The organism is Ferrigenium kumadai (genome assembly GCF_018324385.1).
GTDB lineage: Bacteria > Pseudomonadota > Gammaproteobacteria > Burkholderiales > Gallionellaceae > Gallionella > Gallionella kumadai.
In genome coordinates this window covers 1-57,671 of record NZ_AP019536.1, presented here as the reverse complement: position 1 = coordinate 57,671, position 57,671 = coordinate 1, and the positions used below count along the sequence as shown (strand labels likewise).

Sequence of the window (57,671 nt, the reverse complement as noted above, 5' to 3'; positions counted from 1 at the left end):
CTCCATCTCGCTGAAAGAGGGCGAGGAGAACTTCATCAAGTACGCGAACCTTGTCCGTAAATACGGCGCGGCCGCGGTGGTGATGGCCTTCGACGAGCAGGGCCAGGCCGACACCTACCAGCGCAAGATCGACATCTGCAAGCGCAGCTACGACATCCTGGTGAACAAGGTCGGCTTCCCGCCCGAGGACATCATCTTCGACCCGAACATCTTCGCCATCGCGACGGGCATCGAGGAGCACAACAACTACGCGGTGGATTTCATCGAGGCCACGCGCTGGATACGCCGGAACCTGCCCTACGCGAAGGTGAGCGGCGGCGTGTCCAACGTGTCGTTCTCCTTCCGCGGCAACGAGCCCGTACGCGAGGCGATCCACACCGTATTCCTGTATCACGCCATCAAGGCGGGCATGAACATGGGCATCGTCAATGCCGGCCAGCTCGGCGTGTACGAGGAGATACCCAAGGACCTGCGCGACGCGGTCGAGGACGTGGTGCTCAACCGTAGCCCCGACGCCGGCGAGAAGCTCGTCGCACTCGCGGAGACAGTGAAGGGCGGCGGCAAGGCGCAAGTCGAAGACCTGGAATGGCGCAAGGGCACAGTGCAGGAGCGCCTGACCCACGCGCTGGTACGCGGCATCACCACCTACATCGTAGAGGACACCGAAGAGGCGCGCCTGCAGGCCAAACAGCCGGTCGAGGTGATCGAAGGCCCGCTGATGACCGGCATGAACGTGGTCGGCGACTTGTTCGGCGCAGGCAAGATGTTCCTGCCGCAGGTGGTGAAGTCCGCGCGCGTAATGAAACAGGCCGTGGCGCATCTGGTGCCTTACATCGAGGAAGAAAAACTGCGCTCCGGCGACACCAGTACCAAGGGCAAGATATTGATGGCCACGGTGAAGGGCGACGTTCACGACATCGGCAAGAACATCGTCACCGTGGTGCTGCAGTGCAACAACTTCGAAGTGGTGAACATGGGCGTGATGGTGCCGTGCCAGCAGATTCTCGACGCCGCACGCGAACACAACGCCGACGTGATCGGCCTCTCCGGCCTCATCACGCCCTCGCTGGAAGAGATGGCGCAGGTGGCGAAAGAAATGGAGCGCCAAGGCTTCAAGATTCCACTGTTGATCGGCGGCGCGACCACCTCGCGCGTGCACACGGCAGTAAAGATCGAACCCAACTATCCGAGCGGTACCGTGGTGTACGTCGCCGATGCATCGCGTGCGGTAGGCGTGTGCAGCAACCTGCTGAGCAACACTTCGCGCGACAGCTACATCACCGAACTCAAGGCCGATTATCAGGCTGCGCGCGACCAGCACGAAGGCAAGAAGGGCAAGGCGAGCTATGTCTCGCTGCAAGAGGCGAGGGCGCATGGCGTGAAGACCGACTGGAAGCAATACGCACCGCCCAAACCGAAGGTGTTGGGCGTGCAGAAGCTGGAGGCTTATCCGTTGGAGGTACTCGTAGAGTACATAGACTGGACGCCGTTCTTCCAGGCATGGGAACTGGCCGGACGCTATCCAAAGATCCTTCAGGACGAAGTGGTGGGCGAGGAGGCGCGCAAGTTGTTCGCCGATGCGCAAGCCATGCTGAAGAAGATCGTCGAGGAGAAGTGGCTCACCGCCAATGCGGTGTTCGGCCTGTTCCCCGCGAACAGCGTGAACGGCGATGACATCGAGATCTACACCGACGAGAAGCGCAATAACGTGGCGATGACCTGGCACAACCTGCGCCAGCAGACCAAGAAGCCGGCCGACATCCCGAACTACTGTCTCGCGGACTACGTTGCGCCGAAGGAAAGCAAGGTCAAGGATTACATCGGCGCTTTCGCCGTCACCACCGGCATCGGCATCGATGCACGCGTCGCCGAGTTCGAGAAGAACAACGACGACTACAACGCAATCCTGCTCAAAGCGCTCGCGGATCGCTTGGCAGAAGCGTTCGCCGAACACCTGCACCTGCGCGTGCGTCGCGAGTTCTGGGGCTATGCGGCGGATGAGACGCTGGGCAACGAAGGGCTGATCGACGAACAATACCGCGGCATCCGTCCCGCGCCCGGCTATCCCGCCTGCCCCGACCACAGCGAGAAGGGCACGCTGTTCGAGCTGCTGCAGGCCCCCAGGAACGCGGACATCACGCTGACCGAAAGTTTCGCGATGCTGCCGACTGCAGCGGTGAGTGGCTTCTACTTCTCACACCCCGAGGCGAAATACTTCGCCACCGGCAAGGTGGACAAGGAGCAGGTCGCCGACTACGCCAAGCGCAAGGGCATCAGTGTGGAAGAGGCGGAGCGGTGGCTGGCGCCGGTGTTGAGTTATTAATAATTACTGGAAAAAACATGACTGAATTGATTAAAACCGACACCAAACTGGGCGAAGGCGCGGAAGCGCAGGCGGGCCAAACCGTGATCGTGCATTACACCGGCTGGCTGTATGACGAGAGCGCGCCCGACCACAAGGGCGCGAAGTTCGACAGCTCGCTCGACCGCAACGACCCGTTCGGTTTCCCGCTCGGCGGCGGGCGCGTCATCAGGGGCTGGGACGAGGGCGTGCAGGGCATGAAGGAAGGTGGACAGCGCACGCTGGTGATCCCGCCGGAGATGGGCTATGGCCCGCGCGGCGCGGGCGATGTGATCCCGCCGAACGCGACCTTGGTGTTCGACGTGGAGCTGCTCAAGGTGATACGCACCGAGATGATGGACACCAAAATCGGCGAGGGCGAAGAAGCGCAGTCCGGGCGATATGTGACGGTGCATTACACCGGCTGGCTGTACGACGAGAATGCGCCGGAGCACAAGGGCCGCAAGTTCGACAGCTCGCGAGACCGCAACGAGCCGTTCGATTTCCCGCTGGGCCACGGCCATGTGATCCAGGGCTGGGACGAGGGCGTGCAGGGCATGAAGGTCGGCGGGCGGCGCACGCTGGTCATCCCGCCGGAGATGGGCTACGGCAAGCGCGGCGCGGGCGGTGTGATTCCGCCGAATGCGACGCTGGTGTTCGAGGTGGAATTGCTGGCGGTCAACTGAATATGGCCAGGGAAAAAAACTTCGACGGTCGCACCCGTCAGGAGGTCATCCAGCAGACGCTGAAGACGGCGGCATTCGAGGCCGTGTCGCTGGGGGAGATCGTTTCCGACGGGCAGATGTTCGACCTGGAAAAAGACGAGCTCGTCGCTTTCGTCAGGATGGAGATACTTGCATTGCTGGAAAGCGGTGCGCGTATCGTCGGGCAATCGACAGACAAAGGCGGGGAGTGGGCCGAGTTGCCGGCATTCGCCTTGCCGAACGACGAAGCCGTCGAGAAAGTATTGCAACTGTGGGAAACAGAAGGACGGACGGCAGCCTTTCTCGTATGGTTCTACCGCAGCTCCGTTAACTGAACCGAGGAACGAGATATGAAACGCATCGCCCTGTTACCGCTGGCACTGCTGCTCGCAGGCGCATTTTCAACCACGGCCTGTTCGGAACAGGCCGCACCGCAAGCTGCACCGACAATGGAGAAGACCGGCATGAGCGAGCTGATCAAGAACGACGTCAAGGCAGGCGAGGGCGCCGAAGCCAAGGCCGGGCGCACAGTGTCCGTGCACTACACCGGCTGGCTGTACGACGAGGCCGCGCCGGATCACAAGGGTGCGAAGTTCGACAGCTCGCGCGACCGCGGCATGCCGTTCGAATTCCCGCTGGGTGCAGGCCACGTGATCAAGGGCTGGGACGCCGGCGTGGAAGGCATGAAGGTAGGCGGCCAGCGCACGCTGGTCATCCCGCCTCAGCTCGGCTACGGCGCACGCGGCGCGGGCGGTGTGATTCCGCCGAATGCGACGCTGGTGTTCGACGTCGAACTGCTGGGCGTGAACTAAACGCGCGACTCGAAACCGCCGTACCGGAAGTCTATTCGAATGAACCTCGCGCTGACCCACCCGCTGATACTGACCACGCTGCTGCTGGTCGCCTCCAACGTGTTCATGACGTTCGCCTGGTACGGCCACCTGAAGAACCTCGGCCAGTCGCCGTGGTACATCGCCGCGCTGATCAGCTGGGGCATCGCGCTGTTCGAGTACATGCTGCAGGTGCCGGCGAACCGCATCGGCTTCGGCACGCTGAATCTCGCGCAGCTGAAGATATTGCAGGAAGTCGTCACGCTGTCGGTGTTCGTGCCCTTCGCCGTCTGGTACATGAACCAGCCGCTGAAGATGGATTACCTGTATGCGGCGCTGTGCCTGATGGGCGCGGTGTATTTTATTTTCAGGACTTGATTAATCCGTTTGCCCTGAGCTTGTCGAAGGGCGGATTTGTTGCTCCGTTCATGCTTCGACAAGCTCAGCACGAACGGAGTTAAAGCGTTTCGTAAAGTATTGGGCTAACCATGCAAAAGCACATCCATATCCTCGGCATCTGCGGCACCTTCATGGGCGGCATCGCGGCCATCGCCAAACAGGCGGGCTATCGCGTCACGGGTTGCGACGCCAACGTCTATCCGCCGATGAGCACTCAGCTCGAAGCGCAGGGCATCGAGCTCATCGAAGGCTTCGGCGTGGAGCAGTTGGAGCTCAAGCCGGATGTGTTCGTCATCGGCAACGTGGTATCGCGCGGCAACCCGCTGATGGAGGAGATACTCAACCGCAACCTGCCGTATGCCTCCGGCCCGCAATGGCTGGCGGATACATTGCTCAGGGACAAATGGGTCCTGGGCGTGGCAGGCACGCACGGCAAGACCACGACGACGTCCATGCTCGCGTGGATACTGGAACACGCAGGGCTGAACCCTGGCTTCCTGATCGGCGGCGTGCCGCAGAATTTCGGCATCTCGGCGCGTATCACCGAGTCGCCGTTCTTCGTCATCGAGGCGGACGAATACGACACCGCCTTCTTCGACAAGCGCTCCAAGTTCGTGCACTACCACCCGCGCACCGCGATCCTCAACAACCTCGAATTCGACCATGCCGATATCTTCCCAGACCTGGCGGCCATCGAGACGCAGTTCCACCATCTGGTGCGCACCGTACCCGGGAATGGGCTGGTGGTGTGCAACGGTCGCGAGGAATCTCTGCAGCGCGTGATCAAGCGCGGCTGCTGGACGCCGGTGGAGAAGTTCGGCAGCGACGACGGCTGGAACATCGACGCCGACGAACAGGTATCGCTCAACGGCAAGGCGCAGGGCACGCTGAAGTGGGACCTGCTCGGGGAGCACAACCGCATGAACGCGCTGGCCGCGCTGGCCGCAGCACGCCATGCCGGCGTGCCCGTGGTACAAGGCTTGGCGGCACTGGCCGAATTCAAGAACGTGAAGCGCCGCATGGAAGTGCGCGGAGAGGTCAACGGCATCACAGTGTACGACGACTTCGCGCATCATCCGACCGCGATCGATACGACAGTTGCAGGCCTGCGACGCAAGGTCGATGGAGCGCGCATCCTTGCCGTACTGGAACCGCGTTCCAACACCATGAAGCTGGGCGTGATGAAAGACGCGCTGCCCGGCAGCCTGAAGGATGCAGACCTGGTGTTCTGCTATGCCGGCAATCTCGGCTGGGATGCGCGCGGCGCGCTCGCGCCGCTGGGTGACAAGGCCGTGGTGAAGGATGACCTCAATGAATTGATCGAAGCCATTGCCGCCGCCGCACGCTCAGGCGATCACGTCCTCGTGATGAGCAACGGCGGGTTCGGCGGGATACACGAGAAGCTGCTGAAGCGCCTGGGATGACACGTAGGGGCAGGTTTTAACCAGCGACTTGCCGCATGCGGCCTAGTCGATTGGCTATGCAAAGCCAAACCTGCCCGAAGGTTCCCAACGCCATTCCTCACGGGCGGGTTTGAAGCCCGCCCCTACGGCTCCTGATTCTCCAAGCCCAGTTCCTGGATCTTGCGCGTCAGGGTGTTGCGCCCGATGCCGAGCAGAGTCGCGGCCTCGATGCGGCGCCCGCCGGTATGGTGCAGCGCTTCCAGTATCAGGGTGCGCTCGAACTGAGCGGTGAGCGTGTCCATGATGCGTTCGTCGCCACGCTGCAATGCCTGGGCCGCCTGTTGCGCCAGCGCCGCGCTCCAGTCGCCGCTGCCCGCTGTGCTCGCTACCGTTTCGCCGCGCCATTCCGGCGGCAGGTCGGCCACCTCGACCACCTGGGACGGCGTCATCACCGTGATCCAGTGGCACAAATTCTCCAGTTGTCGCACGTTGCCGGGGAAGTCCTGCGCGGCGAGGAAACGCAACGCCTCCTCGCTCAACTGCTTCTGTTCAACGCTCAGCTCACGCGCGCTCTTCTGCAGGAAATATTTCGCCAGTAGCGGGATGTCCTCGCGCCGCTCGCGCAGCGGCGGCAGGCGCAGGCGGATGACGTTCAGCCGGTGGAACAGGTCCTCGCGGAACAACCCCTGTTTGACGCGCTCGTCGAGGTTCTGGTGGGTCGCGGTGATGATGCGCACGTTGGCCTTGATCGGCTGGTGTCCGCCGACGCGATAGAAATTGCCATCGGACAGTACCCGCAGCAAGCGCGTCTGCAGATCGGCCGGCATGTCGCCGATCTCGTCGAGGAACAGCGTACCGCCTTCGGCCTGTTCGAAACGCCCGCGCCGCGTCGCCGCCGCGCCGGTGAACGCGCCGCGCTCGTGACCGAACAACTCGGACTCGAGCAGGTCCTTGGGGATGGCGGCGGTGTTGATCGCGATGAACGGCTTGTCGGCGCGCGGGCTGTGGCGGTGCAGGGCACGCGCGACCAGCTCCTTGCCGGTGCCGGATTCGCCGTTGATCAAGACGGTAGCGTGCGACTGCGACAGGCGGCCGATGGCGCGGAACACCTCCTGCATCGCGGGGGCCTGGCCGAGAATATCGGCGGCGACCTCGACTTCCTCGGCCTCACCCGACTTGCGCTTGCTCTGCTCGATCGCGCGCCGGATCAGCTCGACTGCGTGATTGATGTCGAACGGCTTGGGCAGGTATTCGAATGCGCCTCCCTGGAATGCCGAGACTGCGCTCTCGAGATCGGAATAGGCGGTCATGATGATGACCGGGATGTGCGGATGGCGCTGGTGTAGCACCTGCAGGAAATCCAGCCCGGAACGGCCAGGCATGCGGATATCGCTGACCACCACCTGCGGCGTGTCGCTGTCCAGGGCGCGCAACGCGTCATCCGCACTCGCAAAACTCTTGAACGCGATGTCCTCGCGGGCCAGGGATTTCTCAAGTACCCAGCGTATCGAGCGGTCGTCGTCTATGATCCAAACGGATTTCATGTCTGTCACCTCAAGGAAGCGGAAGCATCACGGTAAAACACGTGCGTCCGGGTTCACTGTCGAACTCTATCGTGCCGCCATGCTGGCTGACGAAGTCCTGCGCCAGCGTCAGCCCAAGTCCGTGGCCGTCGGCGCGGCCGGAGACCAGCGGATAGAAGATCTTGTCCTGCAATTCCGGCGGGATGCCAGGGCCGTTATCGATGATCTGTACCATCACCGCAAGACGGTAACGGCGCTTGATAAGTGTCACCTGGCGCGCGATGCGCGTGCGCAGAGTGATCTGCCCATGGCCATGCATCGCCTGCGCGGCGTTGCGCACGATGTTGAGCATCGCCTGGATCAGTTGTTCCTTGTCGCCAACCAGTGCGGGCAGGCTGATGTCGTAGTCGCGCCGGATCTTCAAGCCCGCGGGCATCTCCGCCAGCACCACGCTGCGCACCCGCTCCAGCACCTCGTGGATGTTGAGCGCGCTGTAATGCGAGGCGTTCTGCGGCGTGAGCAGCTTCTCCATCAGCGAGCGCAGCCGGTCCGCTTCCTGAACGATGACCTGGGTGTATTCGCGCAGGGCCGGCTTCTCCAGTTCCTGTTCGAGTAGCTGTGCCGCGCCGCGGATGCCGCCGAGCGGGTTCTTGATCTCGTGCGCGAGATTGCGCAGGAGCAGGCGGTTGGCCTGGGTCTGGTCCAGCATCTGCTCTTCGCGCGCCAGTTTCAGCGGGCGGTCGATGGGGTGGAATTCCAGCAGCAAGTGCGATTTGGCAAGTTGCACCGGCGTCACGGCGCAGCGCAGGTGCAGCTTGCCGTGTCCATGTGTACCCAGCGTCAGGTCATGCTCGATATAGCTGGCGTTGTTGCTGACGGCGTGCTGCATCGCGCTGAACAGCTGCTCCGTGTCGGTAAACGCCTGGTGAGGCGAGTGCCCCAGCAAGTTCTTGCCGCTGACATCGAACAGGTTTTCCGCCGCCGGATTGAGATAGGCGATGCGCGACTCGTCGTCCAGCAGGATGACCGCGGTGGCGAGGTATTCCAGTGTGAGGGAGGGAAAGTCCGGCATACGTTCTTACAAAGCAGAAAACATGCCAGACGGTCTGGGTTACTTGAGTTTGGACAGCTCGGTCTTCAGCGCTTCGACATTCTTCTCATGCAGGCTCACTTCTTCCTGAGCGGCCTTCACATTTTCCTCATACCTGGCAACGGCACGATAGGTCTTCCCGTCTTTGCCGCGGTAGACCTCCGGGGTATCTTCGGCAAGCTGAAGCTTCTGGCGTGCGTCGGCCAGCAGTTTTTGTTCTGTCGCCAGCTCATCTTCAAGAATCTTGCGGCGTGCGTCGTCCCGATTCCTTTGTGTCGCACCATCCACTCGAGGGAAGTCTTCCGGCGAAGCCGCGGAACGCGGGCGCGCGGGCGGAACCGAAGTCGGCAACGGCTCCAGAATGATCTTTTTGCCACCCTTGATGGGCGTGCTGGAATAGGTAACGTGACCGTCAGCATCGACGGCTTTGTAGATCTCGGCTTGCGCCAGCACTGGACAAGCACACAACACGGCCAGCAAATATCGAAGCTTCATGTTCGGTTCCTCGGAGTAACGCGGCAAGTATAGGGCAAGCGTCGGACACAGACAAACCCCCAGGGTTCTGCATGCAAATAAAAACGGGGCTTAAAGCCCCGTTTTGTTTACTGCCTTGCGACCCAGCTTAGATGCTGTAGTACATATCGAACTCGACCGGATGGGTCGTCATGCGGATCTTGTTGACCTCTTCCATCTTCAATGTGATGAAGGCTTCGAGGAAGTCCTTGGAGAACACGCCGCCGCGGGTCAGGTACTCGTGGTCCTTGGCCAGAGCGTCCAGGGCCTCGTCCAACGATGCGCACACGGTCGGGACCTTTGCATCCTCTTCCGGCGGCAGGTCGTACAGGTTCTTGTCTGCCGGATCGCCGGGGTGGATCTTGTTCTGGATGCCGTCCAGGCCGGCCATCAGCAGCGCGGCGAAGCACAGGTACGGGTTCGCAGTCGGATCCGGGAAGCGGGCCTCGATGCGGCGAGCCTTGTCGCTGGCGACGTGCGGGATGCGGATCGAAGCGGAACGGTTCTTCGCCGAGTAGGCCATCTTCACCGGTGCTTCGTAGTGAGGGACCAGACGCTTGTAGGAGTTGGTGCCGGGGTTGCAGATCGCATTCAGCGACTTGGCGTGCTTGATGATACCGCCGATGTAGTACAGCGCGGTCTCGGACAGACCTGCATAGCCGTTGCCTGCGAAGGTGTTCTTGCCGTCCTTCCAGATCGACTGGTGCACGTGCATGCCGGAACCGTTGTCGCCGACGATAGGCTTGGGCATGAAGGTCGCGGTCTTGCCGTACTGGTGCGCGACGTTGTGCACAATGTACTTCAGGGCCTGAGTCTGGTCGGCGCGGCGCACCAGGGTGTTGAACTTGGTGCCGATCTCGCACTGGCCGGCGGTCGCCACTTCGTGGTGGTGCACTTCGACTTCGATGCCGATGTCTTCCAGCGCCAAGCACATTGCGGCGCGGATGTCGTTCAGGCTGTCGACCGGAGGAACTGGGAAGTAGCCGCCCTTCACCATCGGACGGTGGCCGGTGTTGCCGCCTTCGAACTTCTCGCCGGTGGCCCATGCGGCCTCTTCGGAGTTGATCTTCAGCGAGCAGCCGGACATGTCGACGGTCCAGGTCACGGAATCAAAAATGAAGAATTCCGGCTCGGGACCGAAGAAGGCGGTGTCGCCCAGACCGGTGGACTTCAGGTACGCTTCGGCGCGCTTCGCGATGGAGCGCGGGTCGCGGTCGTAGCCCTTGCCGTCGGACGGCTCGATCACGTCGCAGGTGATGACCAAGGTGTTCTCGTCCATGAACGGATCGAGGTAGGCGGTGGTCGGATCCGGCATCAGCAGCATGTCGGAAGCCTGGATGCCCTTCCAGCCGGCGATCGAGGAACCGTCGAAGGCGTGGCCTTCTTCGAACTTGTCCAGACCCACGTACTTGGCAGGCACACCAACGTGCTGCTCTTTACCGCGGGTATCGGTGAAACGGAAATCCACGAACTTGACGTCGTGGTCCTTAATCATCTTCAACACATCATTTGCCGTCATCGACATAACTCTCTCCAAAGATCAAATAAAACAGCGAACAAAATTCACGAAACCCGGAATTCAGAATGCAGAAAGCGTGCCAATCCTATCCGCATAGAAAGGCGGCATTGTGCCATAAGCCCGCGACACGGCACAGAAAATCTTTGCACCAAAAATGGGCAATTACCTTCCATTTATGCACCAATCTAGTGCGCAAATGGAGGTGCATCTGAATGGGGCGAAGTGGCCTCCGGTGCGATGTGGATGGGTGTAATTTTCATATCGGTTGCGCTAGTATGCATCTGTGCCACGCTGCATAGCACCTGCGCCGAATCCATTAACCCAGCCACAGGAAGAAACCACATGGGGAAAATCACCGAGATCCTGCATGAAGCCCAGCAACGCGCGAAAGAAATGAACCTGCCCTACGAGGGTGCGCTGCATCCCGACGAAGCCTATGCGATCCTGCAATCCGCGCCCGGCGTCAAACTCGTAGACGTGCGCACGCGCGCCGAGCTGGACTGGGTTGGCCGTGTTCCCGGTTCAGTGGAGATCGAGTGGGCGACTTATCCGGGAATGAAACCCAACCCGAATTTCGTCGCTGAACTGGAACAGCAAGTGGACAAGGAAGCCTTGGTGATGTTCATCTGCCGCAGCGGCGGCCGCTCGCATCACGCCGCCACAGCCGCCACCAAGGCGGGTTTCAGTGACTGCTACAACGTGCTGGAAGGCTTCGAGGGCGAGATGGACAACGAAAACCATCGCAACACCGTCGGCGGCTGGCGCGCGGCCGGCCTGCCTTGGAAACAGAGCTAGGTCCCTAATCCCGATAATCGATAGTCAGCGGCGCGTGGTCGGAAAAACGCTGCGCCTTGTAGATCGCCGCCGATTCCGCCTGCTCGGCGACACCAGGCGTGGCGATCTGGTAGTCGATGCGCCAACCGACATCCTTGGCCCATGCCTGGCCCCGGTTCGACCACCACGTGTAGGCTTCGAGTTCGGGATGCACCTTCCGGAACACATCGACGAATCCAACCTGGTTGAAAAGCTCCGTCAGCCACGCGCGCTCCTCCGGCAGGAAACCTGAGTTCTTCTTGTTGCCGCGCCAGTTTTTGAGGTCTTTTTCGGTATGGGCGATATTCCAGTCGCCGCACAGGATGACGTCGCGCCCGCTTTGCTTGAGCGCAACAAGATGGGGCATGAACGCCGCCATGAACCGGAACTTCACTGTCTGCCGCTCTTCGCCGCTGGAGCCGGAGGGCAAATAGAGCGACACCACGCTGAGATTGTCGAACTGCGCCTCGAGATAACGTCCCTCGCTGTCGAACTCGGCGATACCCAGCCCCTCGATCACCGCATCCGGCTTGCGTCTGGAATAGATGCCCACCCCGCTGTAGCCTTTCTTTTCCGCATAATGGAAACACCCGTGAAAACCCTCGGGAGCGAGCATCTGCTGCGTCATGTCCGCGGCCTGCGCCTTGAGTTCCTGCAGACATACAATGTCCGCATCCTGCTGCGCAAGCCACTCATAAAAACCCTTGCTGGCGGCGGAGCGAATGCCGTTCAAATTGACCGTGACGATGCGCATGAAATTCTTCTATGGATAAAAGGCGCGCCATTATAATGGCCACCATCATCCTTACTACCGCGACCGCCATGTATAACAACTTCAGACAAGATTTCATCCGCTTCGCCGTGCAGCAGAAGGTGCTGTGCTTCGGCGAATTCCAGACCAAAGCCGGACGCCTGTCGCCGTACTTCTTCAATGCCGGCCTGTTCAACGACGGGGACGCCCTGAGGAATCTTTCGCAGTTCTATGCACAGGCGATCCTTGCTTCGAACATTCCCTTCGACATGCTGTTCGGCCCGGCCTACAAGGGCATCCCGCTCGCGGCGGGCACCGCCATCGCGCTGGCCGAACAGGGGCGCAACGTGCCCTATTGCTACAACCGCAAGGAAGCGAAAGACCACGGCGAGGGCGGCACCACGGTCGGAGCAAAACTGCAGGGGCGCGTGCTGATCATCGATGACGTGATCTCCGCCGGCACTTCGGTGCGCGAATCCATCGAACTGATCCGCGCCGCCGGCGCCGAGCCCTGCGGTGTGGTCATTGCACTGGATCGCATGGAAAAAGGCCAGACCGAACTGTCCGCGGTGCAAGAAGTGCAGCGCAACTACGACATCCCGGTGGTGCCTATCGCCACACTGGACGACCTGCTCGGCTATTTGCAGGGCGAAGCCGGCATGGTGCAGAATCTGTCCGCCGTACAGGCTTATCGTGATCGTTATGGAGTGAAAAATGCATAAATCCAAGTTGCTTGCCGCACTCATCATCGGCTTCTCTTTCAGCCTGCCCGCTGCGGCGAAGATGTACAAATGGGTGGACGACCAGGGCGTCACGCACTACGGCGAGACCATCCCGCCCGAGTATGCCAACAAGGACCGAAGCGAATTGAACAAGTCCGGGCGCGTGATCAAAAAACAAGAGGTGCTTACTCCCGAAGAGCGCCGCTCCAAGGAGGAAGCCGATGCCAAAAAGCGCAGCGATGCAGAAGTCGCGCTCGAACAGAAGCGCCGCGACAAGGCGCTGCTGAACACATACAGCAACGTGAAGGAAATCGACCTGGCGCGCAGCCGCAACCTGCAACAGGTCGACGCCCGCCTCAACAGCATGAACTCCCAGGTCAAGATGGCCAACAACAATCTCCTTGGCCTGCAGAAAGAGGCCGATGACTTCACCAAGTCAAACCGCAAGATCCCGAAATCCTTGCAGGAGGACCTGCAGGAATCCCAAGCGCGGTTGAACAAGGCACAACAGGACCTGGAAAAAGCCAAGGCTGACAAGGCCGCCGTGGAAGCTCGTTACGATGCAGACAAGGCGCGCTACAAAGAACTGACTGGACAATAGCTCCGCCATCTCCCGCCCTTGGGCGTGACGAATTGGGTGTTTCAGCGTATTGCCGTTCCGTTACCCGACGCATATAACTCCCGCACGATAACAAAGTGCGGGAGTAGTCATGCCCCGAATGGCCGGTAATAGACTGTTGGAATGCTTCCTCTGCGCGGCCGCGCTGTTGTTCCTGCCACTCACCGCCCTTGCCAAGACGGTCGTCGTGGCCGAAATCGACGGCGCCATCAGCCCGGCCACCTCCGCCTATTTCCTGCGCACACTGAACGAAGCCAAGCAGTCCCAAGCCGAATTGCTGGTACTCAGGCTCAACACACCCGGCGGTCTCGATTCGTCGATGCGCGAGATGATCCAGGGCATACTCGCCTCGCCCGTCCCCGTGGCCACCTATGTCGCCCCGTCAGGAGCGCGCGCCGCCAGCGCGGGCACCTATATCCTGTATGCCAGCCACATCGCCGCCATGGCACCCGGTACCAACCTCGGTGCCGCCACGCCGGTAGCCATCGGTATCGGCGGCAATAGCCCGCCCCCCAATCGACCATCGGATGAAAAAGAGCGCTCGCAAGGCGACAGCACTATGGAAAAGAAGGTCATGCAGGATGCCGCCGCCTACCTGCGCAGCCTCGCCCAACTGCGCCACCGCAACGCCGAGTGGGCGGAAAAGGCGGTACGCGAAGCGGCCAGCCTCTCGGCCGAAGACGCTCTGAGGCTGAAGGTGGTGGACTTCGTCGCCGCCGATCTGCCCGACCTGCTGCGTAAGGCTAACGGGCGCAACGTCAGTCTGGCAGGGAGCGAACACCGGCTGGCACTCGACGGCAGTGCCGTTATCACCATCGAGCGCAGCTGGAAAGAGCGTTTGTTGACGGCCGTCGCCGATCCCAATATCGCACTGATTCTGATGATGCTGGGTATCTACGGACTGCTGTTCGAGTTCTACACTCCGGGTTTCGGCGTGGCCGGCATCATCGGCGTCATCAGCCTCCTTCTGGCGCTCTATGCGCTGGCCATGCTACCGATCAACGCCGTCGGCGCACTGCTCCTGCTGGTGGGTATTGCCATGATGGTCGCGGAGGCCTTCTTGCCCAGCTTCGGCATCCTGGGCATTGGGGGTGTCGCCGCCTTTGTCATTGGAGCGCTCATGCTGGTCGACACCAATATTCCGGGTATGGAGGTTTCACTCGCCTTCATCCTGCCGCTGGCCATAACCAGCGCCTTGGCGCTGGCCGGAATCGGGGCCTTAGCGCTGCGCGCACGGCACCGGCCGGTTGTCTCCGGCGCGGAGGCGATGGTGGGTGGCTCGGCGATAGCGCTCGAGGATTTCGAGCGTGAAGGCTGGGTGCTAGCCTTCGGCGAGCGCTGGCAGGCGCGCAGCGAAACGCCCATAAAACGCGGTATGCGGGCAAGAATAGCAGCAGTGGATGGACTCACCCTGGCAGTACAACCGGAACAGAAAGGAGACGAATCATGATCTGGGATTTCGGCTGGAGCGGCGTGTTGATGCTCGTCATCGTCCTCGTAGTATCCAGCGTCCGCATCTTGCGGGAATACGAGCGCGGGGTGGTATTCCTGCTCGGGCGCTTCTGGAAAGTAAAAGGGCCGGGACTCATCATCATTGTGCCGGGGATCCAGCAAATGGTACGCGTGGACCTGCGCGTGGTCGTGATGGACGTGCCGAGCCAGGACGTGATCTCGCGCGACAACGTCTCGGTGAAGGTGAATGCGGTGGTGTATTTTCGTGTGGTCGATCCGCAGAAGGCCATCATCCAGGTGGAGCATTTCGTCGAGGCCATTTCTCAGTTGGCGCAAACCACCTTGCGGTCGGTGTTGGGCAAGCATGAACTGGACGTCATGCTGGCCGAACGCGAACGCCTGAACGCCGACATCCAGCAGATACTCGACGCGCAGACCGATGCCTGGGGCGTCAAGGTAACGACCGTGGAGATCAAGCGCGTGGACATCGACGAATCCATGGTGCGCGCCATCGCCCGCCAGGCCGAGGCCGAGCGCGAGCGGCGCGCCAAGGTGATCCATGCAGAGGGCGAACTGCAAGCCTCCGAAAAACTGCTCCAGGCCGCCCGGGTACTGGCGCAATCACCACAGGCCATGCAGCTGCGTTACCTGCAGACCCTCAACGCCATCGCCGGCGACAAGAGCAACACCATCGTCTTCCCGCTGCCGGTGGAGCTGTCCAAGACCCTGCTCGGCGCCGACCGCGGGTAACCACATGCCTTCTCCACCCATAGCCGCTTCCTATAGGGGAAGCGGCTATGCCCCCCTGCATCCATACTCCCGAATCAGCCTACTGTTCAGCGGCATTTTTGGATATCATGCGCGCATCGTTAGCAAGTAGTTCGTAGTAATCAGGAGTTTATTTTGGCAGACCCGAACATGAAATTTTTGGTGGTGGACGACTTTTCCACCATGCGGCGCATCGTGCGCAACCTTTTGAAGGAGCTCGGCTTCACCAACGTCGAGGAAGCCGAGGACGGCGTCGACGCCTTGAGCAAGCTGCGCGCGGGCAATTTCCAGTTCGTGGTGTCGGACTGGAACATGCCCAACATGACCGGCATCGAGCTGCTCCGCTCCATCCGTGCCGACGCAACACTCAAGCATCTGCCGGTATTAATGGTGACCGCCGAAGCCAAGCGCGAGAACATCATCGAAGCGGCGCAGGCAGGCGCCAGCGGCTATGTCGTCAAACCGTTCACCGCCGCTACGCTCGACGAAAAACTGCAAAAAATCTTCCAGACCATGAATAAGTGAGTGATGCCATGACCGTCGCCTCGCCCCGCAAGAAACGCACAGAACTGTCCGATACCCGGGTCGAGAAGATCGGTCAGGCAACGGCACGCCTGCACAAGCTGCTCAAGGAGCTGGGCCATACCCGCAACCTGGAGAAGTCTGCATCCACCATGCCCGACGCACGCGACCGCCTGTCCTTCATCGACAAGTCCATGCACGAGGCATCGGAAAAAGCCATCAGCGCGGTGGAGGCCTCGATTCCGTTGACCAACCACACTCGCACGGCCTGTAGCGATCTATCCATGCGACTGGCCAATACCCGGTTCAACGAACACGGCGGGCTGGTCGAAGAGACCATCTCGAAGCTGGGCGAGATCGCAGCATCCGAGGAGACGATCCGCCACAACCTGATGCAGATCATGGAAGCCCAGGAATTCCGCGATGTGGCGGGGCAGATGGTGAACAAGATCGTGGTCGCCGCGGTCGAGATCGAGACCATCCTGCTCGACATCCTCAAGGAATATGCCCCGGACGCCAAGGACTCATTGATCAGTTCGGAAGGGCTGACCGCCGGGCCGGGCCTGAAGACCGCTGACAGCGTCAACGGTCAGGACGAAGTGGACGATCTGCTGGCCTCGCTGGGACTCTGAGCCTTAGCGGTCGGTCAGAGCAGTTCGAAGCGGCCCTTCGCCGCGTCGTAACCCAGCAACTGACCGTGTTCCATATCGAAGTACCAGCCGTGCAGAGTGAGCGTGCCCTGTTCGATGCGTTCGCGTATCCATGCAAAAGTCCGCAGGTTGTCTAGCGACCCCAGGATGGCACGTTGCTCGATGGCGCGCTCGCGTTCTTCCAAAGTCGCACCCGCCATTTCGCTTTCGGCTCCGGCGCGAGCATCTTCCGCCAAACGCATCCAGCTGTTGATGAAGGAATCGGTTTCCCCGGTGCGTTGACCACTCATCAGCGCGCGGATGCCGCCGCAATGGGCATGCCCCAGCACGATGATGTGCTCCACGCCCAGGGTGCTCACGCCGTATTCCAGAGCGGCACTGGTGCCGTGGCGTCCGCTGCCGCGGCTCTCCTCGGGTGGCACCAGGTTGGCCACGTTGCGGATGACGAACAGGTCGCCGGGCGCGCAGTCGAGCACCAGCGCGGGGTCCACGCGGGAATCGCAGCAGGCCACGACCAATATCTTCGGCGTCTGACCTTCCTGCACCAGCTGGCGGTATAGCGCGTCGTCGTCCGTGAAATGCTGCTCACGGAAACGATGGAAACCCTCGATCAGATCGCCCGGGCTGGTCATGCCCCGATCAAACGCTGCTGCGCCTCGCGGTACTTGTCGGCGGTCTTCTGCAACACGTCTGCGGGGATGCGTGGAGCGGGTGGCTGCTTGTTCCAGCCGGAAGATTCCAGCCAGTCGCGCACGAACTGCTTGTCGAAGCTCGGCGGATTGCTGCCGACCTGGTACTGGTCGGCGGGCCAGAAGCGCGAGGAGTCCGGCGTCAGCGCCTCGTCGATCAGGTACAGCTTGCCGGCCGCGTCCGTACCGAACTCGAACTTGGTGTCGGCGATGATGATGCCCCTGGTCGCCGCGTAATCGGCTGCCGCAGTGTAGAGCGCCAGCGTGGCGTTCTTCACTTGTTCGGCCATCTCTTCGCCGAGCAGCTTCTTCGCTTCCTCGAAAGAGATGTTCTCGTCGTGGTCGCCCACGGCGGCCTTGGTCGAAGGCGTGAACAGCGGCTGCGGCAGTTTCTGCGCCTCCTGCAAACCCGCAGGCAGCTGGATGCCGCACACCGCGCCGGTCTTCTTGTAGTCCTTCCAGCCCGAACCGACCAGGTAGCCGCGCACGATGGCCTCGATCGGCAACGGCTTGAGTTTCCTGGTAACGAAGGCACGGCCGCGTACCTGGGCGCGCTCTTCCTCGGTCTTCACCACCGACTCGGGGTCGATGCCGGAAAGATGGTTGGGAATGACATGGCCCAGTTTCTTGAACCAGAAGTTCGACACGGCAGTGAGCACCTCGCCCTTGCCGGGGATAGGGTCGGGCAGGATCACGTCGAACGCCGAGAGGCGATCGGTCTGCACGATCAGCAGGTGGTCGGCATCGACTTCATACAGATCGCGCACCTTACCGCGGTGCAGGAACTTGAGGCTGGTGAGATTGGATTCGTGCAAAGCAGACATTTGGGAACCTCGAATTACAAAGCGGGCAGGGTGGTCGCTGCGATCTGGTCCGCCTGTTTCTTGCGGTAATCGGCCAGCCTCTGCGCCAGTTGTGCGTCGTTCAGTGCCAGCATGGAAACCGCGAACAAGCCCGCGTTCGCCGCGCCCGCTTCGCCGATAGCGAACGTGGCCACGGGGATGCCCTTGGGCATCTGCACGATGGACAGCAGCGAGTCCATGCCCTTCAGGTACTTCGACGGAATGGGCACGCCCAGCACCGGCAGCGTGGTCTTGCCGGCGATCACGCCGGCAAGATGAGCCGCGCCGCCCGCACCCGCGATGAAGCACTGCACGCCTTGAGCATGCATGTCCTTGATGTAGTCGAACAGCAGATCGGGCGAGCGGTGCGCCGAGATCACGCGCGCATCGAACGCCACGCCGAAGTCTTTCAGCTGCTGCGCGGCCTGCTGCATGATCTCCCAGTCGCTGCTGCTGCCCATCACGATGGAAACGAGGGGTTTGGACATGATGATCTTCCTGTTCAAATGCGGACGTGACAACGCCCCCGCAAGCGGGGGCGTCTCAGGGAATTACGCTTCCTTGTGGTAGCCGACGATGCGCTCGACTTCGTTCTTCGAACCGAGGATCACCGGCACGCGCTGGTGCAGACCGCTCGGCTTGATGTCCATGATGCGCTCGTAACCGGTGTGGGACATACCGCCCGCCTGCTCGACGATGAAGGACATCGGGTTGGCTTCGTACATCAGGCGCAGCTTACCGGCCTTGGAAGGATCCTTGGTGTCCTTGGGATACATGAACACGCCGCCGCGGGTCAGGATGCGGTGCACTTCGGCCACCATCGAGGCGACCCAACGCATGTTGAAGTTCACGCCGCGCGGGCCAGTCTTGCCGGCGATGCATTCCTTCACGTAGCGCTGCACCGGCGCTTCCCAGTAGCGCTCGTTGGAGGCGTTGATCGCGAACTCCAGCGTGTCGGCGGGGATGGTCATGTTCGGGTGGGTCAGGAAGAAGTCGCCGACGTCGCGGTCCAGTGTGAAGCCGTTCACGCCGTTGCCGCTGGTGATCACCAGCATGGTGTTCGGGCCGTACAGGGCGTAGCCCGCGCAGACCTGCTTGGTGCCGGGCTGCATGAAATCGTCAGCGGTCGGGTTGGTGATGCCTTCCGGGCAACGCAGGATGGAGAAGATGGTACCGACAGAGATGTTCACGTCGATGTTGGAAGAGCCGTCCAGCGGGTCGAAGGTCAGCAGGTACTTGCCCTTGGGATACTTGGCGGGGATCGGGTAGATGTCGTCCATCTCTTCCGAAGCCATCGCAGCGAGGTGCCCCGCCCATTCGTTGGACTTCAGGAAGATCTCGTTGGTGATCACGTCCAGCTTCTTCTGGGTTTCGCCCTGAACGTTTTCGCTGCCTGCACTGCCCAGCACGCCGATCAGCGCGCCCTTGTTGACCTGGTGGGCGATCTGCTTGCATGCGGAAACGATGTCGCTCAGCAGACCGGTGAAATCGCCGGTCGCGCCGGGGATGGCGCGTTGTTCTTCGATGATGAACTGAATCAGACTCTTGCTCATTTACTGCTCTCCTATGATTAAAATTTTCAACTGCTGGATTTTACAGGTTTTCCACTTCTCGCTCTACGGCTATTTGGTCAGCGAGATGAACAGCTCCGGTAGTTTTACCGGCAATTGCTCGATGTTATCGACGATGGTGTACTGCTTGCCGAAGATGTCCGTCACATATTCATCGGCTTTGGGATCAAGATTGATACAGTAGGCATAGATGCCGTCCCGATCCAATTCTTTCGCAGCCTGTCTGGCATCCTGAATCAACAACTGCGGGTCGTGTACGTCGATATCCGCCGGCTCTCCGTCGGTCAGGATCAGCAACAGCTTCTTGTCCGCTTGTTGCGCTTTCAGATAGTGGCCGGCATGACGCATCGCAGCCCCCATGCGGGTGGAATAGCCGGCCCGCATCTCGGCCAGGCGAGACTTCACTTCGTCGCCCCACGGCTCGCTAAAACCCTTGAGGTGGTAGTAGCGCACATCATGGCGGGTATTGGAATGGAAGCCGCCGATGGCGAACGCATCGCCGACCTGCTGTACCGACCAGGCCAGTAGCGATACCGCTTCCTGACTGAGCTCGAGGATGGTCTGATTGCTGCCCGCCGCTTTTTCACTGAGCGATTGCGACAGGTCAACCAGCAAGGTGACGGCGAAACTGCGGCCATCGGTGCGATGCGACATATTGATGCGCGGGTCGGGCGAGCTGCCGCTCTTGTAATCGATCAGCGAGCGGATGGCTACGTCCAGGTCGAGTTCCGAGCCTTCCTCTTGATAACGGATGCGCACCTTGTCCTGCGGCTTGAGCATCTCCAGCAGCGCTTTCAGACGCTTGATCAGCTTGGCATGCTTGGTCAGCAGCTTGTCGATCGCGGCCGGATTGCCGCGCGGATGCAACGCTTCATACACACTCACCCAGTCCGGGCGGTAGCTTTGCGCGTTGTAGTCCCACTCGTCGTAATGTCGGGGCGGCAGCGCATGCAATTCGCCTTCCGTGCTCTGGCGTTTTTCGAGATGTTCGAACATCTCGTCTTCGTCGCTCTCTTCGATATAGATCCACAGATGCCGGTTGTCGTCGCGGTAGTCCACCTCGGTATTGTCGAAATACATCTGGGCCGACAGATCGCGCTGGCCGCGTGTCCGCGCAATGAATGCCAGGGCAACGGAGGCCATCTCCGCGCTGGTCGATTCACCGCTTGCCATCAGCTCGTGGAATCGTTTTACGAATTCCCTGACATGCTCGTTCTGGTAGGTGTAGTCCGGATCGAGGATGGCACGCGATACCATGGCCAGTCTGAGCCTGAATACCGAGATACCTTGTTCTTCAAGCTGAAGGTCTGCTTCTTTTGGAATCGGGTGCAGCGCAAGGAACAGTTTGCGCAGGCCCGGATATTTCTGGCAGGCCAGATACTCCACGCGGGAGTCCTCGAATACTTCGACGCTGGCGCGCTGAAAAGGACTCCAGTTGTCCACGATCATCTTTTGCGACCAGCGACGATGCGCTGCCATATGCGCCAGTGCGGCTCGATAGCGGTCGATGCCGGACACACCATCGAGGTCGTCATAGACATCGGGTAGGCGGATGCCGTCTTCGGTGTAGTAAGGCATCGGCTTGCGCAGTTCATCGAAAGCGACCGAATATGGAATGAGGTAGTCGCTGTCGTTCCATAGCGCGCGGATGTAGGTATCCAGTTTGCGTTCGTTGTCCACCAGCAATGTGCCGTGCCGCTCGCGCTGCATGACCGCGATCGCATCGGCGGATTCCAGCCGGAAATATTCTTCCTGCCGTTCCGGATGATGGTTGTAGTACTTGATGCCGTACTCGATCCAGTTTTGAAATCCCTGCAGCGATAGCACGCCCAACAACTTGGGCGCCTGCTTGAGCAGTTCAGGCAAGCCCGGGCTGGCAAAGGTCGTATGGTGACCATGGATCGAACCCGATGTGCGATCCAGCATGTCGCGGACCAAATCGATGTAGCGCCAGTACATCTTGTCGTTGTTCAGGCGGCGGGCAACCGCACCGCTGGTTTGCAGGAAGGGCACGATCGCCTTGAAGTTGGTATGCGTGGACAAGTACTCGGAGAATTCTCGCAGCTTGATCAGCGCATGTTCCCCGACGACGCTGGCCACGCCTGGCGCTTCTTCCAGATAGATCAGCAACGGTTCCGCGCCACGCCCCATCTTGCCGATGATACGGGCATTCTCGATATAGGTCTCCAAGCCCGCTTTCGATAGCAGCGCCTTGGCTTCCTTCATGCACTCATCGAAGACGGCATTCACCTGGGCGAACCTGCAGCCCAGTTTCTCCCAGTACATCGAGATCTCTTCTGTTCTCTCCGTCACGACCTCAGTCATCGCTCGGCCCCTTCGCTGGTTCGCTAGTGCCGGGTTCAGGCGAATGAAACATCGATCGCGTGATCGAGCGTGTCGCGGATATCCGCGTCGTCGGTGATCGGTCGCACCAGCGCCATACGACATGCGGCTTTGGCATCGACACCGTTCTTGATCAGGGTCGCCGCATAGACCAGCAAGCGTGTGGAGATACCTTCATCCAGACCGTGGCCTTTGAGATTGCGCGCAGCCTGGCCGATCTGTACCAGTTTGCTGCACACCTCGATACCCAGCCCCGTTTCCTTGGCCAGGATCTCCGATTCAAGGGCGGCATCCGGATAATCGAACTCGAAACCGGTGAAACGCTGCTTGGTGGATTGCTTCAGATCCTTCATCAGGCTTTGGTAGCCCGGGTTGTAGGAGATCACCAACTGGAAGTCTGGATGCGCCTCGATCAACTCGCCCTTCTTGTCCAACGGCAACGTACGGCGGTGGTCGGTCAGCGGGTGAATCACCACGGTGGTGTCCTGGCGCGCCTCGACCACTTCGTCCAGATAGCAGATCGCACCGATGCGGGCTGCGGTGGTGAGCGGACCATCCAGCCAGCGAGTGCCGTTCGCATCCAGCAGATAGCGTCCGACCAGGTCGCTCGCCGTCATGTCTTCATTGCACGCCACAGTGATGAGCGGCTTGTTCAATTTCCACGCCATGTATTCGATGAAGCGCGACTTGCCGCAGCCGGTCGGGCCTTTCACCATCACCGGCAGGCGCGCCTTGTAGGCCGCCTCGTACAGGGCCACTTCATCACCCTGTGCCTGGTAGAACGGCTCCTTGTGCACCTTGTACTGTTCGATGTTCGTCATGGCTCACTCCATGTAACCGCACGCTCGGAGCGGTTTTGATTCTGTGAAAAAAACGCCCCCAGCGAGTGGGGGCGCATTTTGTTGCTCTTGCTGGGGCGTGGATTACTTATGTACGCCCAGCTTTTCGCGCCAGCCCGGGAACAGCTTATCGCCATCTTTCGGGAAAGATTCGAACGCACGGGCGAATTCCTTGTGGGTCTTCGCGTATTCGATCGGATCCGCACCGGTCTTCCAGCACTCGTAAGCCTGGCCGAGGGAGATACCGCCGGCTGCCGGGCTGTCGATGTGGCCAAAAGCACCGCCACCGCAGGTGTTGATCACGTTGCCGTGGCCCAGGTTCTGGAAGAAACCAGGCAGACGCAGTGCGTTCATGCCGCCGGAGATGATCGGAGTGGTCGCCTTCATGCCGTACCACTTCTGGTAGAAGTAAGGTCCTTGGCACTCATCGCGCTCCAGCATGTATGCCAGCACAGTTTCCTTGCCATGGCCTTCCATCTTGCCGTAGCCCATGGTACCGGTATGCATACCGGATGCACCCATCAAACGCACCATCTTCATGTAGCACAGGGGATCCATACCCATTGGCGACTTGTAGGAAGTGACGGCACCGTGGCCTGCGCGGTGGAAGTGCAGGAAGGTGTCCGGGAACTCGCGGCGGCAAGTGGTCACACCAGCCGGGCCGGTCACGAAGCCGTCGACGAGGAAGGCCACATGGCTAGCAGAGTTGTATTTGGCGAACGTATTAAGAACAAAGTCACCGCGATGGATCATTTCCTTGTAGTAATCGGCGGTGATGTTGGCCGAGAACAGCTTAGCTTGACCCGTTGCCTGTTGAGCGCGATCCATGGCTTCTGCCACCTTCGGCATAACCACTTCCATCGGGCAGAACGGTTGGTTAGCTTGTGGTTCGTCGTTCTTGATGAAATCGCCACCCAGCCAGAAGTCGTAGCAGGCCTTGGCGAACGGCTCGGGACGCAGACCCAGCTTGGGCTTGATGATGGTGCCGGCGATATAGCCGCCGTCCACTTCCGAACGACCCAGTACTTTCCACAGATTGCTGATGTTGGCGGACGGGCCATCGAAATGCTTCATCATGCACTCGGGCACCAGGAAGTCCAGCATGCGCAGACCGGCATGGTCGCTCATACCCTGGTTGTTACCCAGGATCAGGGACCACATGTGGGAAATGTTGAAGGTGCCATCGGTCAGGTTCGGATCGAACAAGTCGACCGGATAGGCGATCTTCATCAAGCCGCCGCCCTTGACAGGGTCGTCACCGAATGCGGTCTCGTCTACTTCGTACACCAGCGCGTCAACGCCGCGTGTGAAGTCGTCGGTGGTGGAAACTTCCACATTGGTGCCGGTAGAAGATTCAGCTGCAACGTGAGCAGCCACTTCCAGGAAGCCGTGGCCTTTGGCCGGAATAAGCTTGTAAGCAACCAGCATGTGCTTGCCGCCTGCGATCAAATCCGCTTCTTTCAGATTCAGATTTGCATAACGATTCGATTGATCCATAACTCTCTCCTGTTTAACAATGGGTTCTACTTAACCACGGCGGCGACTATAAGGGAGGCGACATATAAACGATAGTCAATTATTGTTATCACAATCATAAGTGATACTTATGATTTGCTATAATCCGCCCCTTCCAGAAATGCACTTTCGACCATGCTCCATCTGACCCTGCGCCAATTACAGGTATTCGAAAAGGTGGCAAGCCATCTGAACTACTCGCGCGCCGCCGAGGAACTGTACCTGTCTCAACCTGCCGTGTCCATGCAAATCAAGCAGTTGGAAGAAAATCTCGGCTTGCCGTTGTTCGAGCAGATGGGCAAGAAGATCTTCCTTACCGAAGCCGGGCGCGAACTGTTCCATTACAGCCGCAACATTTCGCAGCAACTTGCCGAAATGGAAGCGGTATTCGATGAGATGAAGGGGTTGGGGCAGGGCAAACTGACCCTCTCGGTGGTGAACACCGCCAACTACTTCGCTCCGCAACTGCTGGCCCGCTTCTGCCGGCAACATCCCAATATCAACGTGACGCTGCAGGTCGCCAACCGGGACGCCGTGCTCAAGCAGCTCGCCGACAACACCACCGACCTCGCCATCATGGGCCAACCTCCGGAAGGTCTGGACATCGTCGCCGATTCGTTCATGGACAACCCGCTGGTGGTGATCGCCGCACCGGACCATCCGCTCACCAGACTCAAGCTGGTCAAATTCGCCCAGCTTGCACAAGAGACCTTCCTGTCGCGCGAGAAGGGCTCCGGTACGCGCAGTGCCATGGAGCGCGTCTTCGCGCAACACCACATCCAGCCCCGCATCGGAATGGAAGTGGAAACCAACGAGGCCATCAAGCAAGCGGTGCAGGCCGGTATGGGATTAGGCATCCTGTCGCTGCATAGCATCGAATTGGAACTGGAAGCCAAGCGACTCTCCGTACTCAACGTAGAACACTTCCCGCTGATGCGCCACTGGTTCGTTGCCCATCGCAGCAGTAAACGCCTATCGAGTGCGGCGCTGGCATTTAAAGCGTACCTGCTGAGCAAGCAAACGACAGCCTGAACATTTACTGTTCTAGACCTCTTATCTGAAGAATCTACCGTCCGTTCTCGTAATTTCCCCGAATGTCGGACGGTAATTTATTTAATCATGGCCCATTTGTTAGAGTGCCGCTGTATTAATCGGGAGCAGCAATGAAATTCCAAGGAAGACAATCCGGCGTAACGATGGTTGAACTGATGATAGTTCTATCGATAGCTGCCATTTTGGCAACGCTTGCTGCGCCGTCATTCAGCAGTTTCATCAACAACACGCGACAAACTTCAACCATAACGGAAGTTGTCAGCGATCTGAATCTCGCGCGTAGCGAGGCCATAAAACGCAATTCATGGGTGTTGGTTTGTGTGCGCAATGCTGCTGGAACGAATTGCGGTACGGGCTCGAACTGGCAGAAGGGCTGGCTGGTTTGCTACGCTGGCGCTGCTGGTGCCACTTCTTGTGACGCAGCAACCACGGACAATCCGAATCCGATTCGGGTACACCAAGCCATCAATTCAAACCTCACACTTACCGGCAGTGCGGCACTCGTCCGTTTCAACCCAAACGGCACACAAGGTGCCGGGGGAGCTGCAACTCTGACCCTAACCGGCACTTGGAGTGGTGCGCAAGCCAAAGTTGCCAAAATTGCTGCTACCGGTCTCATATCCAGGCCCTGAGGAAAAACATGCGCTGCTATCGATGCCCCCAATATCCGACCACCTTTCAGCGCGGCTTCTCCATGCTGGAAATCCTGATTACCTTGGTCATTATCGCCACTGCACTGCTTGGTACAGCCGGATTGCAGATGTACGCCATGCGAGTAGGCCAGAGCGGTCACCTGCGCACCCAAGCGGTGTTTCTGGCCTCGGATATCGCCGAACGCATGGAGGCGAATCGAGGAGCCGCCACAATCGGTAGCTATGCGGTGGGCGCCACAAACACTCCAAGTGTCGTAACAACGGATTGCAGCACTACTGCATGCAATGAGGCCAGCTTAGCTGCATTCGACATCAGCCAATGGGAAAACACTATTGCTGGCACGCTGCCTCAATCAAGCTGGGAAATCACCCAAGATATCACTGGAAATCCGAGTACTTATACCATTCGCGTCAGTTGGTCAGACCGCAGCTCCGTCTCGACCACACATGGTGAAACATTCTCCTACACCGCAACACGAACCGTGCGGAATTAATCCCCATGAAAACATCTTTCAACCAACTCCCCAAAAGCAGATTCGGCGTTGCCGGGTACAGCCTGGTGGAAATGATGGTGTCCATTACCATCGGCCTAGTGATCGTGGCTGCCCTCATCGGCGTTCTGACCAGCAATTCACGCAGCAGCAAAACCAATGACCGCACTGCGGAACTTCAAAGCAATGGGCGCTATGCGCTCGACCACCTCAGGCGCGAACTTCGTCATGCCGGTTATCGCGGCTATACGTGGGCTGAACCCAATACGCCTACAATTACCGGCATAACCAACGAATGCCTGGATGGCGGCGCAGCAAACAGTTTTGTAGTTAATCTCCGTCAAGGCATTTGGGGCGCAGATAACAATCCTTATTCTGCCAACTGCCTGTCCGGCGCAACTGCTGCCACCATCCGTTTGCGCGGGGATATCCTGGTAATTCGCCGTCTGGCAAGCGCACCGACGGCAACCGCCGATTTGACCGCCAACACGTTATATTTCCGTTCCGCCTATGCCGCCGGCCAAGTATTTCAGGGGACCGTCGAACCTTCCATCCCCGGAACACCGGTAAATAATTTCGCGTTGCAGGAATATGTCTATTACATCGGCAGCGACGACAACGACACAACCGTTCCCGCGTTACGTCGCGTTGCCTTGTCGTCGAATGGTGCAATGGCTGACGAAATGGTCGTTAGCGGTATCGAGCACATGCAGGTGCAATATGGCCGGACGACAAGTGACCTCAATACTCGGTACTACGATGCAAATGCAATGACGGGAAAATCGACGGATAGTGCACAAACTGAATGGGACGACATCAACTCGGTGCGCATCTGGCTGCTGGCGCGCAATGCGAAACCGGAAACGGGATATAGCAATACCAGCAGTTATGCTATGGGTAGTGTGACGTACGGCCCTGTGAGTGACAACTTTCGAAGGCAGCTGTTCACAGCAGTTGTGCAACTGCGCAATTAGAGGACTATGGGCATGCAATACGCTTTCCGATTCAATCCGTTTCACAGGCAAACTGGCTCCACCCTGATCATCAGCCTGATCATTCTGATCATCCTTATGTTGCTTGGTGTTACTGCGATGACGGTTTCTGATACCCAGTACAAGTTGGCTGGCAATCTGCAATTTGAAGATGCTGCCCTGAATAACGCGGAGGCTGCCGTCACTACGGCAGAAAGCTGGCTTTCAAGCGCCACGGGGGGAACAGCCAATATTCGCAACGCGGGTTTCACAACCTATGACTCCGCGGCCACGGCCCACCTTTATCCCACAGGAACGGCGCCCGCCCCTTTGACTCTTGATTGGAGCGACAGTAATTCCGTGCAAGTCGGGGATAACAGCAGGCGCTATTTCATAGAACTAGTCTCGGTTAATTCAAGGTTGCTGGGGTCAAGCCAGGCGATCGGTGGCAGATCCAGCGCGGGATGCAATCAGACCAACACCTATCTGATTAATGCTCGGGGCACAAGTGCTCGCGGCACCACAAAATTCATCCAGTCATATTTCAGCGTACTAAGTTGCTAACAGGAGGCCCGCTTGTCGACTCAATCACAAAAAACATTTGCTTCCGCCCCGTTGCTAGGCTTTCTTGCGCTGTTTGGCATTTCACTAACCATCATTAAGTTAGCCGCAGCGATTACCGCTTTTTCCCCCGTCACCCAGCCCGTCGGTTTTGTGGCTCAGGACGAGGTTTCGAATTACAACCTGGTCAGTGGCCGCGAGACTTTGTTTCGTCCGGAATATGAGAAGGAATTCTGGAGTGGCAATTTGTATGCCTATCCAGTGGATACCACAGGAAACGTGAATGTCTCGGGGGAGCTTTGGCCGGGTGGGACGCAAGCTGCGCTCAACGGTCAGAACTTTAATACCGGACGATTGATCGCGACCATGAAAGACGATGGCAGCAAGGTACCGTTCAGGTGGGCCAGTTTGTCCACTACCGCCACAACAGGGCAGCAAGCCGTTCTAGCCACCACCGTTAGTGGCGTAGCGGTTAGCGGTGACAAAGTATTGGACTTCATCCGCGGAGATCGAAGCAATGAAGCCCCAAACGGTGTCATGTTGCGCAAGCGCAAAGGGGTCATGGGCGCGGTGATTCATAGCCGGCCGTATTACATTTCCGACTCCATCACTCCAACCATTTTTGTGGCTGCCAACGACGGTATGCTGCACGCATTTGACGCTACAGTGGGCGGTTCCGGAGTCGGTGCAGAACGCTGGGCCTATGTCCCGTCAATGCTGATTCCAAAACTGAAGGGATTGGTAGCAAACCCCTACACTTTCGATTATTACGTGGATGGACAAATCAATGTTGCCATGCTTCCGGTTGGCGCCACGCCCACCCAACGTATCTTGGTGGGCGGTCTCGGCTCTGGCGGCAAAGGCTTGTTCGCCTTGGACATCACGTCGCTGACGGCAACCACAGAGCAGGAAGTAGCAAACAAAATCCTTTGGGAAGTCACCCCTGCCAAGGTTAACTATGCCAATCCGACCACCGCTAACGCATATACCAATCTTGGATACGTTTATGGCACCCCGCTGATTGCGAAGGTTCATGGCACACCGACAAAGGATGCCATTATTGTCGGGAATGGCTATAACGATAATGCGTCCGGTGACTACCAGGCCTATTTGTATGTCATTGACGCCGCCACCGGCCAACTAATCCAGAAAATCAAGGCGGGAACCAGTGGCACTTCAGCCAGCCCGAACGGGCTGTACTCCGTGAATGCCATTGACGTCGACGGGGATGGTGTCGTTGACAGGGTATATGGTGGCGATCTGAACGGCACGTTATGGAAATTCGACCTGTCTAGCAACACCAACACGTCCTGGAGTGCGGTCGCGCTGCATACGACCTCGCCGGCCCAGCCTATCACCTCGACACCGAGTATTGCCCTCCATCCCAATGGGGGTTATATGGTGAGTTTTGGTACTGGTGCTGTTTTCACGTCTGCCGACATGGTCGACAATGCGGTGCATTATGTTTATGGAATTTGGGACGGCGCGCCCGTCGCGAACACAAGCCTGTTGACCCAGACCCTGACCGAACGAACCTATGGAACGACTCGTGTGCGCCGCAGCACGGCTAACACGCCGAACTGGAGTTCGGGCGGGCATAAAGGCTGGAAAATGGCATTACCTGCCGGCGAGCGTATTACCGGGGAGGGTAGCTTCACCGAAAGCGGCCGTTTTTACTTCAACAGCTACAATCCGACTATCACGCACGCTGTTCCCAATACCACGACCACCATTACCGGCGAAAACTGGCTGATGGAACTGGACTACCTGATGGGCGGCAGTAAGAACCAGCCCTTCCTGGATATGAATGGCGATTTGCTGTTGAATGATGCCGACCGCATAACATATACGGCAGCCGATACTATTCCCACGGGCAAAGCCATCGGCAACCCTATCCCCGGCACGGATGGGATACCCGTCGGAAAGTGGCTGTCATACGGCGTGCAATCGCAACCGATTCTGGTGCAATTGCGCACGCTCAACACCACTTTGTTCAATCAGAACCCTGATGTCACCTTCCCGCCGCAGACGGCAGAGCGGGGTGTGGCCGGCGGACACTTCGACGTCGACAATTACCTGACCAGTGCCTGCGACACGACCAGCGGAGGAAAGGCGACTGGCACGATTACCCTCAATTACAGCAGCTCCAAAAACCCATCGGACATAACCGTCAAGGTGGGTACCACCACCATAGCCAGCGGAAATCCTTCGAGTATGAACAAATCCGATATGGCCACTTGGGTTAGCGACAAGATAAACACTTCTGCCAACTATACGGCGACAGCCAATAGGGGCGTTGTTACCATAACCGCGAAGGCGGTTGGTACTGCCTATAACGGCACCCTGAGCATCACCATTACCGGAGCAACCGGGCTGGGAGAGTCCGTCTCCGGCATGAGCGGCGGCAGCGCGGCTACCACGGGAAACGACGTCAGCACCTCGTGTTCGTATGATACTCACACCCACGAATACGACGATGCGTATGACAAGACCGGTTTGAATATGCTGAATGCCAGCAAAACAAACTACAACCTTTCGAACCACATTTCCAGCACATCGACGCAGTTCAAGGTATTGCTGATGAATCAGTATCTGAGTCCGGCGGTTTCGCTGCATATCGACACCGCTAACTATGACCCGGCATCCGGCAATGGTTATATTTCCATCAAGGATTACCAGACCTCTGCCAACCTTGATATCGCCACCGTGCCGACCTACACCCGCGCCACACTGAGAAGCCTAGCGTTGAACATGCCGGTTAACGCGTTCCAGGTTAAAAATTGGTGGGGTTCCAGTCCTGCGGACATGCGAGTGGGATTGCACCCAACGCAACCCGGTTGCGTCTGGGATGGCAATGATCCTAACGGCAAGGCGGATCTGTACCAGCCGGTAATACCCCCTGCCAACGGAACCAACGGGCCGGGTACAGACAGCACGACCGAGGGTGCCCGGCATAATGGCGCTTTGACCGTTCAAATCATCAAGGCCACTACGCCGCAAGCCGCTATCGAAGAAAATGTTGCCGGACGTCCGGAGTACGGATGGCGCGTCAAGTCCAGCTACTATTCTTATGTTCTCGCCGAATATAACGTGTACTGGCACCATCCGAACGGCATGTGCTACGGCTCTACCGGCACCTGGAGCCAGACGAACCGGAATGGCGATGCCTGGAATACCACCGCACTGATGAATAACTCGGACTGGAAGAAAGACGTGCCGGAAGACACGGCTCCCACATCTGCTTCCGTCAATAAGACGCCGGCGACCGGATCCACGGATCCAAAACTGGGATCTCTGGGCAGCAGCTGTGGTAACCAGACCACCACTACCACCACCAGTGGCAACGTAACCACCATTACCAGCAATTGCACACTTGCAGACGGCACTAACCAGCTGATCTACCGCATCACAAAAACCACGAATAACGATGGCACAGTTACCATTGTCACGACACTGGCGGATGGAACGTCTACAACGGAGATAATTGCCAATGCAACTGGAAACGTTAAAACCGGTGGCGACGAACGTGGCTTACAAGCGCGCACCGGCCGTGTTTCCTGGCATGAATTGGTCCGCTAAGACAGCAAATCAGGGTACTGCGGTATCCTGATTCGTGTTACTTAAAAAATTTATTGGGGATAAGTATGATTTCGAGACACATACGTGGATTCAGCTTGATTGAATTGATGATAGTAGTGGTAATTGCCGGCGTTCTCGCCGCCATTGCACTGCCAAGCTACAAAAATCATGTTGTCCGTGGCTCGCGTGCTGCGGCTCAGACCGAGTTGCTGGAATTGGCGAGTCTGCAGGAAAGAATCTATCTCAATTCCAATGCCTACACCGCTAATGTTGCCACAGCCTATAACGGAAACGCTACGACCGGCGGTCTTGGCAAAAGTGGCGCAAAGACTTCCGACGGGAAGTATGACATCACGCTCACTGGTGTAGGACAGACTTATACATTGAGTGCAAAACCTGTGGCGGGAAAAACTCAGGAAGGTGACGGTTGCCTTACCATCCAAGAAAACGGTTTACGGCTCTGGCATCAAAACAATGACACCTGTGCCGCCGCAGCTCCTTCTGCCTGGAAGTGACAACAAACGGCCAAATGGCCGCTTGTTTTATCACAGCAAATCACAATCTTCCCTCGCGTTTTTCCATCCCAAAGCAAAAGCGACCCGAAGGTCGCTTTTGCGGGTGCGGCTTAATGCGCTCGACTACTTGATGATCGCGTTCAGTTCGCCCTTGATGTAGCGTGTTGCCATCGCGTCCAGCGAGATCGGCTTGATCTTGCCGGCCTGGCCTGCGGAACCGAAGGCTTCGTAGCGTGCCTTGCAGATTGCCTTCATCGCCTTGGTGGTCTCGGCCAGGAACTTGCGCGGGTCGAAGTCCTTGGGGTTCTGTGCCAGGTAGCGACGGGTCGCGCCGGTGGAAGCCATACGCAGGTCGGTGTCGATGTTCACCTTGCGTACGCCGTGCTTGATGCCTTCCACGATCTCTTCAACAGGAACGCCGTAGGTCTGGGGCATCGCACCGCCGAACTGGTTGATGATCTCCAGCCATTCCTGCGGCACGGAAGAAGAACCGTGCATCACCAGGTGGGTGTTGGGGATACGTGCGTGGATTTCCTTGATGCGGCTGATCGCCAGGGTGTCGCCTGTGGGCGGCTTGGTGAACTTGTACGCGCCGTGGGAAGTACCGATCGCGATCGCCAATGCGTCAACCTGGGTCAGCTTGACGAACTCGGCGGCTTCGTTCGGGTCGGTCAACAGTTGGTCGTGGCTCAGCACGCCTTCCGCGCCGTGGCCGTCTTCCTTTTCGCCGTGGCCGGACTCCAGGGAACCCAGGCAGCCCAGTTCGCCTTCAACGGATACGCCGACTGCGTGCGACATTTCTACGACGCTGCGGGTAACGTTCACGTTGTATTCGAAGCTGGAAGGTGTCTTGCCGTCGGTCATCAGCGAGCCGTCCATCATCACGCTGGAGAAGCCGGACTTGATGGCGTTGATACATACGGCCGGGGATGCGCCGTGGTCCTGGTGCATGACGACGGGGATGTGCGGATACATTTCCACTGCGGCCTCGATGAGGTGACGCAGGAACGGTTCGCCTGCGTACTTGCGTGCGCCTGCGGAGCCTTGCATGATCACCGGGCTGTTGCATTCGTCAGCCGCTTCCATGATCGCCTTCACCTGTTCCAGGTTGTTGACGTTGAATGCGGGCAGGCCGTAGCTGTTTTCCGCCGCGTGGTCGAGAAGTTGACGTAAGGATACGAGTGCCATTTATTCCTCCTGATTAAATTAAATACAAAATCTGTACTGCTACATTTCCAAAACGGATTGCCAGCCTACTTGCGGTGATCGCCGACACGCACGATCTTCAGCGTGTTGGTATGTCCTGCACGGCCGACCGCTTCGCCAACGGTCATCACGATCAGGTCGCCTTCCTCCACCAGACCAAGGCGCACCAGCTCGTCTTCCGCCTGGTGCAGGGTCACGGCGTGACTCTTCGATTCGATCTTGAACGCGATGGGATGCACGCCGCTGAACAGGGTGACCTTGCTCAGGGTCGATGCCAGCGGGGTCATCGCAAAGATCGGCACGCCGGCATTGATACGCGACATCCACAATGCGGTAGAACCGGATTGCGTCAACGCGACGATGGCCTTCACCTTGAAATGCGAGGCGGCATACAGCGCAGACATGGCGATGGACTGGTCGATGCGCGTGAACTTGATGTGGTCCATGCGACGGTCTACGCCGTTCTCCTCGGTTTCCTTCTCGGCCTTGAGGCAGATACGCGCCATGGCTTCGATGGTTTCCACCGGGTAGTCGCCCACCGCAGTTTCCGCCGACAGCATCACCGCATCGGTACCATCCAGCACGGCATTGGCCACGTCGGACACTTCGGCACGGGTCGGGATCGGATTGGTGATCATCGACTCCATCATCTGAGTCGCGGTGATCACCAGACGGTTCTTCGCGCGCGCCATCTTGATCATGCGCTTCTGCAATCCGGGCACTGCCGCATCGCCGACTTCCACGGAGAGGTCACCGCGTGCCACCATGATGGCGTCGGACGCATCGATGATGTCACCCAGCACGGGAATGGCTTCCGCGCGCTCGATCTTGGCCACCAGCAGGCTCTTGCCGCCAGCTTCATGCATCAGCTCGCGAGCGTAACGCATGTCATCGCCGGTACGCGGGAAGGACACGGCCAGGAAGTCCGCCTTGATCAGCGCGGCCGTCTTGATGTCTTCCTTGTCCTTGTCGGTCAGGGCAGGCGCCGTCAGGCCGCCACCCTTGCGGTTGATGCCCTTGTTATTGGACAACACGCCGCCGCGTACCACCGTACAGACCACCTCGCTACCCCGGACTTCGGCAACGTCGAATTCGAGCATGCCGTCGTTGAGCAGCAACACCGAGCCCTTGCTCACATCCTTGGGCAGGTCCTTGTAGTCCAGACCGACACGCTCCTGGTTACCCAGGCCATCCAGCGCGGCGTCGAGAATGAAAGTATCGCCCTTGTTGAGCACGATCTTGTCGTTCTCGAACTTGCGCACGCGGATCTTAGGCCCTTGCAGGTCGGCGAGGATACCGACGGTACGGCCGACCGCAGCAGCGGCGGCGCGCACCTTTTCGGCGCGGGCCATGTGATCCTGCGCCGAGCCGTGCGAAAAGTTCATCCGCACCAGGTCAACCCCGGCGCGAATCATTTGCTCCAGCACCTTTGGGTCGCTGGAGGCAGGCCCCAGCGTTGCAACTATTTTTGTTCTACGCAGCATGTGGTTCCTAGTTGATTATTGCTTGGCGCGCTCTTCCAGAATCGCCACGGCAGGCAAAGTCTTGCCTTCGAGGAATTCGAGGAATGCACCGCCAGCGGTGGAAATGTAGGACACCTTGTCGTAGATGTCGTACTTCTGGATCGCCGCAATGGTGTCGCCGCCGCCAGCCAGGGTGAAGGCCTTGGTTTCCGCGATAGCCTTGGCGATAGTCTTGGTGCCTTCGCCGAACTGGTCGAATTCGAACACGCCGACCGGACCGTTCCAGACCACGGTGCCCGCATTCATGATGATGTCGGCCAGTTCCTGAGCGGATTTCGGACCGATGTCGAAGATCATGTCGTCGTCGGCCACATCGCCGGCATCCTTCAGCACTGCGGGTTCGTTGGCATCGAACTTCTTGCCGACCACCACGTCCACCGCAACAGGGATGGAAGCACCGCGCGCCTGCATCTTGCTCATCAGTGCCTGTGCAGTCGGAACCAGGTCGTCTTCGCACAGCGACTTGCCGACGTTCTTGCCGACAGCCTTGAGGAAGGTGTTGGCGATGCCGCCGCCGACCACCAGCTGCTCGCACTTATCGGACAGCGATTCCAAAACGGTCAGCTTGGTCGAGACCTTGGAGCCGCCGACAATGGCGACCATCGGGCGTGCGGGGTTCAGCAATGCCTTGCTCAGCGCTTCCAGTTCTTCGGTCAGCAGGATGCCTGCTGCAGCGACGGGAGCGAACTTCGCCACGCCGTGTGTCGAGGCCTCCGCACGGTGTGCGGTACCGAACGCGTCCATCACGAACACGTCGCACAGGGCGGCATACTTCTTCGACAGTTCGTCGTTGCTCTTCTTTTCGCCCTTGTTGAAGCGGCAGTTCTCCAGCAGCACCAGCTCGCCTTCGGCGACGTCGAAGCCGCCGTCGATCCAGTCGCGGATCAGGCGCACGGGCTTGCCCAGCTTGTTGGCGATGGTGTCGGCCACCGGCTTGAGCGAGTTCTCTTCCGAGTACACGCCTTCTTCGGGGCGGCCCAGGTGGGAAGTCACCATCACGCGTGCGCCGGCTTTCAGGGCGTGGTTGATGGTGGCCATGGATGCTGTGATGCGCGCATCGGAAGTGACTTTGCCGTCCTTGACGGGCACGTTGAGATCGGAGCGGATCAGGACACGCTTGCCCTTGAGATCCAGATCGGTCATTTTGATAACGGACATGATTTTTCCTTTGTTACAGACTTAAAGCTGAAAGGGCTGGCACAGTGCCAGCCCTTGGTCGAACGTGTTACTTGGCGACGTGTTGCGCGAAGCGCAGCATGTTGCAGGTGTAGCCGTATTCGTTGTCGTACCAGGCAACCACCTTGACGAAGGTGCCGTCCAGCGCGATGCCGGCTTCGGCGTCGAAGATCGACGAATAGCCACAGCCGCGGAAGTCGGTGGAAACCACCTTCTCATCGGTGTAACCCAACGTCTTGCTGATGTCGCCGGTCTGGGAAGCCTTCTTCATTGCTGCGCAGATGTCTTCGTACTTGGCTTCCTTGTTCAGCTCGACAGTCAGGTCGACCACGGAGACGTCGGAGGTCGGCACGCGGAACGCCATGCCGGTCAGCTTGCCGTTCAGTTCGGGCAGCACCACGCCGACAGCCTTGGCTGCGCCGGTGGACGACGGAATGATGTTTTCCAGGATGCCGCGGCCACCGCGCCAGTCCTTGTTGGACGGACCGTCAACGGTCTTCTGGGTCGCAGTAGCGGCGTGCACGGTAGTCATCAGACCGCGCTTGATGCCGAAGTTGTCGTGCAGCACCTTGGCAACAGGTGCCAGGCAGTTGGTAGTGCAGGAAGCTGCGGACACGATGGCTTGGCCGGCGTAGGTGGTGTGGTTCACGCCGTACACGAACATCGGGGTCTTGTCCTTGGAAGGAGCGGACATCACGACCTTCTTGGCGCCAGCCTTGATGTGAGCCTGGCAGGACTCGTCGGTCAGGAAGAAACCCGTGCACTCCAGAACGATGTCGGCGTTGACTTCGTTCCACTTCAGGTTGGCCGGATCGCGCTCGGCGGTCAGGCGGATAGTCTTGCCGTTCACAACCAGGTTATTGCCGCTCACCGCGACTTCACCCTTGAAATTGCCGTGCACGGAATCGTACTTCAGCATGTAGGCCAGGTAGTCCGGCTCCAGCAGGTCGTTGATCGCAACGACTTCCATCTCAGGAAAATCCTTCGCGATCGCGCGGAACGCCATGCGGCCGATACGGCCGAAACCATTGATGCCAACTTTGATTGCCATTACATCTCTCCCGTTAAGTAAATAAAAATCTGTTTTATAGTTACAGCACGCTCTTGACCACGTTGTGGCTTTGGCCAGGGCTCCGCCCCTTTAGCCGCCGCCGCAATGTGGGTTGCGCCCGTATTTAGCCCATAACTTTCTTCACTGCGGCAACCACATTGTCGGTGGTGAAGCCGAAGTGCTTGAACAATTCCGGTGCCGGTGCGGATTCGCCGAAGCAGTCCATGCCGACCACCGCGCCATCCAGAACATACTTGTACCAGCCGCCGGTCACGCCAGCCTCGACCGCGACGCGCTTCACACCCTTAGGCAGTACGCTGTCCTTGTAGGCCTGGTCCTGCTTGTCGAACACGTTGGTCGACGGCATGGAAACCACACGCACGTTGATGCCTTCGGCTGCCAGCGCCTTCTGCGCTTCCAGTGCCAGCGACACTTCGGAGCCGGTGGCGATGATCACGGCTTGCGGCTTGCCGCCTGCTGCCTCGGACAACACGTAGGCTCCCTTGCGGATGGCAGCGATCTGAGCTGCGTCGCGCTTCTGGAACGCCAGATTCTGGCGGCTGAAGATGAGGCTGGACGGACCGTCGTTGCGCTCGACTGCAGCAACCCATGCCACGGCGGATTCAACGGTGTCGCACGGACGCCATACTTCCATGTTCGGGATGTAGCGCAGGGTAGCAGTCTGCTCGACCGGCTGGTGAGTCGGACCGTCTTCGCCCAGACCGATGGAGTCGTGGGTGAACACGTAGATCACGCGCTGCTTCATCAATGCCGACATGCGCAACGCATTGCGTGCGTATTCGGAGAACATCAGGAAAGTGCCGCCGAACGGCAGGAAACCGCCGTGCAGCGCCATGCCGTTCATGATGTGCGACATGCCGAACTCGCGCACGCCATAGCTGATGTAGTTACCCGGCTTCTTGCCGGAAACGTGGTGCGCACCTGTCCAGTTGGTCAGGTTGGAACCGGTCAGGTCGGCGGAACCGCCCAGGAACTCGGGCAGCGCGGGTTGCAGGCCATTGATTGCGTTCTGCGAAGCCTTGCGAGTGGCGATGGTCTCGGCCTTCTCGTTGGTCTTGGCGATGAACTCGGCAGCGTGAGCAGCCCAGTCGGCCGGCAACTGGTTATTGATACGGCGCTCGAACTCGGCGGCTTCCTTCGGGAAGGCCTTCTTGTATTCGGCGAACTTGTTGTTCCACAGTTTTTCCAGGCCTGCACCCTTGGTGCGGGCATCCCATGCCTCATACACGTGAGCCGGGATTTCGAACGGAGGATATTTCCAGCCGATGTGTTCGCGCGTCGCGGCCACTTCGTCAGCACCCAGCGCTGCGCCGTGCACGTCGTGCGTGCCTTCCTTGTTGGGAGAGCCTGCGCCAATGATGGTCTTGCAGCAGATCAGGGTCGGCTTGTCGGTAACCGCATGGGCTGCCTTGATTGCGGCGTCGATGGCATCGGAATCATGCCCCTGTACGTTGGCAATGACATGCCAGCCGTAAGCTTCGAAACGCTTCGCGGTGTCGTCGGTATACCAGCCGTCGATGTGGCCGTCGATGGAGATGTTGTTGTCATCCCAGAACGCAGTCAGCTTGCCCAGACCCCAGGTGCCGGCCAGCGCGCAGGCTTCGTGCGAGATGCCTTCCATCATGCAGCCGTCGCCGAGGAACACATAGGTGTGGTGATTGACGATCTCGTGACCCGGCTTGTTGAACTCGTTGGCCAGCAGCTTTTCAGCCATCGCCATACCGACAGCGTTGGTGATGCCTTGGCCCAGCGGGCCACCGGTGGTTTCCACGCCCGGGGTGTAACCGTACTCGGGGTGCCCCGGAGTCTTGGAATGCATCTGGCGGAAACGCTTCAGCTCTTCGATCGGCAGATCGTAGCCGGACAAATGCAGCAGCGCGTAGACCAGCATCGAGCCGTGGCCGTTGGACAGGATGAAGCGGTCACGATCTGGCCACTTCGGGTTCGCGGGATTGTGACGCAGATGGCGGTTCCACAGCACGTCGGCGATTTCCGCCATGCCCATCGGGGCGCCCGGGTGACCGGAGTTGGCTTTTTGCACGGCATCCACTGCCAGCATGCGGATCGCGCCGGTAATGTCGTTGTATTTTGGTGGGGTTACGTTGCGTGTCGCAGCCATTGCTTTTGCCTCCTAAACATCCACGCGGGATGGGGTTATTTGTTGGATTAATAATGAAGATTAAATTCTGGGCCGGCAATTATGCCGCAGCCCCCGGATTTGGGCAACCTCCGGTCAACATTGGCTTTTTTACTGGGTTTCGTCCTCTCCGCCCTTTTTGGCGAACTTGATGCCCAGCTGCTTCAGTTTGCGGTACAGATGGGTGCGTTCCAGACCGACCTTTTCGGCCACCCGGGTAATGTTGCCGCCCTCTTTCTGCAAATGGTAGTCGAAGTAGAACGCGTCGAAGTGCTCTCGCGCCTCGCGCAACGGCAGATCGAGCGGCAAGGAGAATTGCTGCATCTGCCCGTCGATATCCAGGGTGATCTGCTGGTTTGGCACCTCGTCGACCGGTACCGGCGGCTTGGGTGCCCCTTCCTTGATGGCCTTGGCGACGGTACCGAGCAACTTCTGCAATGAGATGGGCTTTTCCAGAAAGTCGACCGCACCGATGCGCGTCGCCTCGACCGCCGTTTCGATAGTACCGTGGCCAGACATCATCACCACCGGCATGGTCAACAGGTCCTGCTCGACCCATTCCTTGAGCAGGGTCACCCCATCGGTGTCCGGCATCCAGATATCAAGCAGCACCAGATCCGGCTCGCGCTCGTTGCGATAACTGCGCGCCTGCTCGGCGTTCTCCGCCAGATGTACCTGATAACCCTCGTCGAACAAAATCTCCGACAACAATTCGCGAATGCCGATCTCGTCATCCACGACCAGTATTTGCTTGCTTGCCATTATGCTTCCTCCGTCAACGGCAGATGGATATTGATCCGCGCTCCGCCGTTTTGGTTATTTTCGATGGCGATGCGGCCGCCATGTTCTTCCACGATCTTTTTCACGATCGCCAGTCCCAATCCCGTGCCCTTGGTCTTGGTTGTCATATACGGTTCGAAGGCGCGCGCCAGCACGCTCTCGGAAAAGCCCGCGCCGTTGTCTTCGACACGCAGATGGATCTCGCGCCCCTGCGTCTCGGTCGTCAGCGTGATCTGCGGCTGAGCGACGCCCTGCAACGCGTCCTGCGCGTTCTGCAGCAGGTTGTGTACGACCTGACGCAAACGGGTTGCATCGCCGTTGACTTCGCTATGCGAGGCCTCCAGCTTCAACACGATGGGAATGGCGTTCGCCTCATACAGTCCAAGCACTTCCTTGATCAGCTTGTGCACATCCAGGCGCGACAGTTTCAACGCCGGGCCGCGCGCGTAGTTGGCGAAATCGCCCACCATATTCTTCATCGCGGCGACCTGGCTGACGATAGTCTGAGTGGCGCGTTTCAACAATTGCGCGCCGCTCTCGTCCAGCTTGTCGCTGAGTTTGTGCTGCAGGCGTTCCGCCGAGAGCTGGATCGGTGTAAGCGGATTCTTGATCTCATGCGCCAGCCGCCGCGCCACTTCGCCCCATGCCGCCTGGCGCTCCGCTTGCAACAGATGGCTGATGTCGTCGAACACCACGACGTAACCCGCTTCCCCGCCTTGCGGCAGGCGAGTCCCGCGCATCAGCAGAATCTGCACGCCGTTTTTGCTGAGCCGCTCGATCTGGCGCTGCCATTCGCCGTTGGGCGTCTCACCGAACGCCTCCATCACCGTCTGGCAGAATGAACCCAGCAGACTGTATTTCTCGGCGATCTGGTCCAGCGGCATACGCAGCATCTCCTGCAGCGGTGCGCCAAGGATCTGTCCCGCGCTGGGATTCACCGAGCGCAGACGCAATCCATCGTCCAGGGCCAGCACGCCAGAAGACAAGTGGGTCAGCACGCTTTCCAAATGCGCTTTGGCGCTTTCCACTTCTCGCTGTTGCTGTTCGCTGGCCTGTTTGGCATCGAATAGCTGTCGCGTCATCTGATTGAACAGGCCGGTCAATGCACCCAGTTCGTCGCTGCTCTGAATCGGATGCTGGCGAGTGAAGTCGCCCTGCGCCACGGCGCGCGTGCCCTCGGCCAAGGCTTCTAGAGAGGCGCCCAGACGCTCGCTGATGAAGAACGCGGCCGACACCGCCGTCAGCAACACCACCAGCAGCGACAGCGTGAGGGTGATCGCATACAGCCGTTTCAGACCCAAGCGAGACAGCGTCAGTTCCTGGTAATCGCGGTATACCGCCTGCACGGTTTCGGCGTCTGCCTCGATCTGCTTGGGCACCGGCTGGGTAAATTGCAGTACATAGCGAGCGCCGTGGGTATTGGAATCCACAGCCACCAGCGCTCGCAGCGTCAATCCTTTTTGCGGCAGGGTATCGATTACGGCGTTCTCGCCCTTTTCCAGCGTCAGCCGCAACAACTCGCTATCCGGCATATCCGGCTGCAGGGAGTGTCGTCCGCCCGAGGAGAACGCGACCAGATTCCCCTTGGCGGAGAACAGCGCCGCTTCCTGCGCCACCTTCTCGTCCACCAGCTGGTCTAAGGCGCGCTGATACTGTTCCGGTTGTTTTTCCGCCAACAACAACCCGATGAACTGGGTCTTCTTGGACAACTCCTTCAGACTGTTGTCCAGGCTGCTCCGGCCAAGATTGAGGCCGCCCTCCAGCGCCTTTTCGACGCGCACGTCGAACCACGACTCGATGCTCTTGCCCAGGAATTGTACCGAGACCGCATAGACCAGTATCCCCGGCACCACCGCGATCAAAGTGAAGAACAGCACCAGTCGCAAGGTCAGTTTCGCTCCGAACACCCTGTTCCGGAGCTTGTTGCGCAGGCGCCACAACTGGTAACCGACCAGCCCCATCAAGCAAACAGCCAGAGTACCGGTCAAGCCGAGCAGGCTGTAGTAGTTCAGCGAAAACACTTCGGTGTCTGCGCTGCTGCTGGACAGCAGGTAAAGCAACGCACCGCCGACCACCACACTGACAAGAATGAGGTATTTCACTGCGCCGTCACTCCGCCTTGCCTTCGCCGTTTGCAGCCGGAACACGCGCCACCCAGCGATACCATTCGGAATCGAGGTTCCAGTCCTTGCCGGTCAGCGCATTCACCTGCAACAGCTTGGGCAGTTGCGCCGTATCCAGGCGCAGACGCACCGCCGCAGTATAGTTGCCGTCCTTTTTCATCAGATCCGAGGAGAAGGGCAGGGAGCTTTGCCGCGCCAGGATATTCAACGCATCTTCAAAACTGGCGAAATTCTGGAACAGTGCACCGCGCGAGATGCGGTATTGCCGGGTCAGGACGTTGTAAGAAAACTTGATTGTCTGCTCGCCGTGAAAGACCTCCTCGTCCAGCCAATACCAGCGCGAGCGCGTCAGCGAGAATTCGCTGACGAAATACAGCGGGATGCCGCGCGACAAGGCCTGCTGCACGGTGTAATTCAGGTTGATGTCGTAACTGGCAGCGAGTTGGTAGCCATCCTCTGCCTGGCGAAGCTGCGCCTTGCCGACAGCTATGCCGTCTGCGTGGGCCGCCGCAACGAACAGCCACACAAGCATTACGCCGCGCAGCAGCGCGCTAAGCAGTCTTGTGCAGCAACGCATAAAAGAATCCGTCATGCTGATCATCGGGCAGCAATTGTCCTTCGCTATGGTTCGACAGGGTCAGCGGCAACCGGCGGGCATCCGGCTGTTGAGCCAAGAATGCGGCGATAACCTGCTCATTCTCCTGTTGAAAAACCGAGCAGGTGGCGTAAAGCAATTTACCATCTTGCGCCAGCAGCCGCCACAGCGCGCACAGGATGGCAAGCTGCTGCCCAGCAAAACCGGCGATATCTTCCGGACGGCGCAGCCACTTGATGTCCGGGTGACGGCGCACCACTCCGGAAGCGGAGCAGGGCACATCGGCAAGGATGCGCTGGAACGGCCGACCGTCCCACCAAGCCTCCGGCTGCGCCGCATCGCCCACCAGCAGTTGCGCATCCAGTGCCAGCCGCTGCAAGTTCTCCGTGACGCGCTGCAAGCGCTTCTCGTCCTTATCCACCGCAACCATCTCGACCTGCGCAGATTCCAGAATGTTCGCGGTCTTGCCGCCCGGCGCGGCGCAGGCGTCCAGCACACGCATGCCGTCGTGCACATCCAGCAGCCGCGCGGCATATTGCGCACCGGCATCCTGCACCGAGACCATGCCGTCGAAAAATCCCGGCAGCTTGTCCACCGCTACGGGCTTATTCAACTGCAGCGCCTCCGGTTCGATGCGGCGCGCGGAGATGTCCTGTTGTGCAAGCAACGCCGCATACCCGTCCACCGTACCGCGCCGCCGGTTGACTCGCAATGTCAGCGGCGGATGCTGATTACCCGCCTCCAGGATTGCCGCGCTGCGCTCGCCGTACTGCGTATGCAACTCGTCTATCCACCATTGCGGATAGCTGTATTTCCCTTCCGGAGATAGCGCTGCCTGATCCAGTAACGATGCACGGTTGCGCAGGAAGTTGCGCAGGACTGCATTCGCCAAGCCGCTTACGCGGGGATTCAGGATCTGCGCAGCGCGCACCGCGTGGTCGACCACCGCATGCTGCGCCGACTTGCTGTGCTGCAACTGGTACAACGCGACCAGCAACAGGAAGCGCACCCGCTCGTCCGACAAAGGCTTGTGCAGCAACCGGCCCAGCACGGCCCGCAGCTGGCCGTAATAGCGCAGCGTGCCATAACTCAGGTCCTGCAAGGCGGCCCGCTGTGCGGGTGTCCAGTTCGATCTGCCACGCAGCGCTTCGTCCAGCACCTGGTTAAGGTTACGCCCGTTCGACAGCACTTGCTGCACGATCTGACTGGCAGTGATCTGAACGTGCTGCATCACGAAAAACGGTCGCCGGCCTTGACCGGCACCGCCTGCAGGAACTGTGAGGCGGGCTGCGCCTTGCCGCCGGGACGCTGCAATACTTCCAGCCGTAGCGCATCCTTGCCGCAGGCCACGGTGATGCCTTGTTTGTCTACGGCAAGAACCCTGCCCGGTTCGCTGTGCGCGCCTTGCACCAGCGCAACCTGCCAGACCTTTATCGTTGCATCGTTGAAACCGGCAGCACAGGCGGGAAAAGGATTGAACGCGCGCACGGCGCGCTCGATATGCAGTGCGTCCAGTCGCCAGTCGATCTGCCCCTCGCTCTTGAGCAGCTTTGCGGCGTAGGTCGCAGCGGCATCGTCCTGCTTGACCGGGTTCAGGCTGCTCTCTTGCAGCAAACGCAACGCCTCGACAATGCTGGAGGCACCCAGCTCCGCGAGCTTGTCGTGCAGCGTTGCCGCAGTGTCGGTCGGTGTGATGGGGCAGGCGTGGCGCAGCAGCATATCGCCGGTGTCCAACCCCTCATCCATCTGCATAATGGTGATGCCGGTCTCGGCATCACCCGCCAGGATCGCGCGCTGGATCGGCGCCGCGCCGCGCCAGCGCGGCAGCAGCGAGGCGTGGATGTTGAGGCAGCCATAACGCGGCAGCTGCAACACCGCTTTCGGCAAGATCAGGCCATAGGCTGCAACCACCATCACATCCGCACCGAGCGCGGCAATTTCGCGTTGCGCTTCTTCCGTCTTCAGTGTGGCGGGTTGCAACACGGGCAGGCCGTGTTGCAGCGCGAGTTGCTTCACCGGGCTGGCAGTAAGCTGCATGCCGCGCCCGGCCGGACGATCCGGCTGAGTCAGCACGGCAACGATCTGATGTTCCTTGAGCAGCGCATCGAGCGCGCTGGCCGCAAACTGCGGCGTTCCGGCAAAAATGATTTTCACGATGGGATTGGTTACCGCAGGAGATTTTTATATGTTTTCGCGCTGACGTTTCTTCAGTTTCGCGCGTATTCGCGTTTGCTTGAGCTGCGACAGGTATTCGACGAACACCTTGCCGCGCAAGTGATCGATCTCATGCTGTATGCACACCGCCAGGAAGCCCTCGGCCTCCAGGGTAAAGGGTTCGCCCCGTTCGTTGAGCGCACGCACCGTCACCTTCTCGGCACGGTGCACGGTCTCATAGATACCCGGCACCGACAGACAGCCTTCCTCGCCTTCTTCCTCGCCGCTGCTGGCGAGAATCTCCGGGTTGATGAATACCCGCAGCTGGTCGTGGGTCTCGGAAACGTCGGTCACGATGATCTGCTCGTGCACGTCCACCTGTGTCGCCGCCAAGCCCACACCGGGGGCGGCATACATGGTCTCGGCCATGTCCCGTATCAGTTCGCGGGTAGTATCGGTAACCAGCTCGACCTTCCTGGCGACCTTGTGCAGGCGCTCGTCGGGGTACTGCAATATTTTCAGGATAGCCATGCGTGCCCCATAAATGCTTGCTAATTTATATGACTAGATGCAGAATTTAACGCAACGCAATAAGTTTGCGTGCCTTTTACACTGACTCTGCCGGAGTTTTCCATGCGCAAGATTATATCGCTGATTTGCTTTTTGTTGCCCGCCATGGCCTTTGCAGCCGCGCCGGAGACCCGACCGGAAATCCGCAGCGATGCGCCGGATCAGCATGTCGTCGTCAAAGGAGATACCTTGTGGGACATCTCCGCCAAGTTCTTCAAAGACCCGTGGAAGTGGCCGTATATCTGGGGCATGAACAAGGAGTCCATCAAGGACCCGCACTGGATCTATCCGGGCGACGTGATCATTCTGGACCGCGCTAGCGGTACTTTGCGCATCGGTGGGGCGATTCCCAGCGGCAATGTCGTCAAGCTCTCGCCGCAAGTGCGCGAAGACCGCAGCGAACACGACGCCATTCCCAGCATTCCAGCAAGCGCTATCGCACCGTTCCTGAGCCAACCACTGGTGATCGAGGAGGGCGCCTTGAAGGACGCCCCCACCTTGGTCGGCGCACGTGAGGGGCGTGTGATTCTTGGCGAACACGACATTGCCTTTGCCAAGGGCCTGTCCGCCGACAAAGGCAACAAGTGGCAGCTCTACCGCCCCGGCAAGACCTTCATCGACCCGGATACCAAGGAAGTGCTGGGCATCGAGGCCATCTATCTGGGCAACGCCGAGGCTACCGACTTCGCTGAAGTCAGCACCATTGCGATCACCCGTTCCGTGCAGGAAATCTACAAGGGAGACCGCTTGGTCGTACCCTCCGGCGAGACCGTCAGCACCTACCTGCCACGGGCACCGGAAAGCAACATTTCCGCGCGCATAATCTCGGTTTACGGCGGTGTGTCGCTGGGCGGACAGAGCACCGTCATCACCCTGAACAAGGGCAAGCGTGACGGCTTGGAAAGCGGCCATGTGCTGGCCCTGTACCGCAAAGGAGAGACCGTAAAAAGCGATGGTGCGAACGTCGCGTTACCAGATGAACGCTATGGTTTGGTATTCGTGTTCCGTGTGTTTGACAAGGTCTCCTACGCGCTGGTGATGCAGACTCGCTTGCCGGTGCAATTGCTGGATCGCGCCCAAACCCCCTGATGCCCTCCGACGCTTCGCTCAAGGCTTGGCTGGCACTGAGTCTGACGCGGGGCTTGGGCGGTGAGAGCGCTTGCCGCCTGCTGAAGGAATTCGGCTCGCCCGAAGCGGTGTTCGCCGCATCCACCGGCTCGCTCAAGGCCATCGTCAAGGCGGATGTTGCCGCCGAGATCGCCAAGGGCATAACAAATGACACCCTTGCTCCGACGCTGGGCTGGCTGCAGGATGGCAACAACCATGTCGTCACCCTCGCCGACGGCGATTATCCGCAAGCCCTGCTTAACATCCCCGATCCGCCGCTGCTGCTCTACGTGAAAGGGCGACTTGACCTGCTCAACCGTTCCGCGCTGGCGGTGGTCGGCAGCCGCAGTGCCACACCGCAGGGCATCCATAACGCCGAAGCCTTCGCCCGTTCGCTCAGTGAAGCTGGCCTTTGTATCGTCAGCGGCATGGCGCACGGCATTGACGCGGCCGCGCATCGCGGCGCGCTACAAGGACAGGGCAGCAGCATCGCCATTGTCGGCACCGGACTGGACAAGGTTTATCCCGCGGCGAACCGCGACCTCGCCCACGCGCTCGCTGCACAGGGCACGCTGATTTCGGAATTTCCGCTCGGCACGCCTCCGCTGGCGGCTAACTTCCCGCGCCGCAACCGCCTTATCAGCGGCATGAGCATCGGCTGCCTGGTGGTTGAGGCTGGACTGCAAAGCGGCTCGCTGATCACCGCGCGGTTGGCATCGGAACAGGGAAGGGACGTGTTCGCCATCCCCGGCTCGATCCATGCGCCGCAAAGCAAGGGCTGCCACGCGCTGATAAAACAGGGCGCGAAACTGGTCGAAGCCGCGCAGGATATCCTCGAGGAGTTGGGCGGCCAGATCGTCGCATCCGCGCAAGAAGCAAAGCCCCTGGGCGAGAACTCCGGGCTGCTCGATCATCTCGGCTTCGATCCGGTGGATATCGACACCCTAGTCGCGCGCTGCGGCTTGACGATGGCCGAGCTATCCGCCATGCTGTTGACGCTCGAGCTGGAAGGGCGCATCAGCGTGCTGCCCGGCGGCCAGTACCAACGCATTCATTAAAACAAATTATTTAGCCTAAACCATGTTTGAAATCCTGATGTATCTGTTCGAAAGCTATTTCGACGCGGGTAGCTATCCCGAGCCGGACAAGCTGTCGCGCAAGCTTTCCGCGGCCGGTTTCGAAGAGGAAGAGATCAGTGACGCGCTGACTTGGTTGTCCGCGCTACAACAGCAGACCCCGGACAACTACCCGGCAGATCTGCGGCATAACGGCGTCCGCTGTTTCGCCGAGCTTGAAAAACAGCGCCTCGGCGACGAGGCGCGCCAGTTCCTGGTTTTCGCCGAACAGCAGCACATGATCTCCGCCGTCGAACGCGAAATGGTCCTCGACCGCGCCGTCGCGCTGCAACAGGAGAGCCTTGGCGTGGACAAGCTCAAGCTGATCATGCTGATGGTGTTGTGGAACCGCCATCAGCATCTCGACCCCTTGCTGGTCGAGGAGCTGCTCTCTCCGATACATTCCACCCAACTACATTAATTTAAGTCTCACGCATGGCAACCAACCTTCTCATCGTCGAATCCCCGGCCAAGGCCAAAACGCTCAAGAAATACTTGGGCAAGGATTTCGAAGTGCTCGCATCCTACGGACACGTGCGCGACCTCGTGCCCAAGACCGGCGCGGTCGACCCCGAAAACAATTTCGCCATGCAGTACGAGACCATCGCACGCAACGCCAAGCATGTCGATGCCATCGCCAAAGCGGCGGCCGAGGCCGACAACATCCTGCTGGCCCCCGACCCGGACCGCGAAGGGGAAGCCATCGCTTGGCATATCGCCGAGTTGCTGAAAGGCAAACGCGCGCTCAAAGGCAAGAACATGAAGCGCGTGGTGTTCTACGAGATCACCCAATCCGCGGTACAAGAAGCGGTCGCTCATCCTCGCGAAATCTCACTGCCGCTGGTGAATGCGCAGCAGGCTAGGCGCGCGCTGGATTATCTCGTCGGCTTCAATCTCTCACCGCTGCTGTGGCGCAAGATCCGCCCCGGACTGTCGGCCGGTCGCGTGCAGAGCCCAGCATTGCGCCTGATCGTCGAGCGCGAACTGGAAATCGAGAAGTTCAGGAGCCAGGAATACTGGACCGTGCATCTGGACAGCCAGAAGCACAGCATCCCGTTCACCGCCAAGTTGTTCCAGTACCAGGGCAAGAAACTGGAGCAGCTCAGTATCGGCAGCCAAGCCGAATACGATGCGATCCAGGCTAAACTGAACGACGCCAAACTGCCGCCGAAGGTGGTTCGTGTCGAAAAAAGGGGCAAGCAGCGTCATGCCGCCGCACCGTTCACCACGTCCACGCTGCAACAGGAAGCCGTGCGCAAGCTCGGCATGACCTCCGAGCGCACCATGCGCACCGCGCAGTCGCTGTACGAGGGCGTGGACATCGGCGGCCAGACCATCGGTCTGATCTCCTACATGCGTACTGACTCGGTGTCGTTGGCCAAGGAAGCGGTAGAAGAGATCCGCGGTTACATCCGCGACAACTTCTCGGCCGATTATCTGCCAAGCACACAGCCTGCCTATAAGAGCAAAACCAAGAACGCGCAGGAATCGCACGAGGCTATTCGCCCGACCTCGATCCTGCGCACGCCGGACAGCATCCGCGCCCATCTCACCGCCGACCAGGCTCGTCTGTACGAGATGATATGGAAACGCACACTTGCATGCCAGATGGCGCCGGCACGATACGATACCGTCAGCGCCGACATCCGCTTGGGCGGCGATGACACGCTGTTCCGCGCATCCGGCCAAACCCTGGTGTTTCCCGGCTTCATCGGCGTGTACATGGAAGACGTTGACGACGCCGAGGAGGAAGAGGGCGGCAAGCTGCCGCCACTGGCCGAGGGAGACGTACTGCCCCTGGACAAGCTCTACGGCGAACAGCACTTTACCCAGCCACCGCCGCGCTTCTCCGAAGCCAGCCTGGTCAAGTCCCTGGAAGAGTACGGCATCGGCCGCCCCTCCACTTACGCCACCATCATCTCCACGCTGCAGGCGCGCGAATACGCTACGCTCGAAAAGAAGCGGTTCATGCCCACCGACGTGGGTCGCGTGGTCAACAAGTTCCTCACCGAGCATTTCACGCGCTATGTCGATTACGGCTTCACCGCCAATCTCGAAGACGAGCTGGATGAGGTTTCGGAAGGCAAGCGCGACTGGATCCCCGTACTGGACGAATTCTGGCAGGGCTTCAACAAGCTCATCGCTGACAAAAAAGACGTCGACCGCCCCGGCACAGAGATACTGGAGGAGACCTGCCCGAAATGCGGCAAGCCCTTATCTAAGCGGCTCGGCAAGCGCGGCAGCTTCATCGGCTGCACCGGCTATCCCGAGTGCGACTACACCCGCAGTCTCGGCGGCGAAGAGGATGCAGGCGAGGCGCGCAAGGAACTGGGCACACACCCCGAAACAAACCAGGTTGTATTGCTGCTGCGCGGCCCTTACGGCTACTATGTGCAGCTCGGCGAAGTGATCGAAGGCGAGAAGACCAAGCCTAAGCGCGTCTCCTGGCCCAAGGAATTGCCGCTGGAACAGGCTGACCTCGGCACCGCGCTGAAGCTGCTGTCGCTACCGCGCGAACTCGGCGCGCACCCCGAGACTGGTAAGAAGGTCATCGTCAACATCGGCCGCTTCGGCCCCTACATCGGACACGACGGCAAGTTCAAGTCCATACCGCGCAGCGACAGCATCTTCGACATCGGACTGGACAGGGCAGTGGAGTTGCTGGCACAAGCCAAGGCCGGCAACGCCGTGCTGCGCACGTTGGGCGAACACCCGGACGACAAGGCTCCCGTAGAAATCTGCAGCGGCCGTTACGGCCCTTATGCCCGCCACGGCAAGGTCAATGCTACGCTGCCCAAGGACGTTTCTCCGGACGACATCACGCTGGAACAAGCACTGGAACTAATCGCTGCCAAAGCCGCGAAAGGAGGGACAGGAAAAGCGAAGGCAGCGAAGAAACCGGCAGCCAAGACTGCGACAAAGACGACTACCTCCAAGAAGACCGCAACAACCAAGGCGAAGACTGCGACGAAAGTGGCAGCCAAACCAGCCGCGAAGAAGCCCGCGGCCAAGAAGACCACCAAGAGCAAAGCCTAGGGATTTTGGGGCCTAGGCCTAGGCTTACCCTTACCGCACCTCCGATAATCGCTTATGGCGCGTTTTGGCGGGGCATGCTCCGCAAGCCCCGTATTTACTGGCTTCATTCATGTTCTACGTAAGATAGCCAGCAAAAATTGCCAGAATATTGAGTTTGCCTGTTTTTATTTGCTACTCACTGTGCGGCAATGAAATCTCACGGCTCGCAAGGGAGATATGGTTTTTCTTGAGATAGGAAAGAAAATCCAAAGCCGTGCAATCTTCGCAGTGCTCAATTGCGTGCTGGGACAACGGAAAAATGGAAATATCGCGTTCCACTATCTGTAGGCCGCCTTGCGAAGCAATTTCGATGATGTACTTAATCTTGTCGAAAAGTTTCTCTTCCGGCGGAGTGTAAGGCACCAAAATCCAGAAATCCCCTCCGTCACGCGCCACCAAGTCGGTCTTGCGAAACGTTTTCCGCAAGAAATGCGAAACCTCGTCAAGTTTGTGGGACGCTTTTTGTGCGCCGTAAGTCTCACCAAGGATCCTGGGATTTTCGAAATTGATATGGGCCAAACAAAACTGAAGGTTGCCAGAATGGCGCTTCGTTACTGCCAACAGCCAATTCAAAGTGAAAAGAAACTTCTCACGTGCCTCGATATCATCATTGAGCATCAGCCTCTCCCAATTGAATTGCCAGGAAACCGCTAGCCTTAATGTAACAGCCAAAGGGGCTTGATTCATCTATAAATGAATTTTCAAAGTCTTTCTTCATGAGATCGTCTTTTTCCCAGGCTCGTCCTTATTGCTTCTTTCCAAGCATGCTCGTGCAAAATTGATATCGACGCAAGGGCTATACCAATAAACTAATCATGGCCGTGAACAGATAAGCACTTCCCAGCAATAGCAACCAGCCGGTTAATCGCGTATGGTGCTCTACAAAGCTATCCACTTGATCATGCGGTACATTCAATACTTTGGTGGCGCGACGAGAAGACACCCATCGATTGCCCACTTTTTCTACGCCATGCAACAGGTTGGGATAGAGCCAGAGAAGTAGACCAACAACCAGCGCAATCATGGCACCAACCAACGAAGCAAGCACCAAAGCATCCAGCAACCCATCCAACAGCGTGATTGGGACATAGCCCGCCAAGCCGTGCAAGGCGGATTCCTTGTCGAACAAGAAACCAAAATATACAAGAAGGTAGCTCGCCCCGAGGATAACCAGTATGCCCAGCGGTCGATGATGTCGATAGAACCAGTAGTCGATACTGATGCTCTGGTCCAGCGCACGGTCGACATGACGCATGGAAATCCAGCGATTCGCCACCCGATTGATGTTCGGCAAAATTTGTGGTCTGGAAATCATAATCAGACCCAGCACCACCCCAGATAATGCACCAATGAGCAGGAAAATATCCAGGTCATGCCATAACATCCCGGTCATGTCGGTGTTCATTCGTTAGCTCCTTCCATCATTCCGGCAAATGGGAATCCAGAATTTCAGCATCTCACTGGTTGCACTCCCAAATTTATGCCGCTTTGCGAAGGTAAAGCTTGCGACTGCTGAACTCGAGATTCAATACATAATTTCGGGTATTTTTTCGCCAACGACACATTTGCCGCAGATTATGTTTGCTGGCATCAAAGAAAATGGCCACGAATACGTGGCCATTTTCTTTGGTGAGAATTTTTTCACCTGTTCTGAGGACTTATAACTTACACATCGAGATTCTTCACGCCAAGCGCATTTTGCTCAATGAAAGCACGGCGGGGTTCGACAACGTCGCCCATCAGGGTGGTGAATATCTCATCAGCTGCGATTGCGTCTTCGATACGCACCTTGAGCAAGATGCGGTTCTTCACGTCCATGGTGGTTTCCCACAGCTGGTCCGGATTCATCTCGCCCAAGCCTTTGTAGCGCTGGATGTTAACGCCCTTTTTGGCTTCTTCGAGCAGCCATTCGATCGCTTGCTTGAAACTGTTCACGGCGCGCTTCTGTTCGCCGCGGGCGATGTAGGCGCTTGGAGTAATGAGGCCTTCGAGCACTTGCGCGGTCTGGCGGATCTGCACGTAGTCGCTGCCTTGCAGGAATTCGCGGTCGAGGTAGCTGACCGAGTAGTTGCCGTGGTACAGCTTCTCCAGACGCAGGCGCAATTCTCCGGCTTCGTCGGCTTCGACCACCACCTTGATGCTGCCGCCGCAGGCCGCCTCGAGCAGTTGCGCGCTCTTTTTTGCTTGCTGTTCGTCATCCAGCGACAGCGTCGGCAAGCCGAGCAGGGCGTGGGTGGCCTCCGGCGCTGTGAAGCGCGACAGGCGGTCGATCACGGCTTCGGCGAGGAAATATTCCTTGGCGATATTTTCCAGCGCTTCTGTCTGGATCGGTGTGGAATCAACGGCAGGATGCAACACGGCATTATTGAGTGCGGACTTGAGCATGTAGTTCTTCAGCTCGTGATCATCCTTGAGGTAACGCTCGTCCCGGCCCTGTTTGATTTTGTACAACGGGGGCTGGGCGATGTAAATGTGGCCTCGCTCGACCAACTCGGGCATCTGGCGATAGAAGAAGGTGAGCAGCAGGGTGCGGATGTGAGAGCCGTCCACGTCCGCGTCGGTCATGATGATGATGCGGTGATAACGCAGCTTGTCGGCGCTATATTCGTCCTTGCCGATGCCGGTGCCGAGTACGGTGATCAGGGTGGCGATTTCTTGCGAGGCGATAAGCTTCTCAAAACGCGCCTTTTCCACGTTCAGGATCTTGCCCTTGAGCGGCAGAATCGCCTGGAACTTGCGGTCGCGGCCCTGCTTGGCGGAGCCTCCAGCGGAGTCACCTTCCACCAGGTACAGTTCGGAAAGGGCAGGGTCTTTTTCCTGGCAGTCGGCCAGCTTGCCCGGTAGGCCCATGCCGTCCAGCACGCCCTTGCGACGTGTCAGTTCGCGTGCTTTGCGCGCCGCCTCGCGTGCACGGGCAGCTTCGACGATCTTGCTGACGATGATCTTGGCATCGACCGGATTTTCCAGTAGGTACTCGGTCAGTTTTTGCGCCACAACTTCCTGCACGGCTGGCTGCACTTCGCTGGAGACGAGCTTATCCTTGGTCTGCGAGGAAAACTTCGGGTCCGGCACTTTGACCGACAGCACGCAAGTCAGGCCTTCGCGCATGTCGTCGCCGGTCGTGTCGACCTTGGCTTTTTTCGCCAGCTCGTTCTCTTCGATGTACTTGTTGATCACGCGGGTCATAGCCATGCGCAAGCCGGTCATGTGCGTACCGCCGTCGCGCTGCGGGATGTTGTTGGTGAAACACTGCACGACTTCGGAATAGCTGTCATTCCACTGCATGGCGACATCGACGGTGATATTGTCTTTTTCTCCGCTAGCCTGGAAACACTTTGGGTGCAAAACCGTCTTGCTCTTGTTCATATACTCGACGAAGCCGCGCACGCCGCCGGAGTAGGCAAAGTTCTCGCTCTTGCCGGTGCGCTGATCGATCAGTTCGATCTTCACGCCGTTATTAAGGAAAGACAGTTCGCGCAGGCGCTTGGCCAGAATCTCGTAGTGGAATTCGACAGTACCGAAAATTTCCTTGTCGGCAAGGAAGTGCACTTCGGTTCCACGCTTCTTGGTTTCACCCAGGTCTCGTATAGGAGATACCTCGATGCCGTTCTGGATTTCGACCAAGCGATCCTTGACCGCACCGCGCACGAATTCCAGACCGTATTTTTTTCCGTCGCGGTGGATGGTCAGCTTGAGCCATTCCGACAAACCGTTAACGCAGCTCACGCCCACGCCGTGCAGACCGCCAGACACCTTGTAGCTGTTCTGATTGAACTTGCCCCCAGCGTGCAGCACGGTCATCACGATCTCAGCTGCTGAACGCTTGGGCTCGAACTTATCGTCGAACTTGATACCGACTGGAATGCCGCGACCATTGTCCGCCACCGAAATGGAGTTGTCGCCGTGAATGATGACCTTGATGTCGTCGCAATGACCAGCCAAGGCCTCGTCAATGGCATTGTCCACTACTTCGAATACCATATGGTGCAGACCGGTGCCGTCGGAAGTGTCTCCAATGTACATACCGGGGCGTTTGCGCACAGCCTCCAGCCCTTCGAGTTGCTGGATGCTTGATTCGTCGTAATTGTCGCTCATGGGATTATTCTGCCTTCTGTTTCACGTGGAACATTTAAATTCGCATTGGCATGACGACGTAGCGGAATTCCTGGTTGTCCGGTGTCGTCATCAGGATACTGCTGTTCGGATCGCCGAACGAGAAAATGGCGGTGCTGCTGCCAATGTTATTCAGTCCGTCCAGCAGGTAGTTGACGTTGAAGCCAATGTCCAGACCTTCACCGTGGTAATCAGTCTCTATCTCTTCCTGCGCTTCTTCCTGTTCGCTGTTGCTGCTGATGATGCGAAGGTTCTTCTCGGTCAGAACGAAACGTACGCCGCGGAATTTCTCGTTTGAAAGGATTGCTGCGCGTTGCAAAGCCTGCAGGATGACCATGCGTTCCAGGTTGAGGTGATTGGTGTACTTCGGAATAACGCGCTCATAGTCCGGGAACTTTCCGTCAATAACCTTTGTAATCAAAGTAATACCGGAAAAACTCGCTTTTACCTGCTGGGTTGAGAATTCCAGTTCTACCGTGTCATCGCTGTCAGCCAACAGTTTGGAAAGTTCTACTACAGCCTTGCGAGGCAGAATGATTTCTTGCTTGTCGTAATTGCCTTCAATTGTGCCTGCGTTGTAAGCCAAACGATGGCCGTCGGTAGCAACTGCACGCAGCTTATCACCTTCGACAATCAACAGGACGCCATTGAGGTAGTAACGCACATCCTGTTGCGCCATCGCATACTGCACTGAGAAAAGCAGGTTCTTCAGTTCTTTCTGAGGTAATACGATCTTTCTGGCGCTGTCCAGTTGGCTGTTCAGTTTGGGAAAGTCTTGCGCCGGCAAAGTTTGCAGACTGAATCGGCTCTTGTTGGTCTTGATCTGAGCCTTGTTTTCCTTGGTTTCGATGGTGACCTTGCTCTGGTCGGGTAGGACGCGCAAGATTTCCTGGAATTTCTTGCCTCCAACGGTGATTGCCGAAGTCTTGCTGCTGCCAGTACCGATATCAATAGCCGTAGTGATCTGTATCTCAAGGTCGGTCGCAGTGAAACGCATCTTGCCATCCTGGTTCTCGATCAGGACGTTCGAAAGTATCGGTAAAGTCTGTTTGCGTTCAACGATACCGATAACAACCTGTAGTGGCTTGAGGATGGTTTCTTTTTCGACTTTCTCAATAAACATAATATAAATCCTTAATAAAGACTAATTAGTGTTCTCAAATTGTGTTAACAACTAAAAAAAACCATTCGATACAGTGAGATGCTGAACAATAAAACCGTCTGAATTGCTGTTGATAATCAATACCGCCAATGTGAATAACTTTTCTTGTTGTTGTTGCGAGTTAAGTTATCAACAATTTGTCTACACAAAATCCCGCATTTTATCCCCGTAAAGTCTGTAGAAGAATCTTGTAATCCGCATCGATTGTCGTATCTTCGGCCTTGAGCGATTCCACGGTCTTGCAAGCATGAATAACGGTCGAATGATCCTTGCCGCCGAAAGCGTGGCCGATCTCGGGTAAACTCATGCTTGTGATCTCGCGGGCCAGCGACATAGCCATTTGTCTTGGACGGGTAAGGTTGCGGGTTCTCTTTTTTGAAAGCATATCCACCAGCTTGATTCGGTAGTAATCAGCTACTGTTTTCTGGATATTTTCTATGGAAATCTGGCGACTTTGCGCAATCAGAATGTCTTTGAGCGCTTCTTTGGCGGTTTCGACGGTGATTGCGCGACGGTGGAATTTGGCATACGCCTCAACCCGTTTCAGCGCACCTTCCAATTCTCGAACGTTTGAGTTGACGTGTTTCGCAATAAAGAAAGCCACCGCTTCGTCGAGCACATAACCACCCAGGCTGGCTTTTTTCAACAGGATGGCGACCCGCATTTCCAATTCAGGCGGCTCAATTGCCACCGTAAGCCCCCAGCCGAAACGCGATACCAATCGGCTTTCAAGCCCGGAAATTTCCTTGGGAAAGGTGTCGCTGGTCAGGATGACCTGTTTATGGGAATCAATCAGCGTGTTGAACGCGTAAAAGAACTCTTCCTGGGTTTTGGCCTTACCGGCAAAGAACTGGATATCGTCGATCAACAAGATATCGAGCGAGTGGTAGTATTGTTTAAATTCCTCGAACTTGTTCGATTGGTAAGCGCGCACTACATCGGAAACGTAGCGTTCAGCGTGCATGTAACAAATTTTTGCCTGCGGATTGTTGGCGCGAACCTGGTTTCCGATCGCCTGGACCAAGTGGGTCTTTCCTAAGCCGACCCCACCATAGATAAAGAGGGGGTTGTAGGACGCTCCCGGTAACTCCGCAACTTGGGTGGCAGCGGCAAAGGCAAGTTGGTTGGCTTTGCCGGTAACGAAATTATCAAAAGTCAGGCTAGGATTGAGCTTGCCGTAGCCGCGAAATGAGGACTCGCTCTTGGGTTTGCTGTCTACCGTAGTTGGCGGTGCGACCTTTTTTGGGGTGGCAGCCTCTTGCGGTTTGTTTGCCGGATCCGATTCGATAATGCGGAATTCGAAGGGTGGAACATGCGAGTAGGCAAGGCTAGCCTGCCTGTTGATTTCCGGCATGAACCGTTCCTGGACGAGTTTCAGTGTGAAGCTGTTAGGCGCAGTCAGAATCAGCGAGCCATTTTCGCTTTTGAGCACCAAGGGTTTGATCCAGGAATTGTATTGTTGCGGCGGCAGGCTCTTTTCGAACGAGCGGAGGCATGTATCCCAAAAAGAAATATCCTGCAT

General features: G+C 58.4%; 52 protein-coding genes (1 of these 52 running past the window's edge). 24 read left to right on the top strand and 28 right to left on the bottom strand.

Translation table 11 applies throughout. The features are described 5' to 3' along the window. The 6 genes from metH to mpl all read left to right on the top strand — a co-directional run. Window positions 1–2,323: the 3' portion of a methionine synthase gene (metH, locus tag FGKAn22_RS00260; protein WP_212786007.1), read on the top strand. 1,364 nt of this gene lie to the left of the window's left edge; only the last 2,323 of its 3,687 coding nucleotides appear in the window; its start codon lies beyond the left edge, outside the window; the stop codon is at window positions 2,321–2,323. Window positions 2,324–2,340: 17 nt separating this feature from the next. Continuing rightward, window positions 2,341–3,027, top strand: a complete 687-nt coding sequence (locus FGKAn22_RS00255; protein ID WP_212786006.1) for an FKBP-type peptidyl-prolyl cis-trans isomerase — start codon at window positions 2,341–2,343, stop codon at window positions 3,025–3,027. A gap of 2 nt (window positions 3,028–3,029) precedes the next feature. Continuing rightward, window positions 3,030–3,380: a hypothetical protein gene (locus FGKAn22_RS00250; protein ID WP_212786005.1), complete on the top strand. Its 351-nt coding sequence runs from the start codon at window positions 3,030–3,032 to the stop codon at window positions 3,378–3,380. A gap of 15 nt (window positions 3,381–3,395) precedes the next feature. Then, window positions 3,396–3,857, top strand: coding sequence for an FKBP-type peptidyl-prolyl cis-trans isomerase (locus FGKAn22_RS00245; RefSeq protein WP_212786004.1), 462 nt, complete (start codon window positions 3,396–3,398; stop codon window positions 3,855–3,857). 39 nt (window positions 3,858–3,896) lie between these two features. Next, the gene (locus FGKAn22_RS00240) at window positions 3,897–4,253 is read left to right on the top strand and encodes a DMT family protein (protein ID WP_212786003.1); all 357 of its coding nucleotides are present in this window, start codon (window positions 3,897–3,899) and stop codon (window positions 4,251–4,253) included. A 110-nt stretch (window positions 4,254–4,363) separates the two neighbouring features. After that, window positions 4,364–5,698, top strand: coding sequence for a UDP-N-acetylmuramate:L-alanyl-gamma-D-glutamyl-meso-diaminopimelate ligase (mpl, locus tag FGKAn22_RS00235; RefSeq protein ID WP_212786002.1), 1,335 nt, complete (start codon window positions 4,364–4,366; stop codon window positions 5,696–5,698). A gap of 122 nt (window positions 5,699–5,820) precedes the next feature. Here mpl and ntrC read toward each other — a convergent pair whose 3' ends face one another. From ntrC to glnA, 4 genes are all read right to left on the bottom strand, one after another. Beyond that, window positions 5,821–7,221, bottom strand: a complete 1,401-nt coding sequence (ntrC, locus tag FGKAn22_RS00230; RefSeq protein ID WP_281411880.1) for a nitrogen regulation protein NR(I) — start codon at window positions 7,219–7,221, stop codon at window positions 5,821–5,823. Between the two features lie 10 nt (window positions 7,222–7,231). After that, window positions 7,232–8,272 carry a nitrogen regulation protein NR(II) gene (glnL, locus tag FGKAn22_RS00225; RefSeq protein ID WP_212786000.1) on the bottom strand — a complete coding sequence of 347 codons (1,041 nt, stop codon included), beginning with the start codon at window positions 8,270–8,272 and terminating at the stop codon, window positions 7,232–7,234. Between the two features lie 39 nt (window positions 8,273–8,311). Continuing rightward, the gene (locus FGKAn22_RS00220) at window positions 8,312–8,785 is read right to left on the bottom strand and encodes a DUF4124 domain-containing protein (protein ID WP_212785999.1); all 474 of its coding nucleotides are present in this window, start codon (window positions 8,783–8,785) and stop codon (window positions 8,312–8,314) included. Between the two features lie 127 nt (window positions 8,786–8,912). Next, entirely contained in the window at window positions 8,913–10,322 is a 1,410-nt protein-coding gene (glnA, locus tag FGKAn22_RS00215; protein ID WP_281411914.1) for a type I glutamate--ammonia ligase, read from the bottom strand. A gap of 342 nt (window positions 10,323–10,664) precedes the next feature. Here glnA and FGKAn22_RS00210 point away from each other — a divergent pair, with 342 nt between their 5' ends. Next, complete coding sequence (locus FGKAn22_RS00210; protein ID WP_212785997.1) at window positions 10,665–11,117, top strand: rhodanese-like domain-containing protein; 453 nt, start codon at window positions 10,665–10,667, stop codon at window positions 11,115–11,117. A 4-nt stretch (window positions 11,118–11,121) separates the two neighbouring features. Here FGKAn22_RS00210 and FGKAn22_RS00205 read toward each other — a convergent pair whose 3' ends face one another. Continuing rightward, window positions 11,122–11,889 carry an exodeoxyribonuclease III gene (locus FGKAn22_RS00205; RefSeq protein WP_212785996.1) on the bottom strand — a complete coding sequence of 256 codons (768 nt, stop codon included), beginning with the start codon at window positions 11,887–11,889 and terminating at the stop codon, window positions 11,122–11,124. Window positions 11,890–11,924: 35 nt separating this feature from the next. On the opposite strand from FGKAn22_RS00205, the gene pyrE reads away from it, so the two are divergent. The 6 genes from pyrE (at window position 11,925) to FGKAn22_RS00175 (ending at window position 16,601) form a co-directional block, all read left to right on the top strand. Next, complete coding sequence (gene pyrE / locus FGKAn22_RS00200; protein WP_246487413.1) at window positions 11,925–12,608, top strand: orotate phosphoribosyltransferase; 684 nt, start codon at window positions 11,925–11,927, stop codon at window positions 12,606–12,608. Continuing rightward, a complete protein-coding gene (locus FGKAn22_RS00195; RefSeq protein WP_212785995.1) occupies window positions 12,601–13,209 on the top strand; it encodes a DUF4124 domain-containing protein in 609 nt (202 codons plus the stop codon). Before pyrE ends, FGKAn22_RS00195 begins: the two co-directional genes overlap by 8 nt. Window positions 13,210–13,327: 118 nt before the next feature. Beyond that, window positions 13,328–14,677 carry an NfeD family protein gene (locus FGKAn22_RS00190; RefSeq protein WP_212785994.1) on the top strand — a complete coding sequence of 450 codons (1,350 nt, stop codon included), beginning with the start codon at window positions 13,328–13,330 and terminating at the stop codon, window positions 14,675–14,677. Then, complete coding sequence (locus FGKAn22_RS00185) at window positions 14,674–15,429, top strand: slipin family protein (RefSeq protein WP_212785993.1); 756 nt, start codon at window positions 14,674–14,676, stop codon at window positions 15,427–15,429. The genes FGKAn22_RS00190 and FGKAn22_RS00185 overlap by 4 nt, the downstream gene beginning before the upstream one ends. Before the next feature lie 153 nt (window positions 15,430–15,582). Next, window positions 15,583–15,972 (top strand): chemotaxis response regulator CheY, encoded by a 390-nt coding sequence (gene cheY / locus FGKAn22_RS00180; RefSeq protein ID WP_281411879.1) that lies wholly within the window; start codon window positions 15,583–15,585, stop codon window positions 15,970–15,972. Between the two features lie 8 nt (window positions 15,973–15,980). Further along, window positions 15,981–16,601: a protein phosphatase CheZ gene (locus FGKAn22_RS00175; RefSeq protein WP_212785991.1), complete on the top strand. Its 621-nt coding sequence runs from the start codon at window positions 15,981–15,983 to the stop codon at window positions 16,599–16,601. 14 nt (window positions 16,602–16,615) lie between these two features. Here FGKAn22_RS00175 and FGKAn22_RS00170 read toward each other — a convergent pair whose 3' ends face one another. The 7 genes from FGKAn22_RS00170 to FGKAn22_RS00140 all read right to left on the bottom strand — a co-directional run bounded on the left by FGKAn22_RS00170 (window position 16,616) and on the right by FGKAn22_RS00140 (window position 24,400). After that, entirely contained in the window at window positions 16,616–17,251 is a 636-nt protein-coding gene (locus FGKAn22_RS00170; protein ID WP_212785990.1) for a carbonic anhydrase, read from the bottom strand. Then, window positions 17,248–18,132 (bottom strand): phosphoribosylaminoimidazolesuccinocarboxamide synthase, encoded by an 885-nt coding sequence (locus tag FGKAn22_RS00165; RefSeq protein ID WP_212785989.1) that lies wholly within the window; start codon window positions 18,130–18,132, stop codon window positions 17,248–17,250. Before FGKAn22_RS00165 ends, FGKAn22_RS00170 begins: the two co-directional genes overlap by 4 nt. 14 nt (window positions 18,133–18,146) lie before the next feature. Next, window positions 18,147–18,638, bottom strand: coding sequence for a 5-(carboxyamino)imidazole ribonucleotide mutase (gene purE / locus FGKAn22_RS00160; protein ID WP_212785988.1), 492 nt, complete (start codon window positions 18,636–18,638; stop codon window positions 18,147–18,149). Between the two features lie 63 nt (window positions 18,639–18,701). Further along, window positions 18,702–19,703 (bottom strand): class 1 fructose-bisphosphatase, encoded by a 1,002-nt coding sequence (locus FGKAn22_RS00155; RefSeq protein ID WP_212785987.1) that lies wholly within the window; start codon window positions 19,701–19,703, stop codon window positions 18,702–18,704. A gap of 69 nt (window positions 19,704–19,772) precedes the next feature. Continuing rightward, a complete protein-coding gene (locus FGKAn22_RS00150; RefSeq protein WP_212785986.1) occupies window positions 19,773–22,046 on the bottom strand; it encodes a nitric oxide reductase activation protein NorD in 2,274 nt (757 codons plus the stop codon). Window positions 22,047–22,081: 35 nt separating this feature from the next. Beyond that, window positions 22,082–22,885 carry a CbbQ/NirQ/NorQ/GpvN family protein gene (locus FGKAn22_RS00145; RefSeq protein WP_212785985.1) on the bottom strand — a complete coding sequence of 268 codons (804 nt, stop codon included), beginning with the start codon at window positions 22,883–22,885 and terminating at the stop codon, window positions 22,082–22,084. A gap of 102 nt (window positions 22,886–22,987) precedes the next feature. Further along, window positions 22,988–24,400 carry a ribulose-bisphosphate carboxylase gene (locus tag FGKAn22_RS00140; protein WP_212785984.1) on the bottom strand — a complete coding sequence of 471 codons (1,413 nt, stop codon included), beginning with the start codon at window positions 24,398–24,400 and terminating at the stop codon, window positions 22,988–22,990. Between the two features lie 153 nt (window positions 24,401–24,553). Here FGKAn22_RS00140 and FGKAn22_RS00135 point away from each other — a divergent pair, with 153 nt between their 5' ends. From FGKAn22_RS00135 to FGKAn22_RS00105, 7 genes are all read left to right on the top strand, one after another. Next, window positions 24,554–25,450: a LysR family transcriptional regulator gene (locus tag FGKAn22_RS00135; protein ID WP_212785983.1), complete on the top strand. Its 897-nt coding sequence runs from the start codon at window positions 24,554–24,556 to the stop codon at window positions 25,448–25,450. A 131-nt stretch (window positions 25,451–25,581) separates the two neighbouring features. After that, entirely contained in the window at window positions 25,582–26,103 is a 522-nt protein-coding gene (locus FGKAn22_RS00130) for a GspH/FimT family pseudopilin (RefSeq protein ID WP_212787099.1), read from the top strand. A gap of 8 nt (window positions 26,104–26,111) precedes the next feature. After that, a complete protein-coding gene (pilV, locus tag FGKAn22_RS00125; protein ID WP_281411878.1) occupies window positions 26,112–26,618 on the top strand; it encodes a type IV pilus modification protein PilV in 507 nt (168 codons plus the stop codon). Between the two features lie 5 nt (window positions 26,619–26,623). Then, the gene (locus tag FGKAn22_RS00120) at window positions 26,624–27,589 is read left to right on the top strand and encodes a PilW family protein (RefSeq protein ID WP_212787098.1); all 966 of its coding nucleotides are present in this window, start codon (window positions 26,624–26,626) and stop codon (window positions 27,587–27,589) included. Window positions 27,590–27,601: 12 nt separating this feature from the next. Further along, window positions 27,602–28,150, top strand: a complete 549-nt coding sequence (locus FGKAn22_RS00115; protein WP_212785981.1) for a pilus assembly PilX family protein — start codon at window positions 27,602–27,604, stop codon at window positions 28,148–28,150. Between the two features lie 12 nt (window positions 28,151–28,162). Next, window positions 28,163–31,726 (top strand): PilC/PilY family type IV pilus protein, encoded by a 3,564-nt coding sequence (locus FGKAn22_RS00110; protein ID WP_212785980.1) that lies wholly within the window; start codon window positions 28,163–28,165, stop codon window positions 31,724–31,726. Between the two features lie 95 nt (window positions 31,727–31,821). Beyond that, a complete protein-coding gene (locus FGKAn22_RS00105; protein WP_425513846.1) occupies window positions 31,822–32,241 on the top strand; it encodes a type IV pilin protein in 420 nt (139 codons plus the stop codon). 123 nt (window positions 32,242–32,364) lie between these two features. On the opposite strand, the gene fba is transcribed toward FGKAn22_RS00105, so the two are convergent. The 11 genes from fba to def form a co-directional block, all read right to left on the bottom strand. Then, a complete protein-coding gene (gene fba, locus FGKAn22_RS00100; protein WP_212785978.1) occupies window positions 32,365–33,429 on the bottom strand; it encodes a class II fructose-bisphosphate aldolase in 1,065 nt (354 codons plus the stop codon). Between the two features lie 65 nt (window positions 33,430–33,494). Continuing rightward, on the bottom strand, window positions 33,495–34,931 hold the full coding sequence (gene pyk, locus FGKAn22_RS00095; RefSeq protein WP_212785977.1) for a pyruvate kinase: 1,437 nt from the start codon (window positions 34,929–34,931) through the stop codon (window positions 33,495–33,497). Window positions 34,932–34,946: 15 nt separating this feature from the next. Continuing rightward, the gene (locus FGKAn22_RS00090; RefSeq protein ID WP_212785976.1) at window positions 34,947–36,128 is read right to left on the bottom strand and encodes a phosphoglycerate kinase; all 1,182 of its coding nucleotides are present in this window, start codon (window positions 36,126–36,128) and stop codon (window positions 34,947–34,949) included. Between the two features lie 67 nt (window positions 36,129–36,195). After that, window positions 36,196–37,197 (bottom strand): type I glyceraldehyde-3-phosphate dehydrogenase, encoded by a 1,002-nt coding sequence (gap, locus tag FGKAn22_RS00085; protein WP_212785975.1) that lies wholly within the window; start codon window positions 37,195–37,197, stop codon window positions 36,196–36,198. 124 nt (window positions 37,198–37,321) lie between these two features. Continuing rightward, window positions 37,322–39,337, bottom strand: a complete 2,016-nt coding sequence (gene tkt / locus FGKAn22_RS00080) for a transketolase (protein ID WP_212785974.1) — start codon at window positions 39,335–39,337, stop codon at window positions 37,322–37,324. A gap of 129 nt (window positions 39,338–39,466) precedes the next feature. Next, window positions 39,467–40,117 carry a response regulator gene (locus FGKAn22_RS00075; RefSeq protein WP_212785973.1) on the bottom strand — a complete coding sequence of 217 codons (651 nt, stop codon included), beginning with the start codon at window positions 40,115–40,117 and terminating at the stop codon, window positions 39,467–39,469. Next, window positions 40,117–42,237 carry a sensor histidine kinase gene (locus FGKAn22_RS00070; RefSeq protein WP_212785972.1) on the bottom strand — a complete coding sequence of 707 codons (2,121 nt, stop codon included), beginning with the start codon at window positions 42,235–42,237 and terminating at the stop codon, window positions 40,117–40,119. Before FGKAn22_RS00070 ends, FGKAn22_RS00075 begins: the two co-directional genes overlap by 1 nt. A 7-nt stretch (window positions 42,238–42,244) precedes the next feature. Beyond that, complete coding sequence (locus FGKAn22_RS00065; protein WP_246487412.1) at window positions 42,245–42,790, bottom strand: DUF4390 domain-containing protein; 546 nt, start codon at window positions 42,788–42,790, stop codon at window positions 42,245–42,247. Between the two features lie 19 nt (window positions 42,791–42,809). Then, on the bottom strand, window positions 42,810–44,084 hold the full coding sequence (gene rsmB, locus FGKAn22_RS00060) for a 16S rRNA (cytosine(967)-C(5))-methyltransferase RsmB (RefSeq protein WP_212787097.1): 1,275 nt from the start codon (window positions 44,082–44,084) through the stop codon (window positions 42,810–42,812). Further along, a complete protein-coding gene (gene fmt / locus FGKAn22_RS00055; RefSeq protein ID WP_212785970.1) occupies window positions 44,084–45,007 on the bottom strand; it encodes a methionyl-tRNA formyltransferase in 924 nt (307 codons plus the stop codon). Before fmt ends, rsmB begins: the two co-directional genes overlap by 1 nt. Window positions 45,008–45,034: 27 nt before the next feature. Next, complete coding sequence (gene def / locus FGKAn22_RS00050) at window positions 45,035–45,538, bottom strand: peptide deformylase (protein WP_212785969.1); 504 nt, start codon at window positions 45,536–45,538, stop codon at window positions 45,035–45,037. A gap of 102 nt (window positions 45,539–45,640) precedes the next feature. Here def and FGKAn22_RS00045 point away from each other — a divergent pair, with 102 nt between their 5' ends. The 4 genes from FGKAn22_RS00045 to topA are packed head-to-tail and all read left to right on the top strand — an operon-like array spanning window position 45,641 to window position 50,835. Further along, on the top strand, window positions 45,641–46,666 hold the full coding sequence (locus FGKAn22_RS00045) for a LysM peptidoglycan-binding domain-containing protein (protein WP_212785968.1): 1,026 nt from the start codon (window positions 45,641–45,643) through the stop codon (window positions 46,664–46,666). Then, window positions 46,666–47,742 (top strand): DNA-processing protein DprA, encoded by a 1,077-nt coding sequence (dprA, locus tag FGKAn22_RS00040; RefSeq protein ID WP_212785967.1) that lies wholly within the window; start codon window positions 46,666–46,668, stop codon window positions 47,740–47,742. The genes FGKAn22_RS00045 and dprA overlap by 1 nt, the downstream gene beginning before the upstream one ends. A 22-nt stretch (window positions 47,743–47,764) precedes the next feature. Next, window positions 47,765–48,220, top strand: coding sequence for a Smg family protein (locus FGKAn22_RS00035; protein WP_212785966.1), 456 nt, complete (start codon window positions 47,765–47,767; stop codon window positions 48,218–48,220). Between the two features lie 14 nt (window positions 48,221–48,234). Then, a complete protein-coding gene (topA, locus tag FGKAn22_RS00030) occupies window positions 48,235–50,835 on the top strand; it encodes a type I DNA topoisomerase (protein ID WP_212785965.1) in 2,601 nt (866 codons plus the stop codon). A 171-nt stretch (window positions 50,836–51,006) separates the two neighbouring features. On the opposite strand, the gene FGKAn22_RS00025 is transcribed toward topA, so the two are convergent. From FGKAn22_RS00025 to dnaA, 5 genes are all read right to left on the bottom strand, one after another. Then, entirely contained in the window at window positions 51,007–51,492 is a 486-nt protein-coding gene (locus FGKAn22_RS00025) for a diguanylate cyclase domain-containing protein (RefSeq protein WP_212785964.1), read from the bottom strand. Between the two features lie 178 nt (window positions 51,493–51,670). Beyond that, window positions 51,671–52,279, bottom strand: coding sequence for a hypothetical protein (locus FGKAn22_RS00020; RefSeq protein WP_212785963.1), 609 nt, complete (start codon window positions 52,277–52,279; stop codon window positions 51,671–51,673). Window positions 52,280–52,539: 260 nt separating this feature from the next. After that, entirely contained in the window at window positions 52,540–54,969 is a 2,430-nt protein-coding gene (gyrB, locus tag FGKAn22_RS00015) for a DNA topoisomerase (ATP-hydrolyzing) subunit B (RefSeq protein ID WP_212785962.1), read from the bottom strand. 34 nt (window positions 54,970–55,003) lie between these two features. Then, complete coding sequence (gene dnaN / locus FGKAn22_RS00010; RefSeq protein WP_212785961.1) at window positions 55,004–56,110, bottom strand: DNA polymerase III subunit beta; 1,107 nt, start codon at window positions 56,108–56,110, stop codon at window positions 55,004–55,006. A gap of 199 nt (window positions 56,111–56,309) precedes the next feature. After that, window positions 56,310–57,671 carry a chromosomal replication initiator protein DnaA gene (gene dnaA, locus FGKAn22_RS00005; RefSeq protein ID WP_212785960.1) on the bottom strand — a complete coding sequence of 454 codons (1,362 nt, stop codon included), beginning with the start codon at window positions 57,669–57,671 and terminating at the stop codon, window positions 56,310–56,312.

Coding starts and splice junctions, on each gene's coding strand:
- FGKAn22_RS00255 (WP_212786006.1), top strand. CDS start 2,341: ATGACTGAATTGATTAAAACCGACACCAAACTGGGCGAAGGCGCGGAA.
- FGKAn22_RS00250 (WP_212786005.1), top strand. CDS start 3,030: ATGGCCAGGGAAAAAAACTTCGACGGTCGCACCCGTCAGGAGGTCATC.
- FGKAn22_RS00245 (WP_212786004.1), top strand. CDS start 3,396: ATGAAACGCATCGCCCTGTTACCGCTGGCACTGCTGCTCGCAGGCGCA.
- FGKAn22_RS00240 (WP_212786003.1), top strand. CDS start 3,897: ATGAACCTCGCGCTGACCCACCCGCTGATACTGACCACGCTGCTGCTG.
- mpl (WP_212786002.1), top strand. CDS start 4,364: ATGCAAAAGCACATCCATATCCTCGGCATCTGCGGCACCTTCATGGGC.
- ntrC (WP_281411880.1), bottom strand. CDS start 7,221: ATGAAATCCGTTTGGATCATAGACGACGACCGCTCGATACGCTGGGTA.
- glnL (WP_212786000.1), bottom strand. CDS start 8,272: ATGCCGGACTTTCCCTCCCTCACACTGGAATACCTCGCCACCGCGGTC.
- FGKAn22_RS00220 (WP_212785999.1), bottom strand. CDS start 8,785: ATGAAGCTTCGATATTTGCTGGCCGTGTTGTGTGCTTGTCCAGTGCTG.
- glnA (WP_281411914.1), bottom strand. CDS start 10,322: ATGACGGCAAATGATGTGTTGAAGATGATTAAGGACCACGACGTCAAG.
- FGKAn22_RS00210 (WP_212785997.1), top strand. CDS start 10,665: ATGGGGAAAATCACCGAGATCCTGCATGAAGCCCAGCAACGCGCGAAA.
- FGKAn22_RS00205 (WP_212785996.1), bottom strand. CDS start 11,889: ATGCGCATCGTCACGGTCAATTTGAACGGCATTCGCTCCGCCGCCAGC.
- pyrE (WP_246487413.1), top strand. CDS start 11,925: ATGGCCACCATCATCCTTACTACCGCGACCGCCATGTATAACAACTTC.
- FGKAn22_RS00195 (WP_212785995.1), top strand. CDS start 12,601: ATGCATAAATCCAAGTTGCTTGCCGCACTCATCATCGGCTTCTCTTTC.
- FGKAn22_RS00190 (WP_212785994.1), top strand. CDS start 13,328: ATGGCCGGTAATAGACTGTTGGAATGCTTCCTCTGCGCGGCCGCGCTG.
- FGKAn22_RS00185 (WP_212785993.1), top strand. CDS start 14,674: ATGATCTGGGATTTCGGCTGGAGCGGCGTGTTGATGCTCGTCATCGTC.
- FGKAn22_RS00175 (WP_212785991.1), top strand. CDS start 15,981: ATGACCGTCGCCTCGCCCCGCAAGAAACGCACAGAACTGTCCGATACC.
- FGKAn22_RS00170 (WP_212785990.1), bottom strand. CDS start 17,251: ATGACCAGCCCGGGCGATCTGATCGAGGGTTTCCATCGTTTCCGTGAG.
- FGKAn22_RS00165 (WP_212785989.1), bottom strand. CDS start 18,132: ATGTCTGCTTTGCACGAATCCAATCTCACCAGCCTCAAGTTCCTGCAC.
- purE (WP_212785988.1), bottom strand. CDS start 18,638: ATGTCCAAACCCCTCGTTTCCATCGTGATGGGCAGCAGCAGCGACTGG.
- FGKAn22_RS00155 (WP_212785987.1), bottom strand. CDS start 19,703: ATGAGCAAGAGTCTGATTCAGTTCATCATCGAAGAACAACGCGCCATC.
- FGKAn22_RS00150 (WP_212785986.1), bottom strand. CDS start 22,046: ATGACTGAGGTCGTGACGGAGAGAACAGAAGAGATCTCGATGTACTGG.
- FGKAn22_RS00145 (WP_212785985.1), bottom strand. CDS start 22,885: ATGACGAACATCGAACAGTACAAGGTGCACAAGGAGCCGTTCTACCAG.
- FGKAn22_RS00140 (WP_212785984.1), bottom strand. CDS start 24,400: ATGGATCAATCGAATCGTTATGCAAATCTGAATCTGAAAGAAGCGGAT.
- FGKAn22_RS00135 (WP_212785983.1), top strand. CDS start 24,554: ATGCTCCATCTGACCCTGCGCCAATTACAGGTATTCGAAAAGGTGGCA.
- FGKAn22_RS00130 (WP_212787099.1), top strand. CDS start 25,582: ATGAAATTCCAAGGAAGACAATCCGGCGTAACGATGGTTGAACTGATG.
- pilV (WP_281411878.1), top strand. CDS start 26,112: ATGCGCTGCTATCGATGCCCCCAATATCCGACCACCTTTCAGCGCGGC.
- FGKAn22_RS00120 (WP_212787098.1), top strand. CDS start 26,624: ATGAAAACATCTTTCAACCAACTCCCCAAAAGCAGATTCGGCGTTGCC.
- FGKAn22_RS00115 (WP_212785981.1), top strand. CDS start 27,602: ATGCAATACGCTTTCCGATTCAATCCGTTTCACAGGCAAACTGGCTCC.
- fba (WP_212785978.1), bottom strand. CDS start 33,429: ATGGCACTCGTATCCTTACGTCAACTTCTCGACCACGCGGCGGAAAAC.
- pyk (WP_212785977.1), bottom strand. CDS start 34,931: ATGCTGCGTAGAACAAAAATAGTTGCAACGCTGGGGCCTGCCTCCAGC.
- FGKAn22_RS00090 (WP_212785976.1), bottom strand. CDS start 36,128: ATGTCCGTTATCAAAATGACCGATCTGGATCTCAAGGGCAAGCGTGTC.
- gap (WP_212785975.1), bottom strand. CDS start 37,197: ATGGCAATCAAAGTTGGCATCAATGGTTTCGGCCGTATCGGCCGCATG.
- tkt (WP_212785974.1), bottom strand. CDS start 39,337: ATGGCTGCGACACGCAACGTAACCCCACCAAAATACAACGACATTACC.
- FGKAn22_RS00075 (WP_212785973.1), bottom strand. CDS start 40,117: ATGGCAAGCAAGCAAATACTGGTCGTGGATGACGAGATCGGCATTCGC.
- FGKAn22_RS00065 (WP_246487412.1), bottom strand. CDS start 42,790: ATGCTTGTGTGGCTGTTCGTTGCGGCGGCCCACGCAGACGGCATAGCT.
- rsmB (WP_212787097.1), bottom strand. CDS start 44,084: ATGCAGCACGTTCAGATCACTGCCAGTCAGATCGTGCAGCAAGTGCTG.
- def (WP_212785969.1), bottom strand. CDS start 45,538: ATGGCTATCCTGAAAATATTGCAGTACCCCGACGAGCGCCTGCACAAG.
- FGKAn22_RS00045 (WP_212785968.1), top strand. CDS start 45,641: ATGCGCAAGATTATATCGCTGATTTGCTTTTTGTTGCCCGCCATGGCC.
- dprA (WP_212785967.1), top strand. CDS start 46,666: ATGCCCTCCGACGCTTCGCTCAAGGCTTGGCTGGCACTGAGTCTGACG.
- FGKAn22_RS00035 (WP_212785966.1), top strand. CDS start 47,765: ATGTTTGAAATCCTGATGTATCTGTTCGAAAGCTATTTCGACGCGGGT.
- topA (WP_212785965.1), top strand. CDS start 48,235: ATGGCAACCAACCTTCTCATCGTCGAATCCCCGGCCAAGGCCAAAACG.
- FGKAn22_RS00025 (WP_212785964.1), bottom strand. CDS start 51,492: ATGCTCAATGATGATATCGAGGCACGTGAGAAGTTTCTTTTCACTTTG.
- FGKAn22_RS00020 (WP_212785963.1), bottom strand. CDS start 52,279: ATGAACACCGACATGACCGGGATGTTATGGCATGACCTGGATATTTTC.
- gyrB (WP_212785962.1), bottom strand. CDS start 54,969: ATGAGCGACAATTACGACGAATCAAGCATCCAGCAACTCGAAGGGCTG.
- dnaN (WP_212785961.1), bottom strand. CDS start 56,110: ATGTTTATTGAGAAAGTCGAAAAAGAAACCATCCTCAAGCCACTACAG.
- dnaA (WP_212785960.1), bottom strand. CDS start 57,671: ATGCAGGATATTTCTTTTTGGGATACATGCCTCCGCTCGTTCGAAAAG.